General features: G+C 47.2%; 53 protein-coding genes, 1 tRNA gene, 1 riboswitch and 2 other annotated features (1 of these 57 running past the window's edge). Of the genes, 44 read left to right on the forward strand and 10 right to left on the reverse strand.

The genetic code is table 11. The features are described from left to right. Positions 1 to 167: 167 nt before the first annotated feature. The 4 genes from EJE48_RS13025 to EJE48_RS12630 all read right to left on the reverse strand — a co-directional run bounded on the left by EJE48_RS13025 (position 168) and on the right by EJE48_RS12630 (position 2094). A complete protein-coding gene (locus EJE48_RS13025) occupies positions 168 to 335 on the reverse strand; it encodes an ATP-binding protein (RefSeq protein ID WP_334295396.1) in 168 nt (55 codons plus the stop codon). Between the two features lie 77 nt (positions 336 to 412). After that, positions 413 to 736, reverse strand: a complete 324-nt coding sequence (locus EJE48_RS13030) for a carbamoyl phosphate synthase preATP-grasp domain-containing protein (RefSeq protein WP_330548501.1) — start codon at positions 734 to 736, stop codon at positions 413 to 415. Between the two features lie 90 nt (positions 737 to 826). Beyond that, on the reverse strand, positions 827 to 1207 hold the full coding sequence (locus tag EJE48_RS12625; protein ID WP_243108017.1) for an amidohydrolase family protein: 381 nt from the start codon (positions 1205 to 1207) through the stop codon (positions 827 to 829). A gap of 29 nt (positions 1208 to 1236) precedes the next feature. After that, on the reverse strand, positions 1237 to 2094 hold the full coding sequence (locus EJE48_RS12630) for a dihydroorotase (protein ID WP_243108018.1): 858 nt from the start codon (positions 2092 to 2094) through the stop codon (positions 1237 to 1239). Between the two features lie 187 nt (positions 2095 to 2281). Continuing rightward, a riboswitch (ZMP/ZTP riboswitch) is annotated at positions 2282 to 2389 on the forward strand. Between the two features lie 99 nt (positions 2390 to 2488). Here EJE48_RS12630 and purE point away from each other — a divergent pair. The 8 genes from purE to EJE48_RS09665 all read left to right on the forward strand — a co-directional run bounded on the left by purE (position 2489) and on the right by EJE48_RS09665 (position 12719). Next, entirely contained in the window at positions 2489 to 2983 is a 495-nt protein-coding gene (purE, locus tag EJE48_RS09630) for a 5-(carboxyamino)imidazole ribonucleotide mutase (RefSeq protein ID WP_118578784.1), read from the forward strand. Positions 2984 to 3030: 47 nt separating this feature from the next. Further along, entirely contained in the window at positions 3031 to 4068 is a 1038-nt protein-coding gene (gene purM, locus EJE48_RS09635; RefSeq protein ID WP_118578782.1) for a phosphoribosylformylglycinamidine cyclo-ligase, read from the forward strand. Continuing rightward, complete coding sequence (gene purN / locus EJE48_RS09640) at positions 4013 to 4669, forward strand: phosphoribosylglycinamide formyltransferase (RefSeq protein ID WP_118578780.1); 657 nt, start codon at positions 4013 to 4015, stop codon at positions 4667 to 4669. Before purM ends, purN begins: the two co-directional genes overlap by 56 nt. Before the next feature lie 6 nt (positions 4670 to 4675). After that, complete coding sequence (locus tag EJE48_RS09645; protein ID WP_118578778.1) at positions 4676 to 5395, forward strand: IMP cyclohydrolase; 720 nt, start codon at positions 4676 to 4678, stop codon at positions 5393 to 5395. 40 nt (positions 5396 to 5435) lie between these two features. Next, positions 5436 to 6620, forward strand: a complete 1185-nt coding sequence (locus tag EJE48_RS09650) for a phosphoribosylaminoimidazolecarboxamide formyltransferase (protein WP_016408494.1) — start codon at positions 5436 to 5438, stop codon at positions 6618 to 6620. A 32-nt stretch (positions 6621 to 6652) separates the two neighbouring features. Then, on the forward strand, positions 6653 to 7915 hold the full coding sequence (purD, locus tag EJE48_RS09655) for a phosphoribosylamine--glycine ligase (RefSeq protein WP_118578776.1): 1263 nt from the start codon (positions 6653 to 6655) through the stop codon (positions 7913 to 7915). Between the two features lies 1 nt (position 7916). Then, on the forward strand, positions 7917 to 11609 hold the full coding sequence (locus EJE48_RS09660) for a phosphoribosylformylglycinamidine synthase (protein WP_124984534.1): 3693 nt from the start codon (positions 7917 to 7919) through the stop codon (positions 11607 to 11609). Positions 11610 to 11681: 72 nt separating this feature from the next. Continuing rightward, positions 11682 to 12719 carry a threonine aldolase family protein gene (locus EJE48_RS09665; RefSeq protein WP_118578772.1) on the forward strand — a complete coding sequence of 346 codons (1038 nt, stop codon included), beginning with the start codon at positions 11682 to 11684 and terminating at the stop codon, positions 12717 to 12719. 336 nt (positions 12720 to 13055) lie between these two features. Here the strand turns inward: EJE48_RS09665 and EJE48_RS09670 are convergent, their stop codons facing one another. Further along, a complete protein-coding gene (locus tag EJE48_RS09670; RefSeq protein ID WP_016408490.1) occupies positions 13056 to 14648 on the reverse strand; it encodes a peptide chain release factor 3 in 1593 nt (530 codons plus the stop codon). A 233-nt stretch (positions 14649 to 14881) separates the two neighbouring features. Here EJE48_RS09670 and EJE48_RS09675 point away from each other — a divergent pair, with 233 nt between their 5' ends. The 13 genes from EJE48_RS09675 (at position 14882) to hydF (ending at position 27523) form a co-directional block, all read left to right on the forward strand. Continuing rightward, positions 14882 to 15256, forward strand: a complete 375-nt coding sequence (locus tag EJE48_RS09675) for a RidA family protein (RefSeq protein WP_016408489.1) — start codon at positions 14882 to 14884, stop codon at positions 15254 to 15256. A gap of 174 nt (positions 15257 to 15430) precedes the next feature. Further along, the gene (gene uvrC / locus EJE48_RS09680) at positions 15431 to 17296 is read left to right on the forward strand and encodes an excinuclease ABC subunit UvrC (protein ID WP_016408488.1); all 1866 of its coding nucleotides are present in this window, start codon (positions 15431 to 15433) and stop codon (positions 17294 to 17296) included. 71 nt (positions 17297 to 17367) lie between these two features. Further along, positions 17368 to 18279: an HPr(Ser) kinase/phosphatase gene (gene hprK / locus EJE48_RS09685; protein WP_118578767.1), complete on the forward strand. Its 912-nt coding sequence runs from the start codon at positions 17368 to 17370 to the stop codon at positions 18277 to 18279. Between the two features lie 12 nt (positions 18280 to 18291). Next, positions 18292 to 19200 carry a UDP-N-acetylmuramate dehydrogenase gene (gene murB / locus EJE48_RS09690; RefSeq protein ID WP_016408486.1) on the forward strand — a complete coding sequence of 303 codons (909 nt, stop codon included), beginning with the start codon at positions 18292 to 18294 and terminating at the stop codon, positions 19198 to 19200. A 29-nt stretch (positions 19201 to 19229) separates the two neighbouring features. After that, a complete protein-coding gene (gene rapZ, locus EJE48_RS09695; RefSeq protein WP_016408485.1) occupies positions 19230 to 20102 on the forward strand; it encodes an RNase adapter RapZ in 873 nt (290 codons plus the stop codon). A 26-nt stretch (positions 20103 to 20128) separates the two neighbouring features. Further along, a complete protein-coding gene (whiA, locus tag EJE48_RS09700; RefSeq protein ID WP_016408484.1) occupies positions 20129 to 21079 on the forward strand; it encodes a DNA-binding protein WhiA in 951 nt (316 codons plus the stop codon). Continuing rightward, positions 21076 to 21318 (forward strand): HPr family phosphocarrier protein, encoded by a 243-nt coding sequence (locus EJE48_RS09705; protein WP_016408483.1) that lies wholly within the window; start codon positions 21076 to 21078, stop codon positions 21316 to 21318. The genes whiA and EJE48_RS09705 overlap by 4 nt, the downstream gene beginning before the upstream one ends. 208 nt (positions 21319 to 21526) lie before the next feature. After that, positions 21527 to 22012, forward strand: a complete 486-nt coding sequence (locus EJE48_RS09710) for a QueT transporter family protein (RefSeq protein ID WP_016408482.1) — start codon at positions 21527 to 21529, stop codon at positions 22010 to 22012. Between the two features lie 125 nt (positions 22013 to 22137). Then, positions 22138 to 22385, forward strand: a binding site (T-box leader). A 127-nt stretch (positions 22386 to 22512) separates the two neighbouring features. After that, complete coding sequence (locus tag EJE48_RS09715) at positions 22513 to 23493, forward strand: ABC transporter substrate-binding protein (protein ID WP_118578765.1); 981 nt, start codon at positions 22513 to 22515, stop codon at positions 23491 to 23493. 26 nt (positions 23494 to 23519) lie between these two features. Further along, a complete protein-coding gene (locus EJE48_RS09720; RefSeq protein ID WP_118578763.1) occupies positions 23520 to 24404 on the forward strand; it encodes an ABC transporter permease in 885 nt (294 codons plus the stop codon). Further along, positions 24397 to 25170, forward strand: a complete 774-nt coding sequence (locus tag EJE48_RS09725) for an ABC transporter ATP-binding protein (protein WP_016408479.1) — start codon at positions 24397 to 24399, stop codon at positions 25168 to 25170. The genes EJE48_RS09720 and EJE48_RS09725 overlap by 8 nt, the downstream gene beginning before the upstream one ends. A gap of 124 nt (positions 25171 to 25294) precedes the next feature. Then, positions 25295 to 26335 (forward strand): [FeFe] hydrogenase H-cluster radical SAM maturase HydE, encoded by a 1041-nt coding sequence (gene hydE / locus EJE48_RS09730; protein ID WP_118580332.1) that lies wholly within the window; start codon positions 25295 to 25297, stop codon positions 26333 to 26335. Positions 26336 to 26344: 9 nt separating this feature from the next. Beyond that, complete coding sequence (gene hydF, locus EJE48_RS09735; protein ID WP_118578761.1) at positions 26345 to 27523, forward strand: [FeFe] hydrogenase H-cluster maturation GTPase HydF; 1179 nt, start codon at positions 26345 to 26347, stop codon at positions 27521 to 27523. Positions 27524 to 27582: 59 nt separating this feature from the next. Here the strand turns inward: hydF and EJE48_RS09740 are convergent, their stop codons facing one another. After that, positions 27583 to 28986, reverse strand: a complete 1404-nt coding sequence (locus EJE48_RS09740; protein WP_124984535.1) for a serine hydrolase — start codon at positions 28984 to 28986, stop codon at positions 27583 to 27585. A gap of 137 nt (positions 28987 to 29123) precedes the next feature. Between EJE48_RS09740 and EJE48_RS09745 the strand changes: the two genes are divergently transcribed. The 6 genes from EJE48_RS09745 (at position 29124) to holA (ending at position 35923) form a co-directional block, all read left to right on the forward strand. Beyond that, positions 29124 to 29510, forward strand: a complete 387-nt coding sequence (locus EJE48_RS09745) for a ComEA family DNA-binding protein (protein ID WP_207667387.1) — start codon at positions 29124 to 29126, stop codon at positions 29508 to 29510. 11 nt (positions 29511 to 29521) lie between these two features. Continuing rightward, positions 29522 to 30211 (forward strand): response regulator transcription factor, encoded by a 690-nt coding sequence (locus EJE48_RS09750; protein WP_118578755.1) that lies wholly within the window; start codon positions 29522 to 29524, stop codon positions 30209 to 30211. Continuing rightward, positions 30192 to 31652 (forward strand): sensor histidine kinase, encoded by a 1461-nt coding sequence (locus tag EJE48_RS09755; RefSeq protein ID WP_118578753.1) that lies wholly within the window; start codon positions 30192 to 30194, stop codon positions 31650 to 31652. Before EJE48_RS09750 ends, EJE48_RS09755 begins: the two co-directional genes overlap by 20 nt. Before the next feature lie 12 nt (positions 31653 to 31664). After that, a complete protein-coding gene (locus EJE48_RS09760) occupies positions 31665 to 32621 on the forward strand; it encodes a GerMN domain-containing protein (protein WP_118578751.1) in 957 nt (318 codons plus the stop codon). 64 nt (positions 32622 to 32685) lie between these two features. Beyond that, positions 32686 to 34962, forward strand: a complete 2277-nt coding sequence (locus EJE48_RS09765) for a DNA internalization-related competence protein ComEC/Rec2 (RefSeq protein WP_279221714.1) — start codon at positions 32686 to 32688, stop codon at positions 34960 to 34962. Further along, positions 34928 to 35923, forward strand: a complete 996-nt coding sequence (gene holA / locus EJE48_RS09770) for a DNA polymerase III subunit delta (protein WP_016408470.1) — start codon at positions 34928 to 34930, stop codon at positions 35921 to 35923. Before EJE48_RS09765 ends, holA begins: the two co-directional genes overlap by 35 nt. A gap of 27 nt (positions 35924 to 35950) precedes the next feature. On the opposite strand, the gene EJE48_RS09775 is transcribed toward holA, so the two are convergent. After that, positions 35951 to 37153, reverse strand: coding sequence for a DNA polymerase Y family protein (locus EJE48_RS09775; protein WP_016408469.1), 1203 nt, complete (start codon positions 37151 to 37153; stop codon positions 35951 to 35953). 158 nt (positions 37154 to 37311) lie between these two features. Here EJE48_RS09775 and EJE48_RS09780 point away from each other — a divergent pair, with 158 nt between their 5' ends. The 5 genes from EJE48_RS09780 to EJE48_RS09800 all read left to right on the forward strand — a co-directional run bounded on the left by EJE48_RS09780 (position 37312) and on the right by EJE48_RS09800 (position 40970). Then, complete coding sequence (locus EJE48_RS09780) at positions 37312 to 38142, forward strand: metallophosphoesterase (RefSeq protein ID WP_243108020.1); 831 nt, start codon at positions 37312 to 37314, stop codon at positions 38140 to 38142. A gap of 75 nt (positions 38143 to 38217) precedes the next feature. Then, positions 38218 to 38733 carry a peptidylprolyl isomerase gene (locus tag EJE48_RS09785; RefSeq protein WP_016408467.1) on the forward strand — a complete coding sequence of 172 codons (516 nt, stop codon included), beginning with the start codon at positions 38218 to 38220 and terminating at the stop codon, positions 38731 to 38733. A 167-nt stretch (positions 38734 to 38900) separates the two neighbouring features. Next, positions 38901 to 38973: transfer RNA gene (locus EJE48_RS09790), tRNA-Thr, on the forward strand. Between the two features lie 150 nt (positions 38974 to 39123). Next, positions 39124 to 39993, forward strand: a complete 870-nt coding sequence (locus EJE48_RS09795) for a DMT family transporter (RefSeq protein ID WP_118578747.1) — start codon at positions 39124 to 39126, stop codon at positions 39991 to 39993. A gap of 92 nt (positions 39994 to 40085) precedes the next feature. Next, positions 40086 to 40970, forward strand: coding sequence for a DMT family transporter (locus tag EJE48_RS09800; protein ID WP_160117350.1), 885 nt, complete (start codon positions 40086 to 40088; stop codon positions 40968 to 40970). Positions 40971 to 41059: 89 nt separating this feature from the next. On the opposite strand, the gene proS is transcribed toward EJE48_RS09800, so the two are convergent. Beyond that, positions 41060 to 42496 (reverse strand): proline--tRNA ligase, encoded by a 1437-nt coding sequence (gene proS, locus EJE48_RS09805; RefSeq protein ID WP_118578743.1) that lies wholly within the window; start codon positions 42494 to 42496, stop codon positions 41060 to 41062. A gap of 68 nt (positions 42497 to 42564) precedes the next feature. Then, positions 42565 to 42766: a binding site (T-box leader), on the reverse strand. A 237-nt stretch (positions 42767 to 43003) separates the two neighbouring features. On the opposite strand from proS, the gene EJE48_RS09810 reads away from it, so the two are divergent. The 5 genes from EJE48_RS09810 to EJE48_RS09830 all read left to right on the forward strand — a co-directional run bounded on the left by EJE48_RS09810 (position 43004) and on the right by EJE48_RS09830 (position 47990). Continuing rightward, a complete protein-coding gene (locus EJE48_RS09810; RefSeq protein ID WP_118578741.1) occupies positions 43004 to 43534 on the forward strand; it encodes a cysteine hydrolase family protein in 531 nt (176 codons plus the stop codon). Positions 43535 to 43597: 63 nt separating this feature from the next. Then, positions 43598 to 44722: an aminopeptidase gene (locus EJE48_RS09815; RefSeq protein WP_118578739.1), complete on the forward strand. Its 1125-nt coding sequence runs from the start codon at positions 43598 to 43600 to the stop codon at positions 44720 to 44722. 181 nt (positions 44723 to 44903) lie between these two features. Continuing rightward, complete coding sequence (locus tag EJE48_RS09820; RefSeq protein ID WP_118578737.1) at positions 44904 to 46037, forward strand: C40 family peptidase; 1134 nt, start codon at positions 44904 to 44906, stop codon at positions 46035 to 46037. A gap of 79 nt (positions 46038 to 46116) precedes the next feature. After that, positions 46117 to 46650 carry an LOG family protein gene (locus EJE48_RS09825; protein WP_118578735.1) on the forward strand — a complete coding sequence of 178 codons (534 nt, stop codon included), beginning with the start codon at positions 46117 to 46119 and terminating at the stop codon, positions 46648 to 46650. A gap of 125 nt (positions 46651 to 46775) precedes the next feature. Next, on the forward strand, positions 46776 to 47990 hold the full coding sequence (locus tag EJE48_RS09830) for a MalY/PatB family protein (RefSeq protein ID WP_118578733.1): 1215 nt from the start codon (positions 46776 to 46778) through the stop codon (positions 47988 to 47990). A gap of 80 nt (positions 47991 to 48070) precedes the next feature. On the opposite strand, the gene EJE48_RS09835 is transcribed toward EJE48_RS09830, so the two are convergent. Together EJE48_RS09835 and EJE48_RS09840 are read right to left on the reverse strand one after the other, a co-directional pair. Further along, positions 48071 to 48748, reverse strand: a complete 678-nt coding sequence (locus EJE48_RS09835) for a YoaK family protein (RefSeq protein ID WP_016408457.1) — start codon at positions 48746 to 48748, stop codon at positions 48071 to 48073. A gap of 39 nt (positions 48749 to 48787) precedes the next feature. After that, the gene (locus EJE48_RS09840) at positions 48788 to 50320 is read right to left on the reverse strand and encodes a YifB family Mg chelatase-like AAA ATPase (protein ID WP_118580323.1); all 1533 of its coding nucleotides are present in this window, start codon (positions 50318 to 50320) and stop codon (positions 48788 to 48790) included. A 207-nt stretch (positions 50321 to 50527) separates the two neighbouring features. Here EJE48_RS09840 and dprA point away from each other — a divergent pair, with 207 nt between their 5' ends. The 7 genes from dprA to EJE48_RS09875 form a co-directional block, all read left to right on the forward strand. Next, a complete protein-coding gene (dprA, locus tag EJE48_RS09845; protein ID WP_016408455.1) occupies positions 50528 to 51622 on the forward strand; it encodes a DNA-processing protein DprA in 1095 nt (364 codons plus the stop codon). Between the two features lie 19 nt (positions 51623 to 51641). Beyond that, positions 51642 to 53813, forward strand: a complete 2172-nt coding sequence (topA, locus tag EJE48_RS09850; protein WP_118578731.1) for a type I DNA topoisomerase — start codon at positions 51642 to 51644, stop codon at positions 53811 to 53813. A gap of 212 nt (positions 53814 to 54025) precedes the next feature. Further along, complete coding sequence (rpsB, locus tag EJE48_RS09855; RefSeq protein WP_016408453.1) at positions 54026 to 54748, forward strand: 30S ribosomal protein S2; 723 nt, start codon at positions 54026 to 54028, stop codon at positions 54746 to 54748. 132 nt (positions 54749 to 54880) lie between these two features. Continuing rightward, positions 54881 to 55813, forward strand: coding sequence for a translation elongation factor Ts (gene tsf, locus EJE48_RS09860; protein WP_118578729.1), 933 nt, complete (start codon positions 54881 to 54883; stop codon positions 55811 to 55813). A gap of 197 nt (positions 55814 to 56010) precedes the next feature. Beyond that, the gene (gene pyrH, locus EJE48_RS09865; RefSeq protein ID WP_118578727.1) at positions 56011 to 56715 is read left to right on the forward strand and encodes a UMP kinase; all 705 of its coding nucleotides are present in this window, start codon (positions 56011 to 56013) and stop codon (positions 56713 to 56715) included. Positions 56716 to 56743: 28 nt separating this feature from the next. Next, positions 56744 to 57301 (forward strand): ribosome recycling factor, encoded by a 558-nt coding sequence (frr, locus tag EJE48_RS09870; RefSeq protein ID WP_016408450.1) that lies wholly within the window; start codon positions 56744 to 56746, stop codon positions 57299 to 57301. Positions 57302 to 57362: 61 nt separating this feature from the next. Beyond that, positions 57363 to 57671: the start of an isoprenyl transferase gene (locus tag EJE48_RS09875; protein WP_118578725.1), read on the forward strand. 432 nt of this gene lie beyond the right edge of the window; the window shows 309 of its 741 coding nt (coding positions 1-309); its start codon is at positions 57363 to 57365; the stop codon falls past the right edge of the window.

The raw sequence follows: 57671 nt of genomic DNA on the forward strand, positions 1-57671 counted from the left end.
CACCAACGGGGTCGATGTTTTCCATACCGCAGATGGTGATGGCATGGTCGGTACCGTTCACGCATAACCTCGAATTCGAGTTCCTTATAGCCCTTTACGCTCTTTTCTACCAGAAACCTGATGCACAGGGGAAAGCTTCAGCGCATGCTTCATGATTTCCACCCAGTTCAAGCTTCGTTATGGGAAGCCGGCCGCTGTTGTGCGCCCAGTGTGAAGGCAGGACGCAGCACAACGGGATAATAACCGATTTCATTTGCCGCTGCGATGGCTTCTTCTACGGAATAATAAAGTAATCTGAGGAGGGGGATAACGGGCTCACCGATGGATTGGCACATTTCCTTAAACAGCTCACGGTCCTCCGCACGTTCGATGCTATCGATAGGAGTCCCCAGAAGCTCAACCTGACACTCCTTCAGGATGCCCTTTTTTCCAGCTGCATTGCCAGATTCAGACCTGTCTGTCCGCCGATACCGGGAACAATGGCATCAGGTCTTTCGTAACGCAGGATTTTTGCAACATATTCCAGAGTCAGAGGTTCCATATAAACCTTATCCGCAATGGTGGTATCTGTCATGATGGTTGCGGGGTTAGAATTAACTAATACAACCTCAAAGCCCTCTTCCTTCAAAGCCAGACACGCCTGCGTGCCGGCATAGTCAAACTCTGCTGCTTGACCGATTACAATGGGGCCGGAGCCGATAATCAGAATTTTCTTTAAGTCTGTTCTCTTTGGCATAATGTTTTGTTCCTCCTCATGTTCTTTTTACCTGTTTATACCTATTATATAGCTATTTCATTTATATAGCTATTTCTATCTGTTTCTATTTTACAGTGTTTCATCCTTCCATGCAATGCTGCCGTGATACATTGTCAGCCTGCAGGCACCAAAAACCTTTTCTCCTGCGAAGGGCGTTGCTCTGCCCATGCTCAGGAAGTCATCTGGGTTGATGGTGTATTCCTTATCCAAATCGTAAACCGTCAGGCTTGCAGGCTGTCCTTCTTCCAGAGGTGTGCCGACACAGAAGCGGTTTCTGGGATTGGTGTGCATCAACTCGATGAGCTTTTCCAGAGAAAGTACGCCTGTTTTCACCAGCTTGGTATACAGAATGGGGAAGGCAGTTTCCAGACCGACTACACCCATCAGGCTCTTTTCCAGACCTCTGCTCTTTTCCTCTGCGGAGTGGGGAGCGTGGTCTGTCGCAATCATACCAATCGTGCCGTCGAGAATACCGGCAATCAGTGCTTCTCTGTCCTCCTCGCTGCGGATGGGGGGTTCATTTTAAAGCGTCCGTCCTCCTGCAGCATGGAATCATTCATGGTCAGATAATGCGGCGCGGTTTCGCAGGTCACATCCAACCCCTCTGCCCTTGCCTTGCGGATGAGTGCCACGCTTTCCTTTGTGGAGATGTGGCAGACATGGTATTTCACGCCGGTTTCCTTTACCAGCTGCAAATCTCTCTCAATCTGCTTCCATTCGCTTTCGGAGCAGATACCCCGATGCCCATGTGCCTTTGCATATTCGCCCTTATGAATATAGCCGCCCGCAAGCAGGGAATTATCCTCGCAGTGCGCGGCAACAATTTTGTTGTAAGTGCTGATTTTTTTCATTGCTTCACGCATGATTTCATCATTTTGCACACCACGCCCATCATCAGAAAAGGCGCAGACATCATTGACGATTTCGTCATACGCCGCCAATTCCTCACCTTTTTCGCCTACCGTAATCGTGCCGTAGGGAACAACCTGAATGCAGGCGGTTTCGCGGATTGCCTTTAGCTGCACCTCCAGATTTTCCCGACAATCAGGGACGGGGTTCAGGTTCGGCATGGCGCAGACTGCCGTATAGCCGCCATGTGCCGCCGCAAGGCTGCCGCTTTTGATGGTCTCCTTATAAAAAAAGCCCGGCTCTCTCAGATGCACATGAACATCAATAAAACCGGGAAAAACAAAGCAGCCGTTTAAATCATAAACGGAACAATCTGCCTGAGGTGTGCGGTTGGAAATTTCGTGAATCATACCGTTGGCGATAAATACGTTGGATTTCATGAATTTGCCATGAACAAATACAGTTGCATTCGCTAGAATATAGTCCACTGTCTTCTCTCCTTTCGTCGCTAACTTGGTTCTAAACTTATTTTTATCTAAATCTTCAATACTATATCATAAAGGAATAGTAGTGTCAAGATATAGTTTTTTCGGAATTTTCCGTTACAAGAGAAAGTGTTTTGGGAATTTGTTGACACTGCAATTTCGTTGTGTTAGACTAAATTTGTAAATTTATGCGGTTTTTTGCAACTGACGGAACAGGTGGGCAACCACAGGGGAGCAAAGGACTTAAGAAAATCAAGCAGTGCAGAACTGCTTTTTGTCGACCGTCTGGGCAGTCTGTTTCTGTAATACGGAAGTAATGCGGAATCGGACTGCCTTTTTCTGTTTGTTCCGTAGGGAAAAAAGACAGGATGTTTTAGATTTTTTGAGGAGGTAACCCATGAAGAAAATTGGTATCGTTATGGGCAGTGACAGCGATCTGCCTGTAGTGGAAAAAGCGATGGCAACTCTGGAGAAATTCGGTGTTCCTTTTGAGGCGCACGTTTATTCTGCACACAGAACGCCTGTAGAGGCAAGCGAATTTGCAAAGGGCGCAAGGGCAAATGGCTTTGGTGCCATCATTGCGGCAGCGGGAAAGGCGGCACATCTGGCAGGTGCCATGGCGGCAAATACAACCCTTCCCGTAATTGGTATTCCTATCAAATCCTCCACATTGGATGGATTGGATGCTCTGCTTTCCACCGTACAGATGCCGGGGGGACTTCCTGTTGCAACCGTAGCCATTGACGGTGCGGAAAATGCAGCGCTTCTGGCAATCCAGATTCTGGCTGTGGAGGATGCGGCTCTGACAGAAAAGCTGGACAATGCAAGAAAAGAAGCAGCCGAAAAGGTTCTGGCAAAGAATAAGGCACTGGAAGAAAAATACGCAAAATAAGTTATTTCATATAAAAAATATAAGGACAAAGCGAGAGGAGAAAAAGAATGAAAAGCCATAGTGAAAGCTATAAAGCAGCAGGTGTAGATATTACAGCAGGGTATAAAGCAGTGGAGCTGATGAAGGAGCATATCGCAAAGACCATGTCCGCAGGGGTAATGGGTGATATCGGCGGCTTCGGCGGTCTGTTTGAATTGGATATGACAGGCATCACAAAACCCGTACTGGTCAGCGGTACAGACGGCGTTGGCACAAAGCTGAAATTGGCATTTCTGATGGATAAGCATGATACCGTAGGGATTGACTGCGTGGCTATGTGCGTAAACGATATCATTTGTGTTGGTGCAAAGCCCCTGTTCTTCTTGGACTATATCGCAGTCGGCAAGAACTTCCCCGAAAAGATTGCCTCCATCGTTAGCGGCGTGGCAGAAGGCTGTGTGCAGTCCGGTGCGGCACTGATTGGCGGCGAAACAGCAGAAATGCCCGGTTTCTATCCCGAGGATGAATACGATCTGGCAGGCTTCTCCGTAGGTGTTGTCGATAAGGATAAAATCCTGAACAACAAAACCATCAAAGAGGGCGATGTGATTTTGGCTCTGCCCTCCAGTGGTGTACATTCTAACGGCTTCTCTCTGGTGCGTCGTGTGCTGGATGTAGAAAATGCGGATATCAAAACACCTCTGGAAAGACTGGGTGGTAAATCCATCGGCGAAGCACTGCTTGCACCCACAAAGATTTATGTAAAGCCTATGCTGGCGCTGTTTGAAGAGGTGAAGGTAAAGGCGGTTTCCCATATCACAGGCGGCGGCTTCTATGAAAATATTCCCAGATCTATCCCCAAGGGCTTTGGCGCGAAAATCAATAAGGCAAGCCTGAAAACACCCCCCATTTTTGAACTGATTATGGAAAAGGGCAACATTCCTGAAAGAGATATGTATAACACCTTCAACATGGGCGTTGGCATGAGTGTGGTTATTGCAAAAGAGGATGCGGAAAAGGCACTGAAAATTCTGAAGGCAAACGGTGAGGATGCGTATATTATGGGCGAAATCATCGCCTCCGAGGAAGGTGTTGTCATTGTCTAAGACAAGGATTGCCGTATTCGTTTCCGGCGGCGGCACAAATTTGCAGGCACTGATTGATGCGGCAAAAAGAGGGGAAATCCCCAGCGGCGAAATCGCATTGGTGCTGGCAAGCAATGATAAGGCTTATGCACTGACAAGAGCGGCAGAAAACAATATCCCTTCTGTTGTGGTAAAGCGCAAGGAATTTGAAACACAGCTTGCGTATGAGGAAGCCGTGAAGGCGATTCTTGCGGAAAACAGCATTGATATGATTGTTCTGGCAGGCTTTATGTCCATCCTCAGTGAAAACTTCACAGCTGCATACCCTAAGCGTATCGTAAATGTGCATCCCTCTCTGATTCCTTCCTTCTGCGGTAAGGGCTTCTATGGGCTGCATGTGCACGAGGCGGCACTGGCGTATGGCGTAAAGGTGACGGGTGCAACGGTGCATTATGTAAATGAAATCCCCGATGGCGGCGAAATCATTTTGCAGAAGGCAGTGGAAATCGAAGAAGGGGATACCCCTGAGGTACTGCAAAGAAGAGTCATGGAGCAGGCGGAATGGATTCTTCTGCCCAAGGCAGTGGAAATGGTGGCAGCAAGACTGCAGAAAGGACAGTAAAAAAGCATGAATGTATATAAAAAGGATACCATGAAGAATTTGGTAAAGGATAACAGCTATGTGGGTCGCGGCATTGTCATCGGCAAAACAGAGGATGGCACAAAGGCGGCAGTGGCTTATTTCATCATGGGGCGCAGCGATAACAGCCGCAACCGTATCTTCAAGGAGGAGGGTGAGGATGTTATGATTTATCCCTTCGATGCATCCAAGGTGGAGGACCCTTCTCTGATTATCTACGCACCCATCCGTAAGCTGGATGGCAAGCTGATTGTGACAAACGGCGACCAGACAGATACCATCCGTGATTTTGTTGTTGCGGGCAAATCCTTTGAGGATGCACTGGAAACCAGAGAATTTGAACCCGATGCACCGAACTGGACACCCAGAATCAGCGGTATGCTGACCTTCGCAGAAAATGATTTTACATATAAAATGAGTATCCTGAAAAGTGCGGATGAAGCCGGCACAGCCTGCAACAGATTCACCTATTCCTACAAGGCAATCGCTGGAGTAGGGCATTTCCTGCATACCTATATGGGCGACGGCAGCCCTCTGCCTACCTTTACGGGCGAGCCCGAACGTGCAAGCATCCCCAACGATATTGATGCATGGACAAAGGAAATCTGGGAAAATCTGAATGAGCAGAACAAAATTTCCATCTATGTACGCTTCACAGACCTGAAAACAGGTGCGGTTGAAAATAGAATGATTAACAAAAATGTGTAAGCATTGTTGGCAGAACAGGGAAGAAAGGAGTTTTTGGCAAATGAAAGAATTTGAATTGAAATATGGCTGTAATCCAAACCAGAAGCCTGCAAAAATCTTTATGGAGGACGGCAGCGATCTGCCCATCGAAATCCTCTGCGGCAGACCCGGCTACATCAACTTTCTGGACGCATTCAACAGCTGGCAGCTGGTAAAGGAAATCAAGGAAGCACTGGGTATGCCTGCGGCAACCTCCTTCAAGCATGTAAGCCCTACCTCTGCGGCAGTCGGCACACCCATGAGTGATGCGCTGAAAAAAGCCTGCTTCGTGGATGATATCGAGGGTCTGGATGATTCCCCTCTGGCATTGGCTTACGCAAGAGCAAGAGGGACAGACAGAATGTCCTCCTTCGGGGACTGGATTGCGCTGAGTGATGTTTGTGATGCAACAACCGCAAAGCTGATTAAAAGAGAGGTTTCCGATGGTATCATTGCGCCCGGCTATACAGAGGAAGCACTGGAAATTCTGAAAACAAAGAAAAAGGGCAACTATAATATCGTAAAAATCGACCCTGCCTATGTGCCTGCGGTGCAGGAAAAGAAACAGGTTTTCGGCATTACCTTTGAGCAGGGCAGAAATAACTTCGCCATCAATAAGGCTCTTCTGGAAAATGTAGTAACAGAAAACAAGAACCTGCCTGAGGAAGCAAAGCGCGACCTTATTATCGCATTGATTACACTGAAATATACACAGTCCAACTCCGTTTGCTTCGCAAAGGACGGACAGGCAATCGGCGTTGGTGCAGGGCAGCAGTCCAGAATCCACTGCACCAGACTGGCAGGCAACAAAGCTGACATCTGGCATCTGAGACAGCATGAAAAGGTTCTCAATCTGCCTTTCCTGCCCACCGTAGGCCGCCCCGATAGAGATAACACCATCGATATTTATATCTCCGATGATTATGAGGATGTTCTGGCTGAGGGTACATGGCAGACATTGTTCTCTGAAAAGCCCGAGCCTTTGACAAAGGAAGAAAAGAAGGCATATCTTTCTACAATCAAGGGTGTGGCACTTGGCTCCGATGCATTCTTCCCCTTCGGTGACAATATTGAACGTGCGGCAAAGAGCGGCGTTAGCTATATTGCAGAGCCCGGCGGCTCCATTCGTGATGATAATGTAATTGAAACCTGCAACAGATTCGGCATGGCAATGGCATTCACAGGCATGAGATTGTTCCATCACTGATTAAGAAAAGATTGGAAAGGAGCTTGCGAAAAATGAAAATTGTGGTAGTTGGCGGTGGCGGCAGAGAGCATGCCATCATTAAGAAAATCAAAGAAAATCCACAGGTAACGGAGCTGTATGCACTGCCCGGCAACGGCGGCATTGCTAAGGACGCGACCTGCGTAGATATTGCGGCGAAGGATGTGGAAGGCGTGGTTGCCTTCGCAAAGGAAAAGGGCATTGATTTTGCTGTTGTTGCACCGGATGATCCTTTGGTTCTGGGTATGGTGGATGCGCTGAACGCAATCGGTATTCCTTGCTTCGGGCCTGATAAAAAGGCGGCAATTCTGGAGGGCAGCAAGGTGTTCTCCAAAAATCTGATGAAAAAATACGGCATCCCCACAGCGGCGTATGAAGTGTTTGATGATATGGAAAAGGCGTTGGCTTATCTCGAAACCGCACCTCTGCCGACCGTTGTGAAGGCGGATGGTCTGGCACTGGGTAAAGGCGTTATCATTGCAGAAACAAAGGAGCAGGCACAGGATGCGGTGCGCTCCATGATGGCGGATAAGGTGTTCGGCGCAAGCGGCGACCATGTCGTAATCGAAGAATTTATGACAGGTCCCGAGGTTTCCGTTCTTGCCTTCACAGATGGCAAAACAATGGTTCCTATGGTTTCCGCAATGGATCATAAGAGAGCCTTGGATGGTGATAAGGGTCTGAATACCGGCGGCATGGGGACGATTGCACCCAACCCCTTCTATACTGAGGCTGTAGCAAAGGAATGTATGGAAAAGATTTTCGTACCGACTATGGAAGCGATGAACAAGGAAGGGCGCACCTTTAAGGGCTGCCTGTTCTTCGGTCTGATGATTACACCTGCCGGCCCCAAGGTAATTGAATATAACTGCCGCTTCGGCGATCCCGAAACACAGGTAGTTCTGCCTCTGCTGGAAAGCGATTTGCTGACCATTATGCAGGCGGTAGCGGCTGAAAAGCTGGCTGATGTTGAGGTAAAATTCAGCGATAAGGCGGCTTGTTGTGTCATCATGGCATCCGCAGGCTATCCCCAGAGCTATGAAAAAGGCTTCCCCATCACATTGCCCGAAAAGGATCAGCTGATTTTTGTTGCAGGCGCAAAGAAAGAGGGCGGCAAGCTGCTGACAAACGGCGGTCGTGTGCTTGGTGTTACGGAAATTGCGGACACCTTGCCTGAAGCAATCGCAAAATCCTATGAAGCTGTAAAAACAGTGAAATTCGATAACGCTTTCTATAGAAACGATATTGGGAAAAAAGCCCTTGCGGTGGAGGTATGAAATGGTTTATAGAATCTATGTTGAAAAAAAGCAGGGTCTGACTGCCGAAGCAGATGCCCTGAGAAATGATATTGTCAATCTGTTGGGCATCAAGGGGCTGACAGGGCTGCGCCTGCTGAACCGCTATGATGCAGAGCAGCTGGATAAGGATTTATTTGATTACTGCACAAAAACGGTATTCTCCGAACCGCAGCTGGATGATTTGAGAGAAGAAATCCCTACAGATGGTGCGGCTGTGTTTGCGGTAGAATATTTGCCGGGTCAGTTTGACCAGAGAGCAAATTCCGCAGCGGAATGTATTCAGATTATTTCCAAGCAGGAAAGACCTTTGATTAAGACCGCAAAGGTTTATGTACTGTATGGCAATCTGAGCAGGGAGGATGTTGAGGAGATTAAGAAATACCTCATCAACCCCGTAGAATCCAGAGAAGCATCTCTGGACGCGTTTGATACACTGGATGTGAAATATGAAATCCCTACAGAGGTTGCTACCGTGGAGGGCTTCTGTGAAATGGATGAAGCGGCATTAGCGGCTTATATCAAGGATATGGGTCTGGCGATGGATTTGGATGATATCAAGGTTTGCCAGAAGTATTTTCTGAGTGAGCAGAGAGACCCTACCATTACGGAAATCAAGATGATTGATACCTATTGGTCTGACCACTGCCGTCATACTACTTTCCAGACAACCATCGACAGCATCAAATTTGAGGATGCGACCCTGCAGGCGGCATATAACGAATATCTGGCAACCAGAGAAGCCATCGGCAGAACAAAGCCCATCAATCTGATGGATATGGGTACGATTGTAGCAAAATTCCTGAAAAAGGAAGGCAAGCTGGATAAGCTGGATGAATCCGAGGAAATCAATGCCTGCACTGTGAAAATTGATGTAGACGTAGAAGGCAAAACAGAAAAATGGCTGCTGCTGTTTAAAAATGAAACCCATAACCATCCCACAGAAATCGAACCCTTTGGCGGCGCGGCTACCTGTGTAGGCGGTGCCATTCGTGACCCTCTGAGCGGTCGTTCCTATGTATATGCCGCAATGCGTGTGACAGGTGCAGGCAACCCCTTGACACCCGTTTCCGAAACACTGCGCGGCAAGCTGCCCCAGAGAAAGATTGTTACCACAGCGGCAGCAGGCTATAGCTCCTACGGCAACCAGATTGGTCTGGCAACAGGACAGGTAGATGAACTCTATCACGAAGGCTATGTGGCAAAGAGAATGGAAATCGGCGCAGTAATCGCGGCAGCACCTGCGGAAAATGTACGCAGAGAACGCCCGATTGACAGCGATATCGTTATTCTGCTGGGCGGCAGAACAGGGCGTGACGGCTGCGGCGGCGCAACCGGCTCCTCTAAATCCCATACACTGGAATCTCTGGAAAGCTGTGGCGCAGAGGTACAGAAGGGCAACGCCCCCGAAGAAAGAAAATTACAGAGACTGTTCCGCAACCCCGAAGCATCTAAGCTGATTAAGCGTTGTAACGACTTTGGTGCTGGTGGCGTTTCCGTTGCTATCGGCGAATTGGCGGATGGTCTGGAAATTGATTTGAATGCAGTTCCCAAGAAATACGATGGTTTGGATGGTACAGAGCTTGCGATTTCCGAATCTCAGGAAAGAATGGCTGTTGTTGTTGCGGCAGAGGATGTTGCGCGCTTCAAAGAGCTGGCTTATGCAGAAAACCTCGAAGCAACCGTTGTTGCGAAGGTAACAGAAAAGCCTTATCTGGTGATGCACTGGAATGGCAAGCAGATTGTAAATATCTCTCGCGCATTCCTGGATTCCAACGGTGCAGAAAAGCATATCGATATTACACCCGATGCACCCAAGCCTTTTGCAAAGGAAATCCCTGCGGACTTCAAAAAGGGCTATCTGGCATTGGCGCAGGATTTGAATGTATGCTCCAAGAGAGGGCTTTCCGAACGCTTCGACTCCACCATCGGCGCAGGCACAGTTCTGATGCCCTTCGGCGGTAAAAATCAGAAAACACCCATTCAGGCTATGGTAAATAAGGTATCCGTTGAAAAGAAGGATACCACCACCTGCTCTCTGATGGCATGGGGCTATAACCCCTTCATTGCGGAAAACAGCCCTTATCACAGTGCATATCTGGCAGTTGTGGAATCTGTTGCAAAGCTGGTGGCAACAGGTGCAAAATTTGAGGATGTTTATCTTTCCTTCCAGGAATATTTTGAAAAGCCCATGAAGGACGGCAAGCGTTGGGGCAAGCCTCTGGCGGCGCTGTTGGGTGCATTCATGGCACAGAAGGGTCTGGAAATTGCGGCAATCGGCGGCAAGGACTCTATGAGCGGTACCTTTGAGCATATTGATGTACCTCCTACATTGGTTTCCTTCGCAGTAACAACAGACAGCATCAAGAATATCATTTCTCCCGAATTCAAGGGCGAAGGGCATCAGGTTGTTCTGCTGAAGCCCGAATATGATAAAGAGGGTCTGCCTACAACAGAGAGCCTGAAAAAGCTCTTTGATGTGGTAACAGGTCTGATGAGAGAGGGCAAGGTTGCCGCAGCTTATACCCCGACCTATGGCGGCGTAGCGGAAGCAATTTTGAAAATGACAATGGGTAATGATATCGGCTTTACCTATGCAGGCGATGTAAGCAAGGAGGATATCTTCGGCTATCACTACGGTGCATTTGTTCTGGAGCTGACAGGCGATGCAGAGGTTGGCACACTGCTTGGTACAACAGGCGGCAAGGCAATCGTCTGCGGCGGCGAAAGCATTGCTCTGGAGGAAATCTTTGCAGCTTATGAAAATAAACTGGAGGAAATCTATCCTATGCACACAGCGGCAGAGGAAAAGAAGGAGATTCCAACATTCACAACAAAGGCAGAGGGTATTTCCTATCACGCAAAAACAGCAGTTGCAAAGCCTCGTGTACTGATTCCCGTATTCCCCGGCACAAACTGCGAATTTGATTCCGCAAAGGCAGTGGAGCGTGCAGGTGCAGAGGCAAATATCTTTGTCATCAACAACCTTTCCGCAGCAGGCATTGCAGATTCCATTGACCGCTTTGCCAAGGAAGTGAAGCAGGCACAGACCATCTTTATTCCCGGCGGCTTCTCCGGCGGCGATGAACCCGATGGCTCCGGTAAATTTATTACAGCCTTCTTCCGTAACCCCGAAATCAAGGAGGCTGTCACAGCACACCTGAAGGAGAAGGATGGCTTGATGATTGGTATCTGCAACGGTTTCCAGGCATTGATTAAGCTTGGCTTGGTGCCTTACGGCGAAATCATTGATACTGATGAAACCTGCCCGACATTGTCCTATAACACAATCAGCAGACACCAGTCTAAAATTGTTCGTGTGAGAGTAGCAACAGAAAAATCTCCTTGGCTGACAAATGTAAAAGCTGGGGATATCTTCAGCGTACCTATCTCCCACGGCGAAGGTCGTATTCTGGCTGCAGATCAGCTGGTGCAGGATTTGGCGGCAAAGGGTCAGATTTTGACACAGTATGTAGACGAAAACGGTCTGCCTACCAACGATATCCAGTTTAACCCCAATGGCTCTACCTATGCCATCGAGGGTCTGATTTCTCCTGATGGTCGTGTTCTGGGCAAGATGGGGCATGCAGAACGTATCGGTGATGGTCTGTATCAGAACGTGGCAGGCAATTACGATATGAAGCTGTTTAAATCCATGGTAGAATATTTCAAATAATCGCTTTTGAAAATAGAAGAAAAGATGAAAGTGCCGACTTTGTCGGCACTTTTGTCAGAAAGAGAGAGAAAAATGATTCGTTTTGAATGTGATTATGCGGAGGGGATGCATCCTCGTATTCTGGAACGTCTGGTGGAGACCAATATGGAACAGACGGCAGGCTATGGCGAGGATTCCTACTGCGAACGTGCGGCGGCGCTGATTAAGCAGGCGTGCGGCAGAGAGGATATTGATGTGCATTTTCTGGTTGGCGGCACGCAGACAAATCTGACTGTAATCGGGAGTATTCTGCGCCCCTATCAGGGTGTTTTCTGCGCGGATACGGGACATCTGAATGTGCATGAAACAGGTGCGATTGAAGCGACAGGGCATAAGGTTATTGTTTTGCCCACCACGGCGGACGGCAGACTGACTGCGGCGGAAATCCGAAAGGCGTATGAGGCGCATTGGAATGATGCAACCCACGAGCACATGGTACAGCCGGGCATGGTGTATATTTCTCAGTCCACCGAGGATGGCACCGCCTACACCAAAGCAGAGCTGGAGGAAATCAGTGCAATTTGTCGCAAATGTGAATTGCCGCTGTTTATTGATGGGGCAAGACTGGGTTATGCGCTGGCAGCAGAGGATTGCGACCATACCTTGCAGGATATTGCAAGGCTTGCGGATGTGTTCTATATTGGCGGCACAAAGGTCGGTGCAATGATGGGCGAAGCAGTTGTGATCGTAAATCCTGCATTGAAAAAGGATTTCCGTTATATCATTAAAAATCGCGGTGCAATGCTTGCAAAGGGCAGACTTTTGGGGATTCAGTTTGAAACACTCTTTGAGGATGGCTTATATTTCCAAGTGGCAAAGCACGCAGACAAAATGGCGATGCAGATTCGGAACGCGTTTGAGGAAAAGGGCATAAAAATGCTCTTTGATTCCAAGACAAATCAGCAGTTCCCGATTCTGCCAAACAAAATGATGGAGAAGCTGGCGGAGAAATACGCGTTCTCCTTCTGGTGTAAAGTGGGAGATGCCCATACCGCTGTGCGCTTCTGCACTAGCTGGGCAACAAAGGAGGAAAATGTAGCCGAGTTGCTTGAAGATATTAAAAAGCTTTGATTCTTTTGGGGACGCTGTCCCCAAGCCCCTGCAAGGGGCTTTCATGAGGGCTTTCATTCAAGCAGGGTTGCACCCTTGCCCTTCGGGTAACCGCCGCATCTGTTCGGCGGTGCGTACCTCAAACTCCCACCAAAGGGATAATCCCTTTGGAAACCTATACCTTTTGGATATTTATATAAAAACAAAAATCCCGATTGTACGATAAAAATACAGTCGGGATTCTTATTTTTATAATGATTTTTGGTAAAAGCGCATGCTTTTACCGTATCAGGTCAAGGGCATGATGCCCTTGCAGGGGTCTGGGGACAGCGTCCCCAGAGAAGAAAAAGGTCTTCTTTACCCTTCCAGATGCTCGGTGTCGTCCACATCCAATGCCTCAACCAGCTTTACCTCAGGATTCTTCTGCATGAAATTGTTCAGCGTGTACTGGTTCGCGAACAGCAGAATCGGACGCTCAAAATGGTCATAAACCAGAGTGCTTCTTGCTACCACATAATCCTTGACATCCTTGGGAGAACCGGGCGCAACCCAACGCGCCACCTGATATTCCAGGGGTTCCATGCGGATTTCGGAATTATATTCATTCAATAAGCGGTATTGGAATACCTCAAACTGCAGCTGCCCAACCGCACCCAGAATGACATCATTAAATTCGTTATGATATACCTGAATTGCACCCTCCTGTGCCAGCTGCTGTACACCCTTCTGGAACTGCTTCGCCTTCAGGGAGTTCACAGGGCGCACACGGCAGAACAGCTCGGGCGGGAAGGTCGGCAATGGCTCGAAAAAGAGCTTTTCCTTTCTGTCTGTCAGCGTATCCCCAATCTGGAAGTTGCCGCTGTCGTAAATACCGATGATATCGCCTGCAATGGCAGTTTCCACGGTTTCTCTGTCATTCGCCATCAGATGTGTGGATTGGCTCAGCTTCATCTGCTTGCCTGTACGGGAAAGGGTTACGCTCATCCCTCTGGTAAACGTACCGGAGCAGATGCGGAAGAATGCCAATCTGTCACGGTGCGCAGGGTTCATGTTCGCTTGAATTTTGAAAATGAAACCGCTGAAGAAATCATCATTGGGGTTGACCTCGCCTGTAGTAGTCTTTCTAGTACCGGGAGCGGGAGACCATTCCAGGAAATGATGCAGGAAGGGCGTTACACCAAAATCCGCCAGTGCAGAGCCGAAGAATACGGGAGACAGCTTGCCGTCCTTGATTGCCTGCAAATCAAAGGGATTGCCTGCACCGTCCAGAAGCTCCATCTCACTACGCAGGATATCCAGATTCGCATCAGAAATGATACCCTCCAGCGTATCACCGAATACACCGTTTGCACCAAGCGCAATCACGCCATCCTTTTGCTTATAAAGATAAACCTTGTTTTCCAGTCTGTCATAAATGCCTTCAAAGGTCAGACCGTTGCCGATAGGCCATGTGACAGCGGTGGAGGGTAGACCTAATGCATCCTCCAAGTCCGCCATACAGTCCAGTGGGTCCTTGGACTGACGGTCTAATTTGTTAATAAAGGTAAAAATAGGGATTTCACGCATGGAACAGACCTTGAACAGCTTTACAGTCTGTGCTTCGACACCCTTTGCCGCATCGATAACCATAACTGCGCTGTCTACAGAGGTCAGGATACGATAGGTGTCCTCACCAAAGTCATTATGCCCCGGAGTGTCCATGATGGAAACAACCTTATCATCATATTCAAACTGCATAACGGAGGAGGTAACGGAAATCCCTCTCTGTTTTTCAATTTCCATCCAGTCGGATTTTGCAAATTTGTTTTTCCCTCTTGCCTTTACCGTACCTGCTTCGCGGATTGCACCGCCGTGCAGCAGCAGCTTTTCCGTCAATGTTGTTTTACCGGCATCGGGATGGGAAATAATCCCAAAAATACGCCGCTTCTGAATTGCATCTGCATTACTCATATATTTCTTTCCTTTCTTTCGTGGAATAGGGTATTTTTTGTTATATTTGAATACACATTATTTCTATTTTACCCGAATTTCCACAAAAATGGAATACAAAGATAGGAAAAAAGTGCAGGAGAGAGAAAAATTTCATGTTTTTCGGGAAAATACATTGACGCGAGAATGTCTTTGGACTAAAATAAGAACGTTAGGAAATGTAACAAAAATAAAAAATTTTGGAGGTAATGAAAATGAAATTTACAAGCACAGATAAAGCACCCGCAGCACTGGGTCCCTATTCTCAGGCAGTATCCGTAAACGGTCTGCTGTTCACATCCGGTCAGATTGCACTGGATCCCGCAACAGGTGAAATCGTTGGTTCCGATGTTCAGGCACAGGCTGAACAGGTTTGCAAAAACCTGGCTGCAGTTCTGGAAGCAAACGGTCTGACATTCACAGATGCTGTAAAAACAACATGCTTCCTGGCTGATATGGGCGACTTCGCAGCATTCAACGAAGTTTACGGCAAATACTTCACAGGCAAGCCTGCACGTTCCTGCGTAGCAGTTAAAACACTGCCTAAGAACGTACTGTGCGAAGTTGAAGTTATTGCAGAAATGAAATAATTTCAGTTAAAATTCCGATTTTAGCTGACAGAGAAGTCCTTGTCCCAGACAGGGACTTCTTTTTTGTATGAAAAAGAGAATTACAAGAAAAATTGACAGGGGAGAGTCTGGTAAAAAAATACTCCCTTTTGTATAATAGAGAGCAGAGTAAAAAATCGGAAAAGAGGTGAGGTCATGTTTGATATTCAGGAGGAATTGAAAAAGCTGCCCCAAAAGCCGGGAGTTTATCTGATGAAGGATGAAAACGGGCATATCATTTATGTGGGGAAGGCAGTGAATTTGAAAAACCGCGTGCGGCAGTATTTTCAAAGCAGCCGCAATCAGACGGCAAAAACACGTTCCATGGTGCCGAATATCCGCGAATTTGAATATATCGTAACGGATTCCGAAATGGAAGCGCTTCTCTTGGAATGTAACCTCATTAAAAAGCATCATCCCTATTATAATATTCTTCTGAAGGATGACAAAAGCTATCCTTATATCAAGGTGACGGTGCAGGAGATGTTTCCGCGCATCTTCATCACACGCCGAATGGAGAAGGACAAGGCGAAATATTATGGGCCGTTTACGGATGTGCTGGCGGCGAAGGAAACCGTCGAAACCCTGCATAAGCTGTTCCCGATCCGTAAATGCAAGAAGGTATTTCCGAGGGATATCGGGAAGGAACGTCCTTGCCTGAATCACCATATCGGGCAGTGCATTGCGCCATGCAGCGGAAGGGTTCCCCCTGAGGAATATCAGGTCTATATCAAGGATGCTATGGATTTTCTGGAAGGAAAGCACCATACTATCATGAAGAAAATGGAGCAGGAAATGCTGATGGCATCGGAAAATATGGAATTTGAAAGGGCGGCGGCACTGCGGGATAAAATTGCCGCGATTAAAAGCGTTGCGGAAAAGCAGAAAATTTCCAACACCGGTCTGGGGGATGCGGATGTCATCGGCTTTGTGCGTGCGTATGAGGAATGTCTGGTGCAGGTGTTCTTTATCCGTGGCGGCAAAATGACAGGACGGGAGAATTTCACCCTGACCGCCTTTGCAGAGCAGAGCCGCGCGGAGATTCTGACGGCATTTGTTAAGCAGTTTTACAGCGGTACCGCCTATATCCCGAAGGAAATCATTTTGCAGGAAGGGCTTGTGGCAGAGGAAAGCGACCTGATTGCGGAATACCTTTCCGAGAAACGAGGCAGTCGTGTGACCTTAACCGTTCCCATCAAGGGAGAAAAGCATAAGCTGACGGAGCTGGCGCATAAGAACGCGATGCTCATTTTCGAGCAGTTTGGCGAAAAGCTGAAACGAGAGGAGCAGCGAACGAAGGGCGCAATGGAAGAGCTGCGGCAGGCACTTTCTCTGCCGGACGAGCTGAAGCGTGTAGAGGCGTATGACATTTCCAATACGCAGGGCTTTGAATCGGTCGGCTCGATGGTTGTGTTCGAGGATGGGCGCGCCAAAAACAGCGACTACCGTAAGTTTAAGATTAAAACCGTTGTCGGGGCAAATGATTATGCCTCTATGAAGGAGGTCATCACGCGCCGCCTGAGCCATGCCATCAAGGAAAACACAGAGGGCAAAACCTCCAGCTTTACCCGTTTGCCCGATTTAATCCTGATGGATGGCGGCAAAACGCAGGTACACGCCGCAGAGGAGGTTCTGCTTGCCTTTGGGATGGATATCCCTGTCTGTGGTATGGTAAAGGATGACAGACACCGCACCAGAGGACTGCTGTTTCATGAGCAGGAAATCAGAATTCCCCTGACCTCGGAGGGCTTTAAGCTGGTGACGCGCATACAGGATGAGGTGCATCGCTTTGCCATTACCTACCACAGAAAGCTGCGCGACGAAAGAAATCTTCATTCCGTTCTGGATGATATCAAGGGCATCGGTGAGGTACGCCGCAAGGCTTTACTGCGCCATTTCGGCTCAATCGAAAGGATTGCCGCAGCAGAGGTGGCAGATCTTTTAGAGGTGGATGGCATGACGATTCCTGCGGCGGAGCAGGTCTATCTTTTTTTCCATCGGGAGGAATTGCAAAACGGATGATTTTCGGGTAAGATATATATTTAGGAGATTATTTGATTTTATAGAAAAACGAAAGACGAGGTGAGCCGCAAATGTATTCTGCGGAGTTAAAAAAAATCGTAGAGGTATTTGAACTGGAAAGCGTTTTGCCGGAATTGAGTCTGGAGGGGCGTTCTGTTCTGCGTAGGGAAATTAACCGCCCTGCATTACAGCTGGCAGGCTTTTATGAACGCTTTGACAGCGACCGCTTGCAGGTGATTGGGCGTGTGGAATACAGCTATCTGCTGAGTCTGAACGATGAGGACAGAAAAAATGCCATCCGCCATTTATTTCAGTATCATATTCCCTGTCTGGTGGTTTGCAAGAATCTTGAGATTTTCCCCGAAATGGTGGAATACGGCAGAGAATACAGCATACCTATTTTTCGCACCGCGCAGAATACAACCGACTTTACGGCGGAGTTGATTTTCTGGCTGAGAGAGGAACTGGCAGACCGTGTGATGATGCACGGCGTTCTTGTGGATATTTACGGCGAGGGCGTGCTGATTACAGGTGCAAGCGGCATCGGGAAAAGCGAAACGGCACTGGAGCTGATTAAAAGAGGACACCGCCTGATTGCGGATGATGCAGTGGAAATCAAACGGATTGCCGACAGAAGGCTGATTGGCTCCTGTCCGGAGATTATCCGCTATCTGATTGAACTGCGCGGCATCGGGATTCTGAATGTAAAGGAGCTGTTCGGTGTCGGCTCTGTAAAGGAGCAGAAAACGGTTGACCTTGTCATTAAGCTTGAGGTCTGGGATGGGAAGGCGGATTCCTATGACAGGTTGGGGCTGAATGAGGAATATATGGATATTCTGGGAAATAAGGTGCAGCTGAATACGATTCCTGTGCGCCCGGGCAGAAACGTGGCAATGATTTGTGAATCGGCGGCAATGACAAACCGTCAGAAGAAGATGGGGAAAAATACCGCACAGGATTTTGCAAATCGAATCGGAAAATAAGAAGGTGAAACGATGGAAAGATTGAAACAGGAGCTTCTTGCCTGTCTGGGAGAGGAAGGGCTGAAGCTACATGAAATGATGAAGGAGCATACGACATTTCGTGTGGGCGGCGCGGCGGATTATTTTATTCAGCCGAAAAGCGCAGAGGAACTGCGTGCTGCCTTTGAAATTTTGCATAGATATGAAATGCCCGTTCTGGTGATTGGCAACGGCAGCAATCTTCTGGTAAGGGATAAAGGCATCCGCGGCGCGGTGATTCAGATTTATAACCGTATGGCGGAGATTACGATAGAAGGGAATACAATTCATACCAAGGGCGGTGCACTGCTGAGTGCTGTTGCGGCAAGGGCTGCGGATAAGGGTCTGACCGGTCTGGAATTTGCAAGCGGGATTCCCGGCAGCATCGGCGGCGCAGTTGTGATGAATGCAGGCGCGTATGGCGGCGAAATGAAGGATGTGCTAGCAAGTGTGGATGTGCTGACGCAGGATTTAGAAATCAAGACCATTCCTGCGGCGGAGCTGAATTTAGGCTACCGCTACAGCAGTATTCCTGAAAAGGGCTATATCGTTCTGGGGGCAACGCTGCAATTAAAAAAAGGCAACATCGCAGAAATCCGTGGACGCATGGCAGAATTGGCAGAGCAGAGAAGGGCAAAGCAGCCCTTACAGTACCCCAGTGCAGGCAGCACCTTCAAGCGTCCTGAGGGGTATTTTGCAGGGAAGCTGGTGCAGGATGCAGGGCTAAAGGGCAAAACCATCGGTGGCGCACAGGTATCCGAAAAGCACTCCGGCTTTCTGATTAATATCGGCGGCGCAACGGCACAGGATATTCTGGATTTGATTGCGTTCTGCCAGAAGGAAGTCAAGGATAAATTCGGTGTGACACTGGAAACGGAAGTGAAAATCGTCGGAGAAGAATAAGGAGAGATGGGAAAGGTCGGTGAAGGAGTATGCGGTTTGTAATTGTAACGGGGATGTCCGGCGCAGGGAAAACCTCTGTGCTGAAATTTCTGGAGGACATCAATTTTTTCTGTGTAGATAATATTCCCCCTGCATTGCTGCCGAAGTTTGCGGAGCTTTGCTATGAGCAGGAGGGTGAAATCGAGCGCGTTGCCATGGGGATTGATATTCGTGGCGGGAAGCTGTTTAATGACCTGTTTGAGGTACTGTCTGATTTGCAGCATAAGGGATATGAATATGAGATTTTATTCTTGGATGCCTCGGATGATGTGCTGATTAAACGCTATAAGGAAACCAGAAGAAGTCATCCTCTTTCCAAAAACGGCTCCATTCAAGAGGGAATTCAGAAGGAGCGCGAAATACTGAAGGATGTCAAGCGTAAGGCAACCTATATCATCGACACGAGCCAGATTTTGACCCGACAGCTCAAGGAGCAGATTAACCGTATTTTTGTAGAAAATCAATCTTACGAAAATCTGATGATTACGGTGCAATCCTTTGGCTTTAAATACGGAATTCCTGCGGACAGTGATTTAGTATTCGATGTACGTTTTCTGCCCAATCCCTTTTATATTCAGGAGCTGAAGGAAATGACGGGCAACGATGAGCCTGTCAGCAGCTATGTGATGAGCTTTGAGGAAAGCCGAACATTTCTGAAAAAGCTGGTGGATATGCTGGAATTTCTGATTCCGCACTATATTAAAGAGGGCAAAAATAGTCTTGTCATCAGCATCGGCTGCACGGGCGGCAAGCACCGCTCTGTTACCCTTACGAATGCCCTTTACAATGCCCTTGGAAAGGATGGACACACCCTCCTTCTCAAGCATAATGACATTGAAAAGGACAGCAGACACAAGAAATAAGCAAAAAACAGAAAGGAGGGGCAAATTTGTCATTTTCGTCTAAGGTTAAGGGTGAGTTGTCCCTTCATTTTGGAAATGGAAGACATTGTGAAATTGCGGAAATTGCAGCGTATGTTAATATCTATGGACAGATAGCCGTGTTTGGCGGAAATTTTTGTTTAAAAATCCAAACAGAGAATGATTACGCTGTGAAAAAATGCTTTACATTATTGAGAAATACTTTTAATATGATAGCGGATGTATCTGTAAGAATCAGCGGGCAGAAGCGGCAGACTAAGGTGTATACCCTGCTTGTACGCGATGCAGCAGCCATCTTACAGGCAACCGGTATTTTAACAATAGAAAAGGAACAGAAGAAACTGAAAAAGCGGATTTATCCGCCTGTGGTCAGCAGCATCTGCTGTCGGCGGGCATATATTCGCGGCGCATTCATTTCTGTCGGCTCTGTAAATGATCCGGAAAAGAACTATCATCTGGAATTCGTTCTGGCGGATTTGTCTGCGGCGGAGCAGCTGCGGGAGTTAATCAATGCCTTCGGATTGGATGCCAAGGTGGTAGAGCGAAAAGAGCATTATATCGTCTATCTGAAAGAAGGTGAACAGATTGTCGATTTGTTGAATATCATGGAGGCACCACTGGCGCTGATGGATTTGGAGAATGTCCGCATCGTCAAGGAAATGCGCAATGATATCAACAGAAAAGTCAACTGTGAAACGGCGAACCTGAATAAGGTGGTCGGAGCGGCTGTAAAGCAATTAGAGGATATCAATTATATTGAGGAAACCATCGGGCTTGCGCGTCTGCCGGAGCAGTTGGCAGAGGTGGCGAGGGTGCGATTGGAATATCCGGACAGAAGCTTGAAAGAGCTGGGTTCTTTCCTCATGACACCTGTCGGAAAGTCCGGTGTCAACCATAGACTGCGTAAAATCAGCAGCATTGCTGAGGCATTAAGAGAAGGGAAGGGTGGAATAGAATGACACAGAAATCAATTACCATCAAGGCATCCTTGGATGCAAGACAGGCTGCGTATTTCGTGCAGACGGCCGGGAAATTTGAATCTGAAATTCAGGTTAGTGTGGATGAAAAAAGAATTAACGCAAAGAGCATTATGGGCACTATCGCGCTGAATATGCAGGAAGGGCAGACTGCCCTGATTACTGCGGACGGCAAGGACGAAGCAGCGGCAGTGGAAGAGCTGGCGGCAGTATTGGCATAATTTTTTTATACAGAGCAGCAATCATTACATACAAAAAACCCTGTCGGAGAATCAACGGCAGGGTTGATTTCTTTCTGCACCTGTGTTATACTGTCAAAGCAACTGAACAAACGAGATGTACCTGCTACGGATACCACCGAAAAGGACCACGAACGGACCATGGGTATCCCACCATCTCGGTAAATAAAAAACAGGAGGTCTTTTTTTAATGAACAAAAACATTGTAAACACAAAATTTCTGGTTTCCACAGCGCTCATTGCGGCAATTTATGTTGTGATGACATTGGCGATTGCACCACTTAGCTTCGGAATGATTCAGATTCGTATTTCCGAGGTGCTGATGCTGATGGCATTTATCGACAAAAAGTATGCGCCCGGTCTGGTGCTTGGCTGTTTCATCGCGAACTGCTTCAGCCCCTTCGGCATGATGGACGTTGTATTCGGCACAGCCTGCACAGCGGCTTCTCTTGTGGGGATTACGAAATGCAGCAAAACACTGTTCGGCGCAAGCCTTTGGCCTGTGCTTTGCAATGCATTCATCGGCATTGAGCTGTATCTGTTCGGCAGTCCGCTTCTGCTGAGCATGGCAACGGTTGCGTTTGGGGAATTCCTTTCCGTTTCCGTTTTGGGTTATGTTCTGTTCCGTCAGGTTTTGAAAAACAGCACCTTGGTGGAACGCCTGAAAATCGCATAAAATCAAAAAACAGGGACTTTTCCTGCTTTTGGGGCAGGGAGAGTCCTTATTTTTCTGCTTTTATTTTTTTGAAAAAAAGCTCTTGACAAATAAAATCGGGGTGCTATAATCTAACTAACCAAAGAGAGAAACCGATGATTAAGAGGAGTAGCCTTTCAAATCAGCTTTCAGAGAGTTGCGGATGGTGGAATCGCAACAGCGAGAGGATGGGTGAATGGACTTATGAGGGCGGTCGAAAGCGAAAGCGAGTAGTAACCGACGGGAAACGCACCCGTTACCAGAGCGTAACTGTATGGCTGTACAGTGGAAAGAGCGGATGATTTTTTCATCAATTTGGGTGGTACCGCAGGAATATACAAGTCTTGTCCCATAGTAGATTACTATGTGATAAGGCTTTTTTTATTCGGCAAAATCGAGTACCTCGTTCGAGAAAACAGCTAAGACGAGATGAGACGAGACAGAAGGAAACAAAAAACAGTATGAGAAAAGGAGCGATTGGTATGAAAAAGTTTATGGCAATGACAATGGCAATGGTGATGGCAGCAATGGCACTGACAGGCTGCGGCAGCAGCAATGCGGCAGATGATAAGGCAAGTGGAGATATTCCCGTTATCGGCATCAATCAGTATGGACAGCACGCATCTTTGGATAACTGTCGAGAGGGCTTTTTGCAGGGTCTGGAGGAAGCAGGTTTGAAGGAAGGCGTGGATTACAAGATTGAATATCAGAATGCAGGCTTTGATGACAACGCCGCAACACAGATTGCACAGAACTTCTCTGCAAAGAATGTTGCGCTGATGTGTGCGATTGCAACACCATCCGCAACTGCTTGCTATGCGGCGGCAGAGGATAAGGATATCCCTGTTATCTTCACAGCAATTACCGACCCTGAGGAAGCAAAGCTGACCGGTGGCAACATCACAGGCACCAGCGACAAGCTTCCCATCGAAGGACAGCTTGAGCTGATTCGTAAGGTTCAGCCCGATGCAAAAACAATCGGGATTCTTTACACAACAAGCGAACCCAATTCCGTTTCCGCAGTAAAGGAATATCAGGAAAAGGCAGGAGAATACGGCTTCAAGATTGAAGCACTGGGCGTTATGACACAGGCAGAGGTGAATCAGGCAACAGATACGCTGATTTCGAAGGGTGTGGACTGCTTCACAAACCTGACAGACAATAACGTAGTCGGCGTTCTGCCTTCCATTCTGGAAAAAACAAATGAAGCAGGCATCCCTGTTTACGGCAGTGAAATCGAGCAGGTAAAGCTGGGCTGCGTAGCCTCCGCAGGGATTGAATACGTTGCACTGGGCAGACAGACAGGTATGATGGCAGCAAAGATTCTCAAGGGTGAGGCAAAAGCATCCGATATGCCCTACGAAACCATTTCCGAATTTGAAATTTATGTAAATCCCGATGCAATGGCTGCACTGAAGCTGAGTGCAGATGTGGAAAATGCGATTGATGTAACTGCGGAATAAGCGTCCGCATAGAAAGAGGTTCCTTTATGTTTGATTTGATTATCAGCACGCTGACACAGGGCTTTATTTACGCCCTGTTGTCCTACGGCATTTATATTACATATAAAATACTGGATTTTCCCGATTTGACGGTAGATGGCAGCTTTCCCCTCGGGGCGGCGATTACGGCAGTTCTTCTGGTAAAGGGGATGAACCCCTTTCTGGTGCTTGTAGCGGCGCTTCTGGTGGGCGCGGCAGCCGGACTGGTAACAGGTGTCATTCATGTGAAATTCGGTGTCAGAGACCTTCTGGCAGGTATCATCACTATGACGGCGTTGTTCTCCATCAATTTGCAGATTGCAGGCTCCAATCTGGCGGTGGAACGTGCCATCGGCACGATTTATACCTCCGGTCCGATTATGGCTGTGATGGGCAATTCTACCCTGATGATGCGTAAATTTGTAGTATCCCTGCTAGTAGCTGTGATTTTCAAATTCATTCTGGATTGGTATCTTAAGACAAAAAGCGGCATGCTCCTGCGTGCAGTTGGTGATAACAGCACACTGGTAACCACCCTTGCAAAGGATAAGGGCATTGTAAAGATTATCGGGCTGACGGTTGCAAATGCACTCGTTGCCTTCTCCGGTGCGCTGGTCTGCATGGAGCAGAGAGCCTTCTCCAGTACCATGGGGACAGGGCAGATGGTTTTTGGTCTGGCGGCGGTTATCATCGGCACAACCCTGTTCCGTAAGGTTAGCTTTGCGAAGGGCACTACGGCGGTTCTGGTCGGCAGTGTGTTCTATAAGGCTTGTATTCAGGTGGCAATCAGCTTGGGTCTTCCCGCAAATCTGATGAAGCTGGCAACGGCAGTGCTGTTCCTGATTATTTTGATTCTTGGTAATAAACAGAAGGGTGGTGCGGAGCATGCTTGAATTGAAGCATATCAAAAAAATCTATAATCCCGGCACCATTTCCGAAACACTGCTGTTTGAGGATTTTAATTTGACTGTGCCCGACGGCGAATTTGTTTCGATTGTCGGCAGTAATGGATCGGGCAAAACCTCCATGCTGAATATCATCTGCGGCAGCATCCCCATTCAGAAAGGAGAGGTGCTGATTGGCGGCAAGGATATTGCAAAAATGAAGGATTTTCAGAGATATCGCACCATTGGGCGTGTCTATCAGGACCCTTCGGCAGGCACCTGTCCAAATCTGACAATGCTTGAGAATATGTCTCTGGCGGATAATAAGGGCAAGCCCTTCGGTCTGGGCAGGGGTGTGAATAAGGCAAGAGAAAATTTCTATAAGGAACAGCTTTCCATTCTGGGGTTGGGTCTGGAAAATAAAATGAATGTCAAGCTGGGGGCGCTTTCCGGCGGACAAAGACAGGCGGCAACGCTGATTATGGCAACGCTGACTCCGATTGAATTTCTGATTCTGGATGAACACACCGCTGCACTTGACCCCAAAACGGCGGATATCATCATGGAATTGACGAATAAGGTGGTGCAGGAAAAGCACTTGACGGCAATGATGGTAACGCATAACCTGCGCTATGCGGTGGAATACGGCAGTCGTCTGATTATGATGGATAAGGGCCATATCGTGCTGGATAAGGCAGGAGAAGAAAAGGTCAATACAAAGGTGGATGATATTCTGGATATCTTCACGAAAATCAGTATCGAATGTGGAAACTGACTGGGAGCTGCATATACAATCCTCGGATAATTTCGTCCGAGGATTTTTTCTGTGCTTTTCACAGGAATCCGTTTATGGTATACTCAGAGAAAATGCAAAAGATAGAAGGTTGATGGGAATTAAGATGAAGCATTTAATTGACAAATTGGAGAGAGAAAAAGCCCTCACCAAGACGGAGTGGATTACCCTGCTGAATGGCAGAACGCCAGATTTGGCGGAATATCTTTTTGCAAAGGCGAGAGACATTCGCCATCAGCATTACGGCAGGGATATCTATATTCGAGGGCTGATTGAATTTACGAATTATTGCAGAAATAACTGCTATTACTGCGGTATCCGCAGAGGGAACGAAGGACTGAAACGCTATCGGCTGACGGAGGAGGAAATCCTTTCTTGCTGTGAACAGGGGTATGCCCTCGGCTTTCGTACCTTCGTTTTGCAGGGCGGCGAGGATCTGTATTTTACGCAGGAAAAAATGACGCATATTATCTGTTCTATGCGTGAGAAATACCCCGATTGTGCGATTACGCTTTCCATCGGGGAGAGGGAAAGGGAAGAATATGAAGCGTATTTTGCGGCAGGGGCGAACCGCTTTTTGTTGCGGCACGAAACGGCAAACGAAGCACATTATCGTACGTTGCATCCCGCGGAGCTGGATTTAAACCACCGCAAGGCTTGTCTCCGGAACCTGAAGAAAATCGGTTATCAGGTAGGAAGCGGCATTATGGTTGGCTCGCCTGGGCAGACGGCAGAGCATCTGGCGGAGGATCTGCTGTTTCTGAAGGAGCTGAATCCCCACATGATTGGCATTGGACCCTTCATTCCCCAGAAGGATACGCCCTTTCGGGAGGAAAAGGCAGGTACATTGGAACTGACACTTTTCCTTCTGGGACTTCTGCGGCTGATGCTGCCAAAGGTGCTGCTGCCCTCTACAACGGCACTCAGCACCATTCATCCGGATGGGCGGAAAATGGGGATTCTGGCAGGGGCAAATGTTGTCATGCCGAACCTTTCCCCGCAGGAAAACAGAAAGCTTTACAGTCTGTATGATAACAAACGCTCCATGGGGGATGAAGCGGCGGAGGGGCTTGCCCTTTTAAAGGCAGAGATGGAATCCATTGGCTATCGGGTGGTCAGCGCCCGCGGAGATTCTCTGGTAGAATAGGAGGAAAAAATGGGACTGAACAATACACCGTTGTCGGAACGGATACATATCGGGATTTTCGGCAGAAGAAATGCAGGAAAATCTAGCGTTATCAATGTCATGACAGGACAGAATTTAGCAATCGTTTCTGATGTGGCAGGCACAACAACAGACCCTGTACAGAAGGCAATGGAGCTGCTGCCGCTTGGGCCTGTTGTTATGATTGATACCCCCGGTCTGGATGATGTGGGGGAACTTGGAAAAATGCGCGTAGAAAAGGCATATCAGGTTTTGCAAAAAACCGATATTGCCGTTATCGTGATAGATGCGTCTGTCGGGGAAACGGCGGAGGATGCGGCAATTCTTGCAGAAATTCAAAAGAGAAGCATTCCGTATATCATCGTAAAAAACAAAGCGGATTTGACGCAGAAGCAGGATGGAGAAAATGAAATTTTCGTCAGCGCAAAAACGGGCGAAAATATTTCCGTCTTGAAGGAACGCATTGCTGCGTTAGCACCAAAGGGGGAGAAGGAACGCAGAATTATCGGGGATTTACTGGAACCAAATGATTTTGTGGTTTTAGTTGTGCCGATTGATTCCGCTGCGCCGAAGGGCAGGCTGATTTTGCCGCAGCAGCAGACGATTCGGGATATTCTGGAGGCGGGCGCGGTTTCGATTGTCGCAAGAGATTTTGAGCTTGCGGAAACGCTGGCAGCCCTTGGAAAACGTCCGAAGCTGGTCATCACGGACAGCCAGATTTTCGGGAAGGTTTCTAAAATCGTACCGGAGGATATCCCTCTGACCTCGTTTTCGATTCTGATGGCGCGGTATAAGGGCAATCTGGAGCAAAATGTCAAAGGGGCGAGAGCCTTGGAGCAGTTGAAGAATGGAGATACGGTACTGATTTCCGAGGGCTGTACCCATCACCGTCAGTGTGAGGATATCGGAACGGTCAAGCTGCCCCGTTGGATTCGGGAATATACGGGGAAGGAATTGCAGTTTCAATTTACAAGCGGCGGCACATTCCCTGCGGATTTATCTCCCTATGCGCTGATTGTGCATTGCGGCGGCTGCATGCTGAATGAAAAGGAAATGCAGCACCGACTTTCCATAGCGAAGGAGCAGGGCGCGAAAATGACGAATTACGGCATCTGTATCGCCTATATTCATGGGATTCTGGAAAGAAGCCTTGCGCCTTTGGGATTATAAAAAACAGAAAAAGAAAGCAGACACCATAGAATTTATTTCTACGAATGTCTGCTTTTTGTTTATCTTCTGTAATTTCTTCTTCTGCGGGGTCTTTGTCTGCGCAGCTGCTTTCTGCGCTGATAGCTTCTGTAGCCGATGAATCGGGTGATGCAGAAAATAAGAAGGAGAACGATTGCCGCAATCCCCACACCGATGGCGACCCTTTTCACCATGCCGGAAAGAGAGGATTTATCCAGCTCTGCCTTCTGTGTATCTGTCAGCGCGTCTACAGCATTCTGTGCAATCAAATCAACGGTTTGCGTTTTGCCATTATAGGAAAGCTGCAATGTGCCGAGGGTCTGCCCTTTTTTGACTGCGCCCTCTACACCTTCGGGAATATCCGTCTTTACGGTAACGGCAGAGGCATCCGTTCCCTTCGGCAGGGTGTAATACACATCCTCGCTTGGTGCAATCGTCACCTTGCCTAAGGCAACGGCTTTTTTGTTATAGGTTTCGGTTACAGGTACGGTTGAGGTATAGTCGCTGACCGCGGCAATCTTCACGGATGCGTAATTTGCAAAGCCGTAATCGAACAAAGCAGCGGTATCGGTATAATGCTCCGCACCATTGCACTTCATCACAACGGCAATCAGCGTCAGCCCGTCCCGTTCGGCGTATGTCACAAGTGTATTGCCTGCCTCAACGGTATAGCCTGTTTTGCCGCCGATGGCATCCTTATAATAATAGATGGAATTGGGGTTCAGCATCTGGTGCTGTCCATGCAGATAGCGGGTTTCTGTCTGTAGATTGGTCGGGGGAATTTCGTAATCGGTTTCGCTCATCATGGAACGATATTCCTCGTGCTTGAGCAGCTCCCTTGCAATCAGCGCCATGTCATGTGCGGTGGTGTAATGGTTTTCATCAAACAGTCCATTGGCGTTGACAAAATTTGTATTTGTACAGCCGAGCTCCTTCGCCCGCTCCGTCATGTGCTTGGCAAATGCCTCCACAGAGCCATCCACATATTCCGCTACGCCGTTGGAGGCTTCGTTTGCGGAACGCAGAATAATTGCACGCAGCACCTGCTCCAAGGTTAGTGTTTCGCCTTCGAGGATGGCAATATGCGCACTGCCGGGCTCAATGTTGTAAACGGCATCGTGGGAAAATGTGATTTCATCCGTCAGCTTGCCGTTTTCCAATGCCAGAAGAATTGTCATCAGCTTTGTGATGCTGGCAGGATACATTTTTTTGTCTGCATCCTTATCATAGAGAATTTCCCCGCTTGCCGCATCTATCAGAACGGCGGTTTCTGCGGCAAGGCTCAGCGTATCGTTCGCGGTGGTCTCATCTGCCTGCGTTTCGTTTGTTTCATTTGTTTGCGTTTCTTTTGCTTGGTTTTCTTCTTCTGCAAAGACGGAATAAGAGGGGAGAGCTATCGTAAATGCCAATAAGAACGGCAGGAATCGTGTCAATCGTTTTTTCATGTGAATCTCCTATATATTTGAAAATTTATCTTATATGTGATATAGTTATTTCGTATGAGTATCTGCGTTTCCGAAGGAAACGGCAATACCTTATTTTATCACATGAAACGAAAAAGAAAAAGAGGTTTGTATTAAAGTTGCATGAGAATACATTTTTTAAAAAAATCGGAATAGAACGCCTGAAGCTTCTGGCAGTGCTGCTGTTTTTTCTGTTCAGCGGCATCTGGTACAGCCATAGCTTTGCAACGGGCGCATTGGAAATGGGAACACCTGCTTCTGCGGAGAAAATCACCGAAAAACGGGAAATAAACGCAGAAAATGATGCAGGCAGGTTGAATATCAACACCGCAACAGCGAAGGAGCTGACGCGCCTTTCCGGCATTGGCGAGAAAAAGGCGGCGGAAATTGTTGCGTATCGGGAGGAAAACGGCGGCTTTTCTGATATCGCGGAGCTGATGCGTGTTTCCGGTATCGGAGAAAAAACCTTTGCAGAAATACAGGATGAAATTACAGTGGGAGAATAAGGAGGCTGAAAATGGCGTATCAGATTTTAGTGGTGGATGATGAAAAGCTCATCGTAAAGGGGATTAAATTTTCCTTGGAGCAGGACGGCATGGAGGTTACTGCGGCGTATGATGGGGAAGAGGCTCTGCAAAACATCAAGGAAAAGAATTTCGATCTGGTGGTGCTCGATGTGATGCTGCCGAAGATGGATGGGCTTGAGGTTTGCCAGCAGACAAGAGAATTTTCACAGGTGCCGATTATTATGGTAACGGCGAAGGGCGAGGATATGGATAAAATTATGGGGCTGGAATACGGTGCGGATGATTACATCACAAAGCCCTTTAACATTCTTGAGCTGAAGGCGAGAATCAAAGCCATTCTGCGCCGCAGTGTGAAAAAAGCACCTACCGAGACACAGGAGAAAAAAGTTCTGAAGGCAAGAGACCTAGAACTTTCCTTCGACAGCAGACGTGTATTTATCAGCGGAAAGGAGGTAAACCTGACCGCGAAGGAATTCGACCTTCTGGAGCTGCTCATGGAAAACCCCGGAAAGGTTTACAGCAGAGAAAAGCTTCTGGATACCGTCTGGGGCTATGATTACCCCGGTGATGTGCGTACGGTGGATGTACATGTGCGCCGTTTGAGAGAAAAAATTGAAGTAAATCCGAGCGAACCGAAGTATATTTTTACAAAATGGGGAGTTGGTTACTATTTTAACTAAAGCGACGAAAGAAAAGAAAAAGCTCCCGTTTATTTCTCTGCGCTGGATTATGCTTGCAGGCTATCTGGTAGGGGGGATTGTTCCGCTCCTGCTTCTGGCAAGCACCATTCTTCACTCTGTTCAGGGATATTTCTTGGATGAGCGGAAGAAGGTCCTGCTCAGTCAGGCAAATGTTATCTCCGGACAGGTTACATCCTCGGAATTTTTGTTTGATGAAGAAAACCGCAGCGCACTGGAGGAAACCATTTTGGAGACCAGTCAGGAAAAGAATTTTCGTGTTATGATTTTAGATTCCTCCTGCTTGGTAACCTATGATACAGGCTATGAGGATGTCGGGAAAACGCTGCTTCTGCCTGAGGTTGTGCAGGCATTACAGCATAAGGATACCGCAAAGGAGCAGAAAAACGGTACGGTTTATGCCGCAGCCTCTATTGTTGGTGCAGGTGATACGCGTGTGGGCGTTGTGCTGATTGTAGACAGCTTGGCAGATGTGCATGATATTCTTGGAGATATCGGCAAGGAGGCATATCTGCTGTTGGGAACGCTTGTCCTTCTAGTGCTGATTGTGATGGTTATTATTTCAAAGGTCTTTACAGAGCCTGTGAAAAATCTGATTGACGTTATTCGCAAAATGTCTGAGGGGCATTTTGAACAGCGTGCAAAGGTCAGAGGGATTGTGCATAATGAAATTGTGGATCTTGCGATTTCCTGTAACCAGATGGCAGACCAGCTGGAAAAGGTAGAATCCAGCCGCCAGCAGTTTGTTTCCAATGTATCACATGAGCTGAAAACGCCTTTAAGCTCCGTAAAGGTGCTGAGTGAATCTATTTTGCTGCAGGAGGATGTTCCGAAGGAAATGTATGTGGAATTTCTGCATGATATTACCTCTGAGGTTGACCGTATGACTGCAATCATCAATGACCTTTTGACGCTTGTTAAGCTGGATCAAAAGGAAATCCCCCTGAATTTTAAGGAAACAAATCTTACGCAGATGATGACGGATATCATCAAGCGCTTGCAGCCGATGGCTGATGCCAAGTATATTTCTCTGCAATGGGACGCATCAAAGGAAATCCATGCAGAGGCAGATGAAATGAAGCTTTCCCTTGCGATTTCTAATTTGGTTGATAATGCAGTGAAATATACCCCGGAGGAAGGAACCGTAAAGGTTTCTTTAGATGCAGACCATCAAAACGTATTTATCAGCGTGGCAGATACGGGCATTGGGATTCCGGAGGATGAGGTCAACCGTATTTTTGAACGCTTCTACCGTGTGGATAAAACAAGAGACAGAGAAACCGGCGGCACAGGGCTTGGGCTTTCCATTACCCACAGCACCATCATGATGCACAAAGGCAGCATTAAGGTAAACAGCAAGGAGGAGGAAGGCACGACCATTCTGGTGCGGATTCCTCTCAAGCAGCCGACCACACACGGGTAAAGGAGGAATTTTATGACACAACGAAAATCTTTGGCGCGAAAGCTGATTGTCCTGTTTATTGTGCTGGTCATACTGATTCCCTGTTCCGTTCTGGTATATGATACCGTAGTTTCATCGAATGAGGAAAGAGTGGATTTTTATTATATGATGAGTGACGGCGGCATGGGTGCTCTGAAAAAAAATATTCCCCGAACGGACAAGGAGGCAATGCTGAAAAACGTGCTTGCGATTTTACAGGAGGGCCCTAATGCGGATGGTGCGACAGCTTCTATGCCGCAGAATCTGGAGATACGCTCTGTTACGCTGGAGCAAGCCACTGTTACGGTGGATTTTTCCGAGGAATATTTACAGATGAATGATTTGGAGGAGACTATTTGCCGTTCCTCTGTCGTCTGGACGCTGACCTCTCTGGATTTCGTGAAGAATGTACGAATTCTGGTAGAGGGTGAGCCGCTGAAAAATCAGAACGGTGAGGCGTATGCGATTTTCAACAGAGATAATGTCTGGATAGATACGGAAATTTCCGCGGAAACCACAGGCTACGCAATTCTGACACTGTATTTCGCAAATGCGGAAGGCACGGATCTGGTGGCGGAGGAGCGTGTGGTAGAGGTAAACGCAAACCAGACCAGAGAAAAAACCGTTTTGGAACAGCTGATTGCAGGACCGGAGGAAAAAGGCAGTGTTGCAACGATTCCTGTCGGTACAAAAATCAAGGATGTAACCACAACAGATGACGGCACCTGCTATGTCAATCTGAGTGAGGAATTTGTGCTGAAGCACACCGGCGGAGAAAGGGAGGAGCTGCTGACGATTTATTCGATTGTAAATTCCCTGTGCAAGCTGGATCAGATTGACCGCGTGCAGTTTCTGGTAGAAGGGAAAAAGCTGGATACCTATAAGGATAATTTGCAGTTCAAAACGCCGTTTACAGCAGTTGACAGTATCAGAAGACTTGAGGAGAAATAAGAGGAGAACAGAAATGAAGCGTCCGATACTCTGGACAACAATTTTCATGATTTGTGGAATATATATGAGACTGGGCATATCGAAAGTGATATGTCTGGTCTCTTTTCTTTTTCTGCTCTTTTTTATGTTTCGTTTTGTGATAAACAAGAAAAAGCCTGCTTATCTGCTGCTTCTGTTCTTTGTTCCGCTTGGATTCTTTTCAGCAGGGGTGCATTGGCAGGCAGAGCAGAGCCTTTTGACAAAAACCGTAACAGGCGAGGGCGTGATTCTGGAAGAAGGAGAAACTACCTCCGGCAATCAGAAGCTGACCCTTCGCTGTAGTCTTGAAAAGCAGGAAAAGCCCTGCAAGGTCTATGCCGTCTGGGTAGGAGAGGAACGCTTTCAGGAGGGAGAGCGGGTTGCTTTTTCGGGTGAAATCGTGCCGTTTTCCAAGCAAAGCTACCCCGGCGGCTATGATGAACAGCTGTATCTTCTGACAAAGGGCTATGAGTATAAGCTTTATCCGGAGAAAATCAAAGTAACGGGACAGGATACCTCTCTTTCCGTTCGGCTTGCGCGAGCCAGAGCGGGTGTGCAGATGGTTCTGGATAGAATTTTGCCTGCGGAGGAAAGCGGATTGATGCAGGCGGTGCTGACGGGGGATAAGGAAAAAATTCCTGAGGAAAGCTATACTTTATACAGCAAGGCAGGTGTCGTGCATGTGCTTTGCATTTCAGGGCTGCATTTGTCCATATTGGCGCTGTATCTGGCATTTTTTCTGGAAAAGGCTCTGGGAAGGAGCAAACGCACCTCCGCGCTTGTGACGATTTTTGCTGTGTTTGCCTTCCTGCTTTTTATCAAATCCTCCCCGTCCTCCTATCGCGCAGCATTGATGATTACGGTTGTGCTTCTGGGCAGAGCGTTCTATCGCCTGCCGGATGCGCTGAATACCATGGCGATTGCGGCGTTCCTGCTTCTGCTTTTTCAGCCGCTGTATCTGTTTCATGCAGGCTTTCAGCTTTCGTTTCTGACAGTATTCGGCATCTGGTTTGGTATAGGCAGAATGGAGCGGAAGAAAAAGAAGGACAGGGGTAAGTTCGATTGGCTGAAGGAAAGTCTGCTGGTTTCCTTTTATGCATCTCTGTTCAGCTATCCTGCGGTGGCGTATTATTTTTCTTCCGTCTCTCTGGTCGGCATTTTCGCGAATCTTCTGATTGTGCCGTTGAGCGGCTTGCTTCTGGGATTCGGACTTCTGAGTGTCTTGCTTGGTGCAGTTTGTCTGCCCGTGGGCATCTTTGCGGCAGGGAGTGTCTATGCCATTTTGCGGGCTTTCAAAATTGTCTGCACAGCACTGGTTCGTCTGCCCTTTGCGTATGTACTCGTTGGGTGTCCATCCTACCTGTCCATTGTGCTGTACTATGTCCTGCTGTTTTTCGTTCTGGAATACGGCGGCAGAAAGGGCAGCTGGAAGGTTGGGGCGATGCTGAGCGCGGCACTGTTCTGTGCGGTGTTTGAAAATCCGCTGTTCCGTAAGGAAAATACGATTGCCTTTCTGGACGTGGGACAGGGCGATGCAGCGGTGATTTCTACATACGATGGCGCGGCATATCTTGTGGATGGCGGCGGGAAATTCGGGCAGGATTTTGGTGAAAATGTCGGCAAGCGCATTGTTTTGCCCTATCTGGAATATCTTGGGGTGTCCGCACTGGACGGTGCGTTTCTTTCCCACCCGGACAGCGACCACATGACGGGTCTGCTTGAGGTTCTGGAAACCCTTCCCACAAAGGGACTCTATCTTTCTGATTATGCCTTTGCGGAAAATGAGCAGACCGATTTGCTGAAAGAAATGGTGGAAAAATACAATATTCCATTGTATACTATAAAAACAGGTGATTCCTCTTTAGGGGATAAGTTCCTTTGCTTATATCCGACAGGAGCTTCTGCCGGGACAGGAGAGGAAAACCAAGGCTCTATGGTGCTGCGCTACAGCTATAGTGATACAAAGGTGCTGTTTACGGGGGATATTACCGCGGAGGAGGAACAGCAGCTTTTGGAGCAGAATATTTCGGCGGATGTGCTGAAGGTGGCGCATCATGGCTCAAAATACAGCTCGGATGCCGCTTTTCTGGAAAAGGTATCGCCAAAGGCAGCGGTCATTTCCTGCGGTACGAACAATGTATACGGACATCCGCATAAGGAAGCCATGGAACGTCTGCAAAAAACGGGTGCCGAAATTTTTCGTACGGATGAGGATGGAACCATCCTTGTGACCATAGGGAAAGACGGTGCAATGAACATAGAAACCATGACGGAAAGGAAACCGTTATATGAAAACATTAAAGAAAAACTGGAAAAATCATGAATTTAGCCGTTGCTATCTCTTTTTCGGCGAAGAAACCTACCTCATTCGGGAATATGAAGCGGCACTGCGCAAGGCAATTCTGCCCGATGGCGCGGAAATGATGAATGAGGACAGCTTCGAGGAAAAACGGGCAACTGCGGCGGCAATCATGGATGCGGCGGAAACCTTGCCGTTTCTGAATGATAAACGCCTGGTCATCGTGCGAAACAGTGCTTTTTTCCAGAAGGGTGGCAGAAAAGAGGAGGGTGAAAAGCTCAAAGCCTTTCTTTCTAATCTGCCCGAAACGGTCTGCCTGCTTTTCATTGAGGAAAAGGTAGAAAAAAACAATGCGCTTTATAAGGCGGTTGTCAAAAACGGACAGGCGGTTGAGTTCAAAAAACAGGCAGAAAAGGACTTAGGCACATGGATAAAACAGCGCTGTAAAGCAAACGGGATGCAGATGAGCGATGGCGTACTAAATCTCTTTTTGCAGACAGTGGATCATGATATGGAAAACCTGGATGGCGAGCTGCAAAAGCTGATTGCCTATAAGGGAGAGAAGGCAGAAATCCGCGCGGAGGATATTCGTGCGGTCTGTACGGTTTCTCTGGAGGCGCGTGTGTTTGACCTCGTGAAGGCGGTGGCGGAAAAGCATCCCGAAAGGGCGGTTCAGATTTATCGCACACTGCTTTCCATGAAGGAATCCCCGTATATGGTGCTTTCGCTGATTACCAGACAATTTCGTCTGATTCTGGAAACGATGCTGCTGACGCAGAACGGTCTGACACAGGAGCAGATTGCGGCAAGGCTGGAGCTGCGCGAATTTGCGGTGAAGGAATATCAGCGGCAGTCAAAACGCTTCCCTGTGGCAGGCTGGAAACAGGCAGTCAGAGATTGCCTGCAAGCGGATTTGGATATCAAATCGGGCAGGGCGGCAGAGGAAACCGCGGTAGAGCTTTTAATTATGAAATATGCGGCGTAACAGAATCATTCCAAAGCAGGTTGTCATTTATTCCTTTTGAAATGTATTTTTTTCGCCCAGAAAGGTAGAGCGGCAGATGCTGTTTTTTCCGTATTTTTTGCGGATGGCATCCATAGCGGCATCTGCCTTTTTTTGTTTGCTCCAATCCTGCTCCAGAAGGGAAAGCTGTATACAATCCTCTTTACAAAGCTTGCCCGCGCGCACCCCCAACAGCCGCAGAGGTTCGCCCTTCCAGACCTCATCAAAGATTTCCGCCGCGGCGGCATAAACCGCATTGGTGCAGTCGATGGCATTTGGCAGCTGCTTCTGGTGGGAATAAACTTGAAAATTAGCGGTTTTCAGCGTAACGGCGATTTCCTCTGCACAAAGCTTTTCCTGCCGCAGACGCATGGAAACGGTTTCCGATAAAGCCAACAGAATTTTGTACGCAGCTTCGCGGTCGGTCACATCAAAGGGGGTTGTGGTGCTGTTGCCAATAGATTTGCTTTCGGAAACGGAGGGGGCAACGGGGCTGTCATCTATCCCATTTGCATAAGCGTGAAGCAGCTTGCCAAAGCTTTTGAATTCCTTTTCCAAAAGCAATGGCGGATACGCAGCAAGCTCGCCAACTGTGCGAATTCCCATTTTTCGCAAACGCGGAGCGGTGCGCCGCCCGACCATGAACAAATCCTCAATCGGTAAGGGCCAAAATTTTGTTTCAATTTCCTCGGGGAAAAGGGTGATGCACTTATTCGGTTTTTCCAATTCGCCTGCCATTTTCGCCAAAAGCTTATTGGTGCTGATGCCGATATTGACGGTAAAGCCAAGCTCTGCAAGGATGCGCTTCTGAATGGCTTTTGCGGCTTCGATTGGAGGCCCAAACAGAGCTTCCATTCCTGTATAATCCAGAAATCCTTCATCTATGCTGAATGGCTCAATTCGGTCAGAATATTCCGAAAGAATATCGAACATGGCACGAGAGCATTTGGAATACAGCGCAAAATCGGGTGGATAGGCAATCAGATTCGGACATTTCTGCATTGCCTGTATAATCGGCTCACCTGTCACAATGCCGTGTTTTTTCGCGGGGGTAGATTTTGCCAGAACAATGCCGTGACGATCCTCTATACTCCCGCCAATGATGGAGGGAATGGTGCGTAAATCGGTCGGTTCTCCCTTTTTCAGAAGGGAAATGGCAGTCCAACTGAGATATGCACTGTTGACATCAATATGAAAAATAATTCTGGTCATGAGAACCCTCCTTTCCTAAAATACGAACATACTTTCTGATAGCATACCACTTTTTTTGTCATTTTTCAACGAAGAAAGAAATTTTTTCGTTTCGGTATTTCTTGAAAGCCGCCGTAGTTGCCTTTATAATGTAAAGAAAAACGAAAGGGTGAAGCAGTATGATGAAAAAAAGAACCCTGGGCTGTATTTGTGGAGGGCTTCTCTTAGGGGCATTTCTTTATTGGCAGAATAATGGATTGATTCTGACAAAAATGACATACCGAGGGGAGATTCCTGCCGGCTTCGACGGCTATAAAATTTTGCAGATTGCGGATTTGCAGAATAAGGTATTCGGGAGGAGACAGGAGCCGCTCCTGCGTAAAATCGAACAAAGCTGTCCGGATATTATTGTGATTTCCGGAGATCTTGTAGATAGGCATGAGAACAGAACAGACGTAGACGGTGCAATGGAATTCATTCACGCACTGGTGACCTACGCGCCCGTGTATTTTGTCAGCGGCAACCATGAGCATCAGAGCGGCGAATGGGAAATTCTGGAGGAAGCATTGGTCGAGGCCGGGGTTACGGTGCTGAATAACGGAAAATCTGTTATCGAGCGAAATGGAGATACGATAACACTGCTCGGTCTGGCAGATAAAAAGGCGAATCGGCATTATGATTTGCTTCTGCATAGCCTGATGGCAGGGCAGGAGGACAGCTTTAATATTCTGCTTTCCCACCGACCGGAATTATTTGAAACCTATGTACATGAAGGATTGGATCTGGTCTTTACAGGGCACGCGCATGGCGGACAGATTGTGATTCCCTTCTTCAGACAGGGGATTTTTGCGCCGCATCAGGGCTTTTTCCCGAAATATACAGAAGGAATGCACGAAAAGGACGGAACGGTTATGATTGTCAGCCGCGGCTTAGGCAACAGCAGCTTTCCTTTCCGTATTTTCAACCGTCCTGAGCTGATTGAGGTAACACTGCGGCAAGAGGGAAAATAACCGCAGAGGGACTTGTACGGCGGAGGCTTTTTTGTTAAAATAAAGATAACTTAAATTCAGAAAGGAAGAAATCGTATGAATCCTATCGTAACATTTGAAATGAAGGACGGCGGCATCATCAAGGCTGAGCTGTATCCGGAAATTGCACCCAATACAGTCAATAATTTCATCTCTCTGGTGAAAAAAGGCTTTTATGACGGCAAAATTTTCCATAGAGTGATTCCCGGCTTTATGATTCAGGGTGGCTGCCCTGAGGGGACAGGCATGGGCGGCCCCGGCTATCATATCGCAGGCGAATTTAGCATGGCAGGCTTCAAAAATGACCTGAAGCATACCCCCGGCGTACTTTCTATGGCAAGAGCAATGCACCCTCACAGCGCAGGCTCTCAGTTCTTTATCATGCATGAAACCTCTCCACATCTGGATGGGCAGTATGCTGCATTCGGTAAGGTGATTGAAGGGATGGATGTAGTAAACCGTATTGCCGAAACAAAAACAAACAGACAGGACAAGCCTCTGGAGGATCAGGTTATGGTGAAGGTAACCGTAGATACCTTTGGCGTGGATTATCCCGAACCCGAAAAAATGTAATTAAAAAAAGAAAACAAAAACGAATCGAACTCCTTTGGAAATCGGTTCGTTTTTTTTATCATTTCATAAATATAGTAATAAAAACAGTAATAAAATTTTTGTCGGATAGAAATTTTAGGAAAAACTTGATTTTTTTATAAAAGTATACTATAATATCATTCAGTCACGCTGATATGGCTCAGTTGGTAGAGCAATTGATTCGTAATCAATAGGTCGCGGGTTCGAGTCCCGCTATCAGCTTCTCGCACCCGAAGATTTTCGGGTGTTTTTTATTGTAAAATGTTTTTTTGAAAATATATAATTCGGCATTGTATTATTTACATTTGTTTGATATAATGAACAAAATAAAGACTTTCCGCATTTTACTTTATAATTTTGGAGGTAATACAAATGACGAGTGAAAAGAAAAAGGTATTTGGTTTGAGTTTTCTGAGTGTTTTTCTCTGGGCATCTGCTTTTCCGTTGACGAAGGTGGCACAGCAGCAGTTTACGTCCATTCCTCTGGGTTTTCTGCGCTGTACGGTCGCAGCAATTTTTCTGATTATCATAGGGAAATGCTGTCACATTCGCCTGCCGCAGAAAAAGCACATTCCTTTGTTCTTTGTATCCGGCGGTCTTGGCTTTACGGGCTATATGATTACCTTTAACACAGGTATTCTGACACTGACCTCCGCAACCTCCAGTATTATCATTGCGGTAACCCCGATTCTGACTGCAATCGTAGCATCCCATCTATATAAAGAGAAAATCAAACCCATCGGCTGGGCGGCAATCGCGGCTGCATTTATCGGTGTGCTGATTCTGCTTTTGTGGGAAGGCGTATTTTCCATCAATATCGGTCTTATCTGGACAGTCGGTGCGGCAATCGTATTCTGCGGCTATAATATCATGACAAGGAAGCTTTCTGCAATGGGCTATAATGCCTTAGAAATCGTAACCTACAGCATGATTTGCGGTGCCATTCTGCTTGGCTTCTGGGCGGGGGATGGACTGCATCAGCTGGCAGGTGCAAGCGTGAGCCACATCATTGCACTGATTTATCTGGGGGCTTTGCCCTCCGCAACGGCATATTTTACATGGGGCAAGGCAATGAGCTACGCGGAACGCACCAGTGAGGTAACAAACTTCATGTTTGTGACACCATTGCTTTCCACCATCATGGGTTTTATCATTCTGCATGAGGTGCCAAATGCAGGCACATTTATCGGCGGCGCGATTATTATTATCAGTATCGTAGTCTTTAACCTGAAAGGGAAATGATTTTAAGAGGGGCTTAGATGTCCCTCTCTTTTTTTGTTTGCATTTTTGCGAAAAATGGTGTATCGTGTCTAAAGAGAAAGAAGGGGACAGCTTTGACAATACAAAAGAAAAAGGTCATCGGGTACAGCCTATTTACCATATTCCTTTGGGCTTCGGCATATCCGCTGACAAAAATTGCGCAGACACATTTTACGGTTGTGCCGCTGGCGTTTCTTCGCAGCTTCATTGCGGGGAGCTTCATGCTGTTCATCGGGAAATTCCAAGGAATGGCACTGCCGAAGAAAAAGCATATTCCGTTATTCCTGCTTGCGGGGGCGCTTGGGTATGTGATTTATACGGTGGCAATGAATATCGGCTTGCAGACATTGCCTTCCGCAACGTGCAGCCTTCTGGTTGCTACATCTCCGATTATGACGGCAATAATTGCATCCAAGGTGTACCGAGAAAAAATCGGTCCGGTAAGTTGGATTTCAATTTTTATTGCTTTTTCAGGTGTTATGATTCTTCTGCTTTGGGACAGCCATGGCACGTTTTCCATTGATGTGGCAATGCTCTGGATGCTTCTTTCTGCCGCTTCCTGGGCAGGCTATAACATTATGACAAGAAAGCTGGTTGCCATGGGCTATACCTCCGCACAAATCACCTGTTTCAGCATGCTTGGAGCAGCGCTGTGGCTCTGCTTTTCTGCTATGCAGGGCTTTCGGGAGATGGTAACCGGGGAGCCGAAGCATTTTCTCGCCTTGCTGTATCTCGCAATCATCTCTAATGCCGTCGGCTGTATCCTCTGGGCGAAGGCTCTGGCGTATGCGGAAAAAACAAGCGAGGTGGCGAACTTTATGTTCCTTTCGCCGCTGCTGTCCACTCTGATGAGTTTTCTGCTTCTGCATGAGGTGCCGGGGATGGGAACCTTTGTCGGCGGCGCGATTATCATCTGTGGTCTGCTGCTTTTTAATCTGAAAGGGCAGAAGAAGGAATAACCGAAAGGCGAATGAAGAAAGAAAAGGATAAATCCTCATTTTTATTTGAAGATTTACCCTTTTTTAATTTGCTTTATTCTGTTGTGGGATTAGTATGCTCTGCCCCAGTAAACCATGTGCTTCGCAGGCTTGCCGCAGCATACGCAGACATCAGAGATTTCTTCCTGTTCAAAAGGAATACATCTGCTGGTTGCTGCTGTTCTTTCCTTGATGGCATCCTCACAGGCCTGATCGCCGCACCACATTGCTTTAATGAAGCCGGGTGTTTCGTTGATGATTTTTTCAAATTCATCCATTGTTTTTGCAACGTAGGTTCTGGATTCACGGTGTTCGGTTGCTTTTTTCAGCATATTTTCGTGAATTTCATCCAGAAGGGCAGGAACTCTTGTTTCCAGCTCATCCAGAGAAACGAAAATCTTTTCTCCGGTATCTCGTCTTGCCAGAACACACTGATTCTGTTCAATATCCTTGGGGCCGATTTCCAGACGAACGGGAATCCCCTTCATTTCATATTCGGAGAACTTCCAGCCTGCGGATTTATCAGAATCATCCAGCTTTACACGACAAACCTTTGCCAGTCTGTTTTTCAGCTCAGCTGCTTTTTCCAGTACGCCTTCCTTTTTCTGCACGATGGGAACAATCATCACCTGTGTGGGCGCGATACGAGGGGGCAGAACCAGACCGCTGTTGTCACCATGCACCATGATGATAGCACCAATCATACGGGTTGTCATGCCCCAGCTTGTCTGGTGTACATACTGGAGCTTGTTTTCCTTATCGGTATACTGGATACCAAAGGCATGCGCGAAGCCGTCACCGAAGTTATGGCTCGTGCCGGACTGCAGTGCCTTCCCATCATGCATCAGGGATTCAATGGTAAAGGTGTGTGCTGCACCTGCAAAGCGTTCCTTTTCTGTTTTTTCGCCCTTTATAACGGGGATTGCCAGTACATCACGGCAGAAATCCGCATAAATATTCAGCATCTGGATGGTTCTTTCCTGTGCCTCCTCTGCGGTTGCGTGTGCGGTATGACCCTCCTGCCACAAAAATTCCATGGTTCTCAGGAAGGGACGTGTTGTTTTTTCCCAACGAACAACGGAGCACCACTGATTATACAGCTTGGGCAGGTCTCTGTAGGACTGCACGATGTTTGCATAATGCTCGCAGAACAGGGTTTCGGAAGTGGGACGGACACAAATGCGTTCCTCCAGCTTCTTTTCGCCGCCGTGGGTTACCCATGCAACCTCGGGCGCAAAGCCTTCTACATGGTCCTTTTCCTTCTGCAGCAGGCTTTCGGGAATGAACATGGGCATGTATACATTTTCCACGCCTGTTTCTTTGAAACGGTCATCCAGCTGTCTTTGCAGCAGCTCCCAGATGGCATAGCCATAAGGGCGGATGATCATGCAGCCCTTCAAGCTGGAATATGCCGTTAAGTCCGCTTTTTTAACAACGTCGGTATACCACTGGGGAAAATCCACTTCCATATCGGTGATGGATTCTACAAATTTCTTTTCTTTTGCCATTTGATTTCCTCCTTAAAACTTTTCTGTACAGAGAATTTCTGAAAATAAAAAAAGCCTTCATCCCTCTGAAAAGGGACCAAGGTCATTCGGCGGTGCCACCCTTATTGATGCAAAAACGCATCCTCTCAAAGCCGTTAACGCCGCACTTACGCCGCATTTTCCCTGCGGAACTCAAGGGGCAGGTTCAAAAAGGCTTGCCGAGGCTCACATCAACCGCCTGTTTTCTGGGGGCAAGGAGGCTTTTTTACTATTCCCTGTCATTGTTTTTCACGGTTTCTATGATACCCCGAAAAAGCAGGCTGTGTCAAGGAGAAAGGGAAATTTCTTAAGAATTTCTTTCGGATTTTGTTAGAGGACTGCAAGATAGATATGATGGAAACGAGGAAACAGATTAGAAAAGATAGAAAAAGATTAGATACATGACTTTACTTGAAAGTAGAATTTCCCTGTGGTATGATACATCTATATCAGAAAAATAACCCGAAAAAAGGGAAAGGATAAAGAAAAATGAAAAAAATTTTGATTGTTGTGGATATGCAGAATGACTTTATTGACGGCTCTCTCGGCACACCTGAGGCGGAGGCGATTGTAGACAATGTGGTTGCAAAAATCAACACCTACACCAAGGATTGCGTGTATGCAACCAGAGACACCCATCAGGATAATTATTTGCAAACGCAGGAGGGTGAAAACCTTCCCATTGTGCATTGTATCGAAGGCACATACGGCTGGCAGTTGAATAAAAAGGTACAGGCGGCTCTGGGCAATGCCGTTGTGATGAATAAGCCATCCTTCGGCTCTTGGGAGCTGGCAGATATGATGGTCATGGAATTTGCAGGACTGCCTGCGGAAGAATGTGAAATTGAGATTATCGGTCTTTGCACCGATATCTGCGTGGTTTCTAATGCGCTGATTTTAAAGGCAAGACTGCCTGAGGTGAAAATCAGCGTGGACGCATCCTGCTGTGCAGGGGTAAGACCCGAAAGCCATGCGGCGGCATTGCAGACCATGCAGATGTGTCAGATTCATGTGCGGTAAAAAGCACCTTTTTGCAGAAAGAGAATCTTTTTTATAGGAATTTTTTTGTAAGGACGTGAGGGTATGAAGGACGAAAGATTAGAAAAGCTGGCAGATGTGCTGGTAAATTATTCAACAAAGGTGAAAAAAGGCGACCGCGTTGCTATTTCCGCGGAGGATGCGGCATTGCCGTTTATCAAGGCAGTCGCAAGGGCGGCAGTGAAAGCGGGCGCGCTGGTGGAATATTATATTGACGTTCCCGATGTGGATGCGGAGCTTCTGAAAAATGGGACAGAGGAGCAATATGCCAGAGAAAATATTCGTTTTGGTGCCTGCGCAAAAAGCGATGTCTGGATCAGCGCATGGGGCAGCGAAAACACAAAGACCATGCAGTCCATCGAAGCGGAGCGACTGAAACAGAAGCGTCTGGCGAATAAGGACAACCGCAAGATTTATTCCGAACGCATGGGAACGGGTGAGCTGCGCTGGTGCGGCACACAGTTCCCGACCAACGGGGATGCCCAAAATGCAGGCATGAGCCTGGAGGAATATGAGGATTTCGTTTACACCGCAGGCTATCTTTACGAGGAAGATCCTGTTGCAAAATGGCAGGAAATGGCGGCATGGCAGGAAAAATGGGCAAGCTATCTGGATGGAAAGAAGGAACTGCATATTCTTTCTAAGGATACAGATATTTTCGTGAACGTGGCAGGCAGAAAATGGATTAACTGCTGCGGGGATGCCAATTTCCCTGACGGTGAAATTTTTACCTCTCCTGTGGAGGATGGGATTAACGGCTATATCACCTTTTCCTATCCCGCCATCATGAATGGGAATGAATTTTACGAGGTACGCCTGACGGTAGAAAAGGGACGCATTGTGGATGTTTCCTGCAAAAATGAAGAAATGTTGGACACCCTGCTGTCCTATGTGGACACCGATGCAGGCTCCCGTTATTTCGGCGAGGTTGCCATCGGCACGAATTACGGGATTCAGCGGCACACGAAAAATATCCTGTTTGATGAAAAAATCGGCGGTTCCATGCACATGGCGATTGGCGAAGCCTTTCGGGAGGCAGGCGGCAAAAACGAATCTGCTATCCATTGGGACATGATCAATGACATGACAAAGGAAGGTAAAATCTATGCCGATGGTGAGCTTTTCTATGAAAACGGAAAATTCAAAGAAGAAATCTTAAAGAAATCCTAAGAAAGAGGGAATACCGAAAGGTTACGGAAAATGAGTATTTTCTGTAGCCTTTTCCTTCGGAAAAATCAGAAAATACAGGTTCTGTCGACAGAAAACTATTGACATATTTATTACTTTTTTTTATACTGAATGTAATAGATTTGTAACAATTGCGACGGAAAATGGTTTGGAGGAGATTCCAATGGGTTTAAATAAAGTAATGAAACAGCTTTGTGTCACAGCTGCACTTGTTGTGCTGAGTACCGTAACTGCGTTCGCGGCAAACGTGGGACAGGCTTCCGGTACAAATGTAAATGTCCGCGCAGGGGCAAGTACAGGTGCAAATGTGTTAGGTAAAATTAACAAGGGTACAGAATATACTGTTCTGGATAAGGTTGATAACTGGTTTAAGATTTCCTATAACGGTGCAACCGGCTATGTTTTCGCAGATTATTTCTCCGTAACAAAGGCAGATGGCAGCATTACCGGCTCCGGTGTTAACCTGAGAGAAAAAGCAACTACAGCCTCCAATTCTCTGAAAAAATTCAGCAGCGGGGAAGCAGTCACCGTAACAGGGCAGAATGACGATTGGTATCGTGTTTCCTATAACGGCGGTTCTGCTTATGTCAGCAAGGATTATGTTTCCGGCAATCTGCTGCAGTATGTTTCCAAGGTAAGCAACGAAACCACAGCTGCACCTGTAAGCGCAACAACAAAAGCAGAGGATACCTACGGCGTGGTAACAGCAGGCTCCGGCTTGAAGCTGCGCAAGGAAGCATCCACAAGTGCAGAGGTGCTGACGGTTCTTCCTTCCGGTACGATTGTTGATGTGGAACGTGCTGGACAGGATTGGGTCAGCATTGTGACAGATGCAGGGCAGAAGGGATATGTTTCCGCAGATTACCTGACTGTGAAAACAGGCGAAAAGCCTGATAACACTACAAGCAATACAGCATCTGCAAAGGGTGCTGCGGTGGTTGCATACGGCAAGCAGTTCATCGGTACGCCTTATGTATGGGGCGGCACGAATCTGAACACAGGCGTAGATTGCTCCGGCTTTGTATACGCTGTTTATAAAAATTTCGGCATCACATTGAGTCGTTCTTCTGCATCTATGACGAGCAACGGCGTAGAGGTTTCCAAGGCGAATCTGCAGGCAGGCGATTTGGTATTTTTTAATACAGGTGGAAACAGCAGTATCAGCCATGTCGGCATTTATTGCGGTGACGGTACATACGTTCATTCAACGGATGGAAAGGGCAACGGTGTTACCGTAACAAATCTGAACAGCGGCTACAGCGCAAATACATATGTAACAGCAAGACGAATTTTTTAATGAAAAATCAAAAGGACTGACCGAAGAATCGGTTGGTTCTTTTTTGTGTTACTTTTTTTGAGGAAGAAGGAGAATAAGAATGAATATTACTGTATACCTTGGAGCAAATGAAGGCAATGACAACCGTCTGCGTGAGGCAGTGCAGGCATTGGGGCATTGGGTTGGTGAAAGCGGCAATGCACTGGTATATGGCGGCTCGAAAACAGGGCTGATGGGTGAGCTTGCAAAGGCTGACCTTGAAGCCGGCGGCAAAGTAACAGGCGTAGAACCGCAGTTTTTCATGGATGCAGGCTTCCAGTACAATGGGCTGACAGAATTGATTGTTACAAAGGATATGTCCGAACGGAAGGCGAAAATGATTGCCCTTGGGGATGCGTTTATTGCATTTCCGGGCGGCACAGGCACGCTGGAGGAAATTTCTGAAATTATAAGCAAGGTTGCCCTGAATCAGTTGAATGCACCCTGTATTCTGTATAATCTGAATGGATACTACGATGATCTGAAGCATCTGCTCTCTCTTATGATTGAAAAGGGGCTTTCCTCTGCGGAACGGCAAAAGGGCATCTTTTTTGCGGAAACGCTGGAAGAAATTAAAGACATACTTGGGAAATAAGCGGTTCATAGAAAATCTATAAAAATGCTAAGAATTAATTGCTTTGCGGAAAATTTTCCTTTATACTTTGAACAGGCAGAAATGCTGACGGCGACAGAGGAAAACAGATACAAAGGAGTGGTTACATGAAGTACAATTTTGATGAAATTATCGACAGAAGAAATACGAATGCGCTCAATACGGACGGCTTTCGTGGCTATATTTTCCATGCAGGCCCTGAAATGAAATTTCCCTATGCGGATGATGAATTTGTCAGAATGTGGGTTGCGGATATGGAATTTGCGACACCTCCCGAAATCTGTGAAGCCATTAAGAAAAGGGTAGAGAAGCGTATTTTCGGCTATAGCTGTGTTTACAGTGATGATTACTATCAGGCATTTTCCGCATGGTGCAGAAAGATGTACGATTGGGACTTCCCGAAGGAAGAACTGACCTTTTCTCCAGGGATTATTCCTGCGCTGTATCAGCTTCTGGAATCTTTGCTGACAAAGAATGAAAAGGTTCTAATGGTTGCACCTGCGTATGGCTATTTTCAGCATGCCGCAGAATATAACTGTGTGGAATATGTCTGCTCCGATTTGAAGATTGATAAAAACGGCTACTTTATGATTGATTTTGATGATTTTGCCAAAAAAGCGGCAGACCCTCTGGTGAAGCTGGTGCTCTGGTGCAACCCCCATAACCCCTCCGGCAGAATGTGGACAGAGGAAGAATTGAAGCGGGTAGCGGAAATCGTGGAGAAGCATAATCTCTGGCTTATTTCTGATGAAATCCACTGCGATATCATCAGAAACGGCAGAAAGCATATTCCTATGGGGAAGGTTATGCCCGCTTACGGCAAGCTGATTACTTGCATGTCTGCTAGCAAGACCTTCAATATGGCAGGGCTGATGTTCTCTGATATCATCATTCGAGATGCACAGCTGCGGAAGATTTTCTGCAAACGGGATAAAATCGTAGGCTTTGTTAATCCGCTTTCCGTTGCTGCACATCAGGCGGCGTATGAGAAATGCGATGAATGGCTTGCGGAATTTAAGACGTATTTGGATGAAAACTTTATATTTGTAAAGGAATATCTGGCGGAGCATCTGCCTGCGGCGGTGTTCTCTGTTCCCGAAGCAACCTATCTTGCCTGGGTGAATCTGAAGGGCTGCCTGCCGGATGTTGTGGATCTGCCCGGATTCTTTGCAAATAACGCAGGCGTTTTGCTGGAAGGCGGCAATGATTTGTTCGTCGGCAATGCGGAAGGGTATGTTCGTCTGAACCTTGCAATGCCGCGCAGCATCATTAAAACAGGACTGGAACGCATGACAGAAGCGATTGAAAAGCATAATAAATAATCAAAATACATAATAAAAAGACCTTGCTCATTTTCACGAATGGGTAAGGTCTTTTTGGTTTATCCGGTTTATCTGATTTCTTATTCCTCTACATGCTCAATGGAAAGCAGTGCACAGGTCAGAAGCAGGAGAATATTGCAATAGACGATAGTGGTGCTGCCAAAATGCTGTGTGACAAGCGCACCACAGCCTGCACCGAGGATGAAGAAGAAAATCACGCCGTAATAATGCAGGCTTTTATAGCGCAGTTCCTTATCGCCGCTCTGCACGAAACGAAACAATAGCTCTGTACCGCTGCGGAGATTGCCCGTACACATTGTGGAGGCGTAGGGCAAGCCATGCACCTTACGAAAGCTTTGCACCTGCATGGAGCAGACAAAGGAAACCAACACGTTTGCAACTATATCATGCCTTTCTCCAAAGGGGAGCCACGCTACGATTGAAAGCATCGCAATTTCAAAGAGCAATACAATCTGCCGCCAGTGTACCTTCGGCAGGGGGGAGATGAATTTTTTTATCCATTCATCAATGAAGATACCCAGCACAAAGGCAAGCACAGGGATAATATACGTTCCTGCCTGCATCCATTCGCCATCTGCCAAATGCAGACCGAACAGGACGATATTCCCCGTCTGCGCGTTGGCGAAAACATGTCCTCTTGCTACATAGCTATAGGCATCCAGAGAACCGCCAACCACAGCAAGCAGGACAGCAATCAGAAAAGTATCAGACATTTGTCGTTTAGAATAAATCATCATTTGTAAATTACCTCACTCATTTAAGTCGAAATCAGAATTTTATAATAAATATTTTCTGTCCAGAGAGCGATACTGCAGCACCTCAAGCAGATGCTTTCGTGTAATCTGCGCATCACCCGAAAGGTCAGCGGCAGTGCGCGCCAGCTTAAGGATTTTATGGTAGGCGCGTGCGCTTAATTCCATTCTTGCGAAGGCGGTACGCAGCAGTTCCTTATCCTCTTCGCGCAAAGCGCAGTATTTTTCAATCTGTGCCGCGTTCATCTGCGCATTAAAGAAAATGCCTTCGTTCCGGAAGCGCTCCAGCTGAATTTTATGTGCGCAGACAACACGCTCCTTAATGGTGGCGGAGGATTCCGCAGGGATAGTGCTGTCTAGCTCCTCATACGCAACGGGTGGCATTTCTACCATTAAATCAATACGATCCAAAAGAGGGCCACTGATTTTTCTGTGGTATTTCATGATTTCATTCGCAGAGCAATGGCATTTCTCACTGTTGCCCAGATAGCCGCAGGGGCAGGGGTTCATCGCTGCCGCAAGCATAAAATCGGATGGAAAGGTCAGTGTGCCGTTGACGCGCGCAATCGTGACCTTGCCGTCCTCCAGAGGCTGGCGCATAACCTCAAGCGCATTGCGCTGAAATTCAGGCAGCTCATCTAAAAACAGTACCCCGTGATGCGCCAGAGAAATTTCGCCCGGACGCGGAATTCTGCCGCCGCCAGTCAATGCAGAGGCGGAAATGGTATGATGGGGAGAGCGGAAGGGCCTTGTTCTGACCAAAGAATTTTTCTCCTTCAGAAGTCCTGCTACGCTGTAAATCTTTGTGATTTCAATGCTTTCCTCGAAGCTTAAATCGGGCAGAATAGTAGGCAGACGCTTGGCGAGCATGGTTTTCCCTGAGCCCGGCGGCCCGATGAGAAGGATGTTATGTCCGCCTGCCGCAGCGATTTCCATGGCGCGCTTGGCGTTTTCCTGCCCCTTTACATGAGAAAAATCCAAATCAGGTGTATCCGTTTGGGTAAGAGAAAAGGCATTACCTTCCTTATGATAGGGTGCAATCTGCGTGCCGCCCGAAAGGTGTGCGACAATCTCCTTCACGGAATGAACGGGATAGACTGTCATTCCTTCTACCAGAGCCGCTTCTTCTGCATTTTCAAAGGGAACAAAGGAAACGGAAATGCCGCGGCGCAGGGCATCATACAGCATGGGCAGAACGCCGTTGACAGGGCGCACAGACCCATCCAGAGAAAGCTCCCCTGTAATGAGGGCATCCTCTGTTTTTTCTGCGGAAAAAAGATTGCAGGCAGAAAGAATCCCCAGTGCGATGGGTAAATCAAAGGCAGCCCCTTCCTTCTTTGTATCGGCAGGAGCAAGATTGACAGTAATGCGCTTGACGGGAAAGGAAAAGCCTGCATTGCGGATAGCGGTACGTACACGCTCACGCGATTCCTTCACTGCGGAATCGGGCAGACCGACAATATCAAAGGCGGGCAGACCGTTGCTCAGGTCTACCTCAACCTCGACAGGATAGCTGTCGATGCCAAGGAGTGCAGCTGATTTTATAATGGAAAGCATTTCGAAGCCTCTTTTCTTTTTGTTTTTGAACAATTTTTTTACATCATAACAATTTTTCACAAAAATTTCAATCAGAACACAAAAATCCATCTGCTATATACATCATAATTGCTGAATTTTTAAAGTTTTAAAAAATTTGGTATTGAATTTTGAAAAGAAAGCATTTATAGTATAGGTCGTAACTCACAGAGGGGAAGGAGTGTTCGTATGGAAGAATATTATCTGATGTGGCTGACGCGGATTGATGGCATCGGCTTGAAACGTGCGCATCGTCTCCTGGAGCATTTCGGCAGTGCAGAAGCCGTTTGGCGTGCGGAACCCTCTGCAATTCGGCGGTCTGCGATTCTGGGAGAGAAGCTGACGGAAGGTCTGCTCCTTTCCAGAGAGGAAGACCAACTGAACGATTGGATTATTGAATTAGAGGAAAAGGAAATTGATTTTTATTCCTACTGGCATCCAAGATATCCCCGGCTGCTGAGGGAAATTCAGAATCCGCCGCTTGGGATTTATGTCCGTGGAGAGATTCCCGATGATGAAATTGATACGGTTGCTATCATCGGTGCAAGAAAATGCTCCCGTTACGGCGCAACGGTTGCCTATGACATTGCGAAAGACTTGGGTAAGACCAATGTGATTGTGGTCAGCGGCATGGCGCGTGGCATTGACAGCGAGGGACACAGAGGGATTCTGGATGGTGGCGGAAAAACGATTGCTGTGCTCGGCTGCGGTGTGGATATTTGCTATCCTGCGGAAAATAAGGAGCTGATGGAGCGCATCATCGAAAACGGCTGCGTCATTTCCGAATATCCGCCCGGAATGCCTGCGGTTGCTAAGAATTTCCCGAACAGAAACCGCATCATTGCGGGACTGAGCAAAATGGTTGTGGTGGTCGAAGCAGGAAAGAGAAGCGGCACGATTATCACGGCAGATCTGGCACTGGATTACGGCAGGGAGGTTTATGCCGTCCCGGGAAATGTCACCAGTGCATTAAGCTACGGCACGAACGCCCTCATTAAGCAGGGCTGTCCCATCATTACGGAGGGCAGCGATATCCTGTCGGCATTGGGCATTGCATATAAAGAAACAGAAAAGGTAAAATTTCAGATTAAAACGGCGGAAAATATTTCGCCTGAGGAAAAGGAAATTTTCGATCTGATTGAGGACAGTACCCCGATTTCCGCCGAAGCGCTTTGCAGAAGGCTTGGCAGAAAGGTGCAGGAGGTGCAGTATATTCTGTCTTTGTTAGAGCTTTCCGGCTATATTGAAAAAATACCGCAGGCAGGCTATATCAGAGCACATTGAAAACTGAGGTGAGAAACGAATGGCAAAAACAGCCACGGCAGAAAAAGAAGCAAAGAAAACAACAAAAAAGAAAGCAACGGTGAAAAAGGCTGCGAAAACAGGAAAGAAATATCTGGTTATCGTAGAGTCTCCTGCAAAGGCAGCAACCATCGGCAAATTTTTGGGGAACAATTACAAAATCGAAGCATCCATGGGACATGTGCGTGACATGCCGAAAAGCCAGATGGGTATTGATTTTGAGCATGACTTTGAACCGAAATATATTACCATCCGTGGGAAGGGGGAGCTTTTAGGCAAGCTGCGCAAGGATGCAAAGGCTGCTGATAAGGTATACCTCGCAACTGACCCGGACCGTGAGGGGGAAGCCATCAGCTGGCATCTGCTTCACGCGCTCAATCTGGGTGAGGAAAAACCCATCAGCCGTATTACGTTTAACGAAATCACGAAAACGGCAGTAAAAAAATCCATTACCGAAGCAAGAGATATTGACATGGATTTAGTGGATGCACAGCAGGCGCGCCGTGTACTCGACCGCGTGGTGGGCTATACTATCAGTGACCTGCTTTGGAAAAAAGTGAAGAAGGGTCTGAGCGGCGGTCGTGTGCAGTCTGTTGCGCTGCGCCTGATTTGCGACAGAGAGGGGGAAATCCGCGAATTTATCCCCGAAGAATACTGGACGCTGGGCGCAAAGCTGAAGGATGCGGATGGCAAGGGCTTTGAAGCGAAATTTTACGGCAAGGGTGAAACAAAAACAGAGCTTGCCAACGAAGCGGAAACAAACGAAGTTCTGGACGGCTTGAAGGGTAAGGATTTTGCCGTTACGGACGTAAAAACAGGCAGCAGACAGAAAAAGCCCGTTGCCCCCTTTACCACAAGTACCATGCAGCAGGAGGCGAGCAAGCACCTGAACATGGCAACACAGAAAACCATGATGATTGCGCAGCAGCTGTATGAAGGCGTGAATGTCAAGGGCGAGGGAACGGTCGGTCTGGTTTCTTATATCCGTACGGACTCCTTCCGCATTTCCGATGAAGCATACGAAGCAGCCGTTGCATTTATCAAAGAAACCTATGGGGATGCCTTTGTAAACCCTGAAAGAATCGTTTATAAATCCAAGGGGAAAACACAGGATGCGCACGAGGCGATTCGTCCGACAAACGTGAGCAGAACACCCGAAAGCATCAAAGATTCCCTTTCCAAAGACCAGTATCGCCTCTATAAGCTTATCTGGGAGCGCTTTGTGGCAAGCCAGATGAGCCCTGCGGTATATGATACGCTTTCTGTAAAGCTTTCGGCAGGGGACTATACCTTCCGTGCATCCGGCTCCAGACTGCGCTTTTCCGGCTTTCTGGAAGCCTATAGCAAGGGCGAGGAGGAGGATGAAAAAGTCATTCCCAAGCTGACACAGGGGGATATTCTGCAGGCGGAGCAGCTTCTGCCCGAACAGCATTTCACACAGCCCCCCGCAAGATATACCGATGCTTCCCTGATTAAAACACTGGAGGAAATCGGTGTTGGCAGACCTTCTACCTATGCACCTACACTGACCACGATTCAGGCACGACATTATGTGACGAAGGAAGCGAAAAATCTTTTCCCGACCGAGCTGGGCGAAATGGTTGATGAAATCATGAAAACCTATTTCCCCGACATCGTGGATATTGATTTCACGGCGAACATGGAAAAGCGTTTGGATGACGTGGAAATGGGCAAGGAGGAATGGAAGCAGATTATCCGTGATTTTTATCCCGATTTCAAAAAAAGCGTGGAGAATGCGGCGGAGAAGCTGGAGAAAATCGAAATCAAGGACGAGGAAACCGATATTGTCTGCGAGAAATGCGGCAGAAATATGGTTATCAAATACGGTCGCTACGGTAAATTCTTAGCCTGCCCGGGGTTCCCCGAATGTCAGAATGCAAAGCCCTATTTTGAAGAAGCAGGCGTGAACTGCCCCGAATGCGGCGGCAAGGTTCTGATTAAAAAGACCAAGAGGGGACGTATTTATTACGGCTGCGAGCACAACGGCGACGGCTGTGATTTTATGAGCTGGAATAAGCCGACGGGCGAAAAATGCCCCGAATGCGGTGCGTTTCTGGAGGAAAAGGGCAGAAAGAATCCGAAAATCGTCTGCTCCAATGAAAAGTGCGGCTATATGAAGGAAAAGCCCGCAGAGGAAGAGAACGAAGAATAATCGAAATACAACACAAAAATCATGCAAAAGACAGCTGCTTTTCTCTTTTTTAAAAAAATTGAGAAAAACGGTTGTTTTTTGGTTTTGGATATGCTATAATCCCATAGGTAACTTTTAGTACACACGTATCCGAAAAAAAGCGGATTGGTGCTGACAGGGTCAGTTTTCCCGACAAACGGATGCGGAGGATTAACCAATAGGAGGTTCATACAATGAGCGTAATTTCTATGAAACAGCTGTTAGAGGCCGGTGTTCACTTCGGCCACCAGACAAGAAGATGGAACCCTAAAATGGCAGAATACATCTTCGCAGAAAGAAATGGTATCTACATCATCGACCTGCAGAAAACAGTAAAAAAGGTTGACGAGGCTTATGCAGCAATCTGTGAATGCATCGCAGACGGCGGCGAAATCCTGTTCGTAGGTACAAAGAAGCAGGCACAGGAATGCATTCGTGAAGAAGCTGAAAGATGTGGCATGTACTATGTAAACCAGAGATGGTTGGGCGGTATGCTGACAAACTTCACAACAATCAAAACAAGAATCGCAAGACTGAAAGATCTGGAAAAAATGCAGGAAGACGGTACATTTGATGTACTGCCCAAAAAAGAAGTTGCAAAGCTGATGCACGAAATGGAAAAACTGCAGAAAAACGTTGGCGGTATCAAGGAAATGAAAAAGGTTCCCGATATGATGTTCATCGTTGACACAAGAAAAGAAAGAATCGCTGTGCAGGAAGCACACACACTGGGCATCCCCACAGTTGCTATCGTTGATACAAACTGCGATCCCGATGAAATCGATTACGTAATTCCCGGTAACGATGACGCAATCCGCGCAGTAAAGCTGATTGCTTCCAAGGTTGCTGATGCAGTTCTGGAATCCAAGCAGGGTGAACAGGAAGCAGCTGAAACAGAAACAGTAGAAGCTGAATAATTCAGAAAAAGGCATTTGCCCGAGCTTCAGCCTAAAACGGGCTGAGGCTCTTTTTATATCAGACGGAACAGCTTTTTTTCGCAGAAGACGGAAAAAGATACGCACATAAGATTATTTAGGAGGGAATCAAACATGGCTATTACAGCAGGTATGGTAAAAGAACTGAGAGAAATGACAGGCGCAGGCATGATGGATTGCAAAAAGGCTCTGACAGAGGCTGACGGCAGCATGGAAAAGGCTGTTGAGCTGCTGAGAGAAAAAGGTCTGGCTGCATCCGCAAAGAAGGCAGGCCGTATCGCATCCGAAGGTATGGTTGCAGTATACCTGAGCGATGACAACAAGATTGGTGCAATCGTAGAAGTAAACTCCGAAACAGACTTCGTTGCAAAGAACCAGGTATTCAGAGACTATGTTGCAGCAGTTGCAAAACAGGCTTCCGAAACAACAGCAGCAGATATGGACGCTTTCTTTGAAGAAAAATGGGCACTTGACCCTCAGTTCACAGTAAAGGAAGCACTGTCTCAGCAGGTAGCTGTCATCGGTGAAAACCTGAACATCAGACGTTTTGAAAAATATGAAAAGACACAGGCAGGTAAGCTGGTTTCCTATATCCACGGCGGCGGCAGAATCGGCGTTCTGATTGAACTGGCTTGCGAAAACGAAGCAGAAGAGCTGGTTGAACTGGGCAAGAACATTGCAATGCAGATTGCTGCTCTGAACCCTAAATTCATCACAGAAAACGATGTTCCCGCTGACTTCATTGCAAAGGAAACAGAAATCCTGACAGTACAGGCAAAGAACGATCCTAAGAATGCAAAGAAGCCCGACAACATCATCGAAAAGATGATTGCAGGCAGACTGAAAAAAGAACTGAAGGAATTCTGCCTGGTAGAGCAGCCCTATGTTAAGGATACAGATATGACTGTAAAACAGTACATCGACTCCGTTGTAAAGGTTGTTGGCGCACCCATCGAAATCACAAGATATGTTCGTTTTGAAACAGGCGAAGGTATGGAAAAGAAAGATGAAAACTTCGCAGAAGAAGTTGCAAAGGCAATGAACTAATTCGTTAACGGGTTATTTTTAAAAATGAAAAGGAAACGCTACTGCATTGATTGCTCCGGCGTTTCCTTTTTTAAAGGAATCTTTTCGGATATTTTTATAATTTCTTAAAATTTTTTATATTCTGCATAGCCGCAGAGAAAATATCTGGAAATTTTCTGTAATTTGTGATACATTAGAGTAGTAAGGAGGCTGTAAAAATGTATAAAAGAATTGTGCTGAAACTGAGCGGCGAGGCGCTGGCAGGCGAGAAAAAGGGGGTTACCTTTGACGACAGCATCATCTGGGGGCTGATTGCACAGATTAAGGCTGTGATGGCAAAGGGGACACAGGTTTCTCTGGTTATCGGTGGCGGCAATTTTTGGAGAGGCAGAAGTGCAGATTCCAAGATGGATCGCACAAAGGCAGACCAGATTGGCATGCTCGCAACAGTTATGAATGCGATTTATGTTGCAGATGCGTTCCGTCAGAACGGCATCAAGGCATTCGTACAGACACCCATCGTCATCGGCACAATGACAGAGCAATTTTCCAAGGAAAGCGCTCTTGCGCATCTGGAAAAGGGCGAAGTAGTAATTTTTGCAGCCGGTATGGGACACCCCTTCTTCTCTACGGATACGATTACTGCCCTGAGAGGTGCAGAGTTGGATGTGGATGGTCTGTTCTTTGCCAAGAGCATTGACGGTGTTTATGATGACGACCCTGCAACCAACCCCAACGCAAAGAAAATCGACTGCATCCGTGCAGAGGATATTGTGAAGAACAATTTGAAGGTTATCGATATGGCAGCCGCAAATCTCTGCTTTGAGCGCAAGATTCCTGTTATCATCTTCGGTTTGAATGAGGAAAACAGCATTATGCGCGCAGTCGGCGGCGAAAAAATCGGTACGATTGTAACTGTGTAAGATTTTGTTCACATAGGAGGAAACGAGTATGGCATCTGAACTGACAAAACCTTTTGAAGAAAAAATGAAAAAGACATTGACCGCGTTGGACAGTGATTACGGCACCATCCGCGCAGGCCGTGCAAACCCCCATGTTCTGGATAAGATTATGGTGGAATATTACGGTACACCTACACCCTTGAATCAGGTTGGGAATATTACGGTTCCCGAGCCTCGTCTGCTGCAGATTCAGCCTTGGGATGCGTCCCTGCTGAAGGCAATCGAAAAGGCAATCAATATGTCCGAGTTGGGCATCAACCCCAATAACGACGGCAAGGTGATTCGTCTGGTTTTCCCTGAACTGACAGAGGAAAGACGTAAGGAACTGACAAAGGAAGTTAAGAAAAAAGCAGAAGCGTCTAAGGTCGCAATCAGAAACATCAGAAGAGATGCTATGGATGTTTTCAAAAAATCTGAAAAAGCGAAGGAAATCACAGAGGATCAATTGCAGGATCTAGAAGATGAAACACAGAAGCTGACAGATAAATACGTTGCTGAAATCGAAAAGAAATGTGACGCGAAGAGTAAGGATATCCTTACCGTTTAATTCATCAAAATATCCAAGCCCCTCTTCTTCGGAGAGGGGTTTTGTTACAGGGAGGCAATTTATGCTTTATGAAAACGAATCCTTTCAGCTGAACCCCGAAAAGATGCCAAAGCACGTTGCGATTATCATGGATGGCAACGGCAGATGGGCAACAAAGCGCGGTCTGCCCAGAAAAGCAGGGCATAAGGCAGGCGCGGAAGCGCTGGAAAGAATCATTTATGCCGCAAAGGAGCTTGGCTTGGAACATCTGACGGTGTATGCTTTTTCAACGGAAAACTGGAAACGCTCCGCCGAAGAGGTGGGGGCGATTATGGATCTTCTGCGGTTTTATCTGAAAAATTATTTCAAGAAATTCGTGAAGGATAACATT

The organism is Anaerotignum faecicola (assembly GCF_003865035.1).
Classification (GTDB): domain Bacteria; phylum Bacillota; class Clostridia; order Lachnospirales; family Anaerotignaceae; genus Anaerotignum_A; species Anaerotignum_A faecicola.

Bases quoted from the DNA above. Each gene is read 5' to 3' on its own strand.
- EJE48_RS13025 (WP_334295396.1), bottom strand. From the start codon at position 335: ATGTGCCAATCCATCGGTGAGCCCGTTATCCCCCTCCTCAGATTACTT.
- EJE48_RS13030 (WP_330548501.1), bottom strand. From the start codon at position 736: ATGCCAAAGAGAACAGACTTAAAGAAAATTCTGATTATCGGCTCCGGC.
- EJE48_RS12625 (WP_243108017.1), bottom strand. From the start codon at position 1,207: ATGATTGCGACAGACCACGCTCCCCACTCCGCAGAGGAAAAGAGCAGA.
- purE (WP_118578784.1), top strand. From the start codon at position 2,489: ATGAAGAAAATTGGTATCGTTATGGGCAGTGACAGCGATCTGCCTGTA.
- purM (WP_118578782.1), top strand. From the start codon at position 3,031: ATGAAAAGCCATAGTGAAAGCTATAAAGCAGCAGGTGTAGATATTACA.
- purN (WP_118578780.1), top strand. From the start codon at position 4,013: ATGCGTATATTATGGGCGAAATCATCGCCTCCGAGGAAGGTGTTGTCA.
- EJE48_RS09645 (WP_118578778.1), top strand. From the start codon at position 4,676: ATGAATGTATATAAAAAGGATACCATGAAGAATTTGGTAAAGGATAAC.
- EJE48_RS09650 (WP_016408494.1), top strand. From the start codon at position 5,436: ATGAAAGAATTTGAATTGAAATATGGCTGTAATCCAAACCAGAAGCCT.
- purD (WP_118578776.1), top strand. From the start codon at position 6,653: ATGAAAATTGTGGTAGTTGGCGGTGGCGGCAGAGAGCATGCCATCATT.
- EJE48_RS09660 (WP_124984534.1), top strand. From the start codon at position 7,917: ATGGTTTATAGAATCTATGTTGAAAAAAAGCAGGGTCTGACTGCCGAA.
- EJE48_RS09665 (WP_118578772.1), top strand. From the start codon at position 11,682: ATGATTCGTTTTGAATGTGATTATGCGGAGGGGATGCATCCTCGTATT.
- EJE48_RS09670 (WP_016408490.1), bottom strand. From the start codon at position 14,648: ATGAGTAATGCAGATGCAATTCAGAAGCGGCGTATTTTTGGGATTATT.
- EJE48_RS09675 (WP_016408489.1), top strand. From the start codon at position 14,882: ATGAAATTTACAAGCACAGATAAAGCACCCGCAGCACTGGGTCCCTAT.
- uvrC (WP_016408488.1), top strand. From the start codon at position 15,431: ATGTTTGATATTCAGGAGGAATTGAAAAAGCTGCCCCAAAAGCCGGGA.
- hprK (WP_118578767.1), top strand. From the start codon at position 17,368: ATGTATTCTGCGGAGTTAAAAAAAATCGTAGAGGTATTTGAACTGGAA.
- murB (WP_016408486.1), top strand. From the start codon at position 18,292: ATGGAAAGATTGAAACAGGAGCTTCTTGCCTGTCTGGGAGAGGAAGGG.
- rapZ (WP_016408485.1), top strand. From the start codon at position 19,230: ATGCGGTTTGTAATTGTAACGGGGATGTCCGGCGCAGGGAAAACCTCT.
- EJE48_RS09705 (WP_016408483.1), top strand. From the start codon at position 21,076: ATGACACAGAAATCAATTACCATCAAGGCATCCTTGGATGCAAGACAG.
- EJE48_RS09710 (WP_016408482.1), top strand. From the start codon at position 21,527: ATGAACAAAAACATTGTAAACACAAAATTTCTGGTTTCCACAGCGCTC.
- EJE48_RS09715 (WP_118578765.1), top strand. From the start codon at position 22,513: ATGAAAAAGTTTATGGCAATGACAATGGCAATGGTGATGGCAGCAATG.
- EJE48_RS09720 (WP_118578763.1), top strand. From the start codon at position 23,520: ATGTTTGATTTGATTATCAGCACGCTGACACAGGGCTTTATTTACGCC.
- EJE48_RS09725 (WP_016408479.1), top strand. From the start codon at position 24,397: ATGCTTGAATTGAAGCATATCAAAAAAATCTATAATCCCGGCACCATT.
- hydE (WP_118580332.1), top strand. From the start codon at position 25,295: ATGAAGCATTTAATTGACAAATTGGAGAGAGAAAAAGCCCTCACCAAG.
- hydF (WP_118578761.1), top strand. From the start codon at position 26,345: ATGGGACTGAACAATACACCGTTGTCGGAACGGATACATATCGGGATT.
- EJE48_RS09740 (WP_124984535.1), bottom strand. From the start codon at position 28,986: ATGAAAAAACGATTGACACGATTCCTGCCGTTCTTATTGGCATTTACG.
- EJE48_RS09750 (WP_118578755.1), top strand. From the start codon at position 29,522: ATGGCGTATCAGATTTTAGTGGTGGATGATGAAAAGCTCATCGTAAAG.
- EJE48_RS09760 (WP_118578751.1), top strand. From the start codon at position 31,665: ATGACACAACGAAAATCTTTGGCGCGAAAGCTGATTGTCCTGTTTATT.
- EJE48_RS09765 (WP_279221714.1), top strand. From the start codon at position 32,686: ATGAGACTGGGCATATCGAAAGTGATATGTCTGGTCTCTTTTCTTTTT.
- holA (WP_016408470.1), top strand. From the start codon at position 34,928: ATGAAAACATTAAAGAAAAACTGGAAAAATCATGAATTTAGCCGTTGC.
- EJE48_RS09775 (WP_016408469.1), bottom strand. From the start codon at position 37,153: ATGACCAGAATTATTTTTCATATTGATGTCAACAGTGCATATCTCAGT.
- EJE48_RS09780 (WP_243108020.1), top strand. From the start codon at position 37,312: ATGATGAAAAAAAGAACCCTGGGCTGTATTTGTGGAGGGCTTCTCTTA.
- EJE48_RS09785 (WP_016408467.1), top strand. From the start codon at position 38,218: ATGAATCCTATCGTAACATTTGAAATGAAGGACGGCGGCATCATCAAG.
- EJE48_RS09795 (WP_118578747.1), top strand. From the start codon at position 39,124: ATGACGAGTGAAAAGAAAAAGGTATTTGGTTTGAGTTTTCTGAGTGTT.
- proS (WP_118578743.1), bottom strand. From the start codon at position 42,496: ATGGCAAAAGAAAAGAAATTTGTAGAATCCATCACCGATATGGAAGTG.
- EJE48_RS09810 (WP_118578741.1), top strand. From the start codon at position 43,004: ATGAAAAAAATTTTGATTGTTGTGGATATGCAGAATGACTTTATTGAC.
- EJE48_RS09815 (WP_118578739.1), top strand. From the start codon at position 43,598: ATGAAGGACGAAAGATTAGAAAAGCTGGCAGATGTGCTGGTAAATTAT.
- EJE48_RS09820 (WP_118578737.1), top strand. From the start codon at position 44,904: ATGGGTTTAAATAAAGTAATGAAACAGCTTTGTGTCACAGCTGCACTT.
- EJE48_RS09825 (WP_118578735.1), top strand. From the start codon at position 46,117: ATGAATATTACTGTATACCTTGGAGCAAATGAAGGCAATGACAACCGT.
- EJE48_RS09830 (WP_118578733.1), top strand. From the start codon at position 46,776: ATGAAGTACAATTTTGATGAAATTATCGACAGAAGAAATACGAATGCG.
- EJE48_RS09835 (WP_016408457.1), bottom strand. From the start codon at position 48,748: ATGATGATTTATTCTAAACGACAAATGTCTGATACTTTTCTGATTGCT.
- EJE48_RS09840 (WP_118580323.1), bottom strand. From the start codon at position 50,320: ATGCTTTCCATTATAAAATCAGCTGCACTCCTTGGCATCGACAGCTAT.
- dprA (WP_016408455.1), top strand. From the start codon at position 50,528: ATGGAAGAATATTATCTGATGTGGCTGACGCGGATTGATGGCATCGGC.
- topA (WP_118578731.1), top strand. From the start codon at position 51,642: ATGGCAAAAACAGCCACGGCAGAAAAAGAAGCAAAGAAAACAACAAAA.
- rpsB (WP_016408453.1), top strand. From the start codon at position 54,026: ATGAGCGTAATTTCTATGAAACAGCTGTTAGAGGCCGGTGTTCACTTC.
- tsf (WP_118578729.1), top strand. From the start codon at position 54,881: ATGGCTATTACAGCAGGTATGGTAAAAGAACTGAGAGAAATGACAGGC.
- pyrH (WP_118578727.1), top strand. From the start codon at position 56,011: ATGTATAAAAGAATTGTGCTGAAACTGAGCGGCGAGGCGCTGGCAGGC.
- frr (WP_016408450.1), top strand. From the start codon at position 56,744: ATGGCATCTGAACTGACAAAACCTTTTGAAGAAAAAATGAAAAAGACA.